53 protein-coding genes and 1 pseudogene (1 of these 54 cut by a window edge) are annotated in these 57671 nt (G+C 61.9%); 27 read left to right on the forward strand and 27 right to left on the reverse strand.

Going from position 1 to position 57671, the window contains the following annotated elements; all coding sequences use genetic code 11:
• Positions 1–414: 414 nt before the first annotated feature.
• Positions 415–597, reverse strand: a pseudogene (locus INT40_RS02230) (HigA family addiction module antitoxin); the annotation flags it as partial.
• A gap of 236 nt (positions 598–833) precedes the next feature.
• Positions 834–1919, reverse strand: a complete 1086-nt coding sequence (gene ychF, locus INT40_RS02235; protein WP_193095386.1) for a redox-regulated ATPase YchF — start codon at positions 1917–1919, stop codon at positions 834–836.
• A 73-nt stretch (positions 1920–1992) separates the two neighbouring features.
• Here ychF and INT40_RS02240 point away from each other — a divergent pair, with 73 nt between their 5' ends.
• Positions 1993–3177 (forward strand): DNA recombination protein RmuC, encoded by a 1185-nt coding sequence (locus INT40_RS02240; protein ID WP_193095387.1) that lies wholly within the window; start codon positions 1993–1995, stop codon positions 3175–3177.
• Positions 3178–3189: 12 nt separating this feature from the next.
• Here INT40_RS02240 and INT40_RS02245 read toward each other — a convergent pair whose 3' ends face one another.
• The gene (locus INT40_RS02245; RefSeq protein WP_193095517.1) at positions 3190–4248 is read right to left on the reverse strand and encodes a 4-hydroxy-3-methylbut-2-enyl diphosphate reductase; all 1059 of its coding nucleotides are present in this window, start codon (positions 4246–4248) and stop codon (positions 3190–3192) included.
• 187 nt (positions 4249–4435) lie between these two features.
• On the opposite strand from INT40_RS02245, the gene xseA reads away from it, so the two are divergent.
• Both xseA and INT40_RS02255 read left to right on the forward strand, forming a co-directional pair.
• The gene (gene xseA, locus INT40_RS02250) at positions 4436–5746 is read left to right on the forward strand and encodes an exodeoxyribonuclease VII large subunit (protein WP_101569826.1); all 1311 of its coding nucleotides are present in this window, start codon (positions 4436–4438) and stop codon (positions 5744–5746) included.
• Between the two features lie 66 nt (positions 5747–5812).
• Entirely contained in the window at positions 5813–6052 is a 240-nt protein-coding gene (locus tag INT40_RS02255) for an exodeoxyribonuclease VII small subunit (RefSeq protein WP_193095388.1), read from the forward strand.
• A 3-nt stretch (positions 6053–6055) separates the two neighbouring features.
• Here the strand turns inward: INT40_RS02255 and INT40_RS02260 are convergent, their stop codons facing one another.
• On the reverse strand, positions 6056–6760 hold the full coding sequence (locus INT40_RS02260) for a DUF4245 domain-containing protein (RefSeq protein ID WP_226830638.1): 705 nt from the start codon (positions 6758–6760) through the stop codon (positions 6056–6058).
• A gap of 74 nt (positions 6761–6834) precedes the next feature.
• Here INT40_RS02260 and glpX point away from each other — a divergent pair, with 74 nt between their 5' ends.
• From glpX to INT40_RS02275, 3 genes are all read left to right on the forward strand, one after another.
• Positions 6835–7959 carry a class II fructose-bisphosphatase gene (gene glpX / locus INT40_RS02265; protein ID WP_180958876.1) on the forward strand — a complete coding sequence of 375 codons (1125 nt, stop codon included), beginning with the start codon at positions 6835–6837 and terminating at the stop codon, positions 7957–7959.
• A 106-nt stretch (positions 7960–8065) separates the two neighbouring features.
• The gene (locus INT40_RS02270; RefSeq protein WP_101569823.1) at positions 8066–8692 is read left to right on the forward strand and encodes a carbonic anhydrase; all 627 of its coding nucleotides are present in this window, start codon (positions 8066–8068) and stop codon (positions 8690–8692) included.
• 71 nt (positions 8693–8763) lie between these two features.
• Complete coding sequence (locus INT40_RS02275) at positions 8764–10167, forward strand: class II fumarate hydratase (protein ID WP_226830641.1); 1404 nt, start codon at positions 8764–8766, stop codon at positions 10165–10167.
• 90 nt (positions 10168–10257) lie between these two features.
• Here INT40_RS02275 and INT40_RS02280 read toward each other — a convergent pair whose 3' ends face one another.
• Both INT40_RS02280 and INT40_RS02285 read right to left on the reverse strand, forming a co-directional pair.
• The gene (locus tag INT40_RS02280) at positions 10258–11565 is read right to left on the reverse strand and encodes a PhoH family protein (RefSeq protein WP_193095389.1); all 1308 of its coding nucleotides are present in this window, start codon (positions 11563–11565) and stop codon (positions 10258–10260) included.
• A gap of 177 nt (positions 11566–11742) precedes the next feature.
• On the reverse strand, positions 11743–12504 hold the full coding sequence (locus INT40_RS02285; protein ID WP_101569820.1) for an isoprenyl transferase: 762 nt from the start codon (positions 12502–12504) through the stop codon (positions 11743–11745).
• Positions 12505–12640: 136 nt separating this feature from the next.
• Here INT40_RS02285 and trhA point away from each other — a divergent pair, with 136 nt between their 5' ends.
• Positions 12641–13426 carry a PAQR family membrane homeostasis protein TrhA gene (gene trhA / locus INT40_RS02290; protein ID WP_193070731.1) on the forward strand — a complete coding sequence of 262 codons (786 nt, stop codon included), beginning with the start codon at positions 12641–12643 and terminating at the stop codon, positions 13424–13426.
• A 32-nt stretch (positions 13427–13458) separates the two neighbouring features.
• On the opposite strand, the gene INT40_RS02295 is transcribed toward trhA, so the two are convergent.
• Positions 13459–13827 carry a hypothetical protein gene (locus INT40_RS02295; RefSeq protein ID WP_101569818.1) on the reverse strand — a complete coding sequence of 123 codons (369 nt, stop codon included), beginning with the start codon at positions 13825–13827 and terminating at the stop codon, positions 13459–13461.
• On the reverse strand, positions 13824–14822 hold the full coding sequence (gene mca / locus INT40_RS02300) for a mycothiol conjugate amidase Mca (RefSeq protein WP_193070732.1): 999 nt from the start codon (positions 14820–14822) through the stop codon (positions 13824–13826). Before mca ends, INT40_RS02295 begins: the two co-directional genes overlap by 4 nt.
• A 124-nt stretch (positions 14823–14946) precedes the next feature.
• Between mca and INT40_RS02305 the strand changes: the two genes are divergently transcribed.
• Both INT40_RS02305 and greA read left to right on the forward strand, forming a co-directional pair.
• The gene (locus INT40_RS02305) at positions 14947–15372 is read left to right on the forward strand and encodes a DUF4307 domain-containing protein (RefSeq protein ID WP_226830644.1); all 426 of its coding nucleotides are present in this window, start codon (positions 14947–14949) and stop codon (positions 15370–15372) included.
• A gap of 192 nt (positions 15373–15564) precedes the next feature.
• Positions 15565–16059, forward strand: coding sequence for a transcription elongation factor GreA (gene greA, locus INT40_RS02310; RefSeq protein WP_101569816.1), 495 nt, complete (start codon positions 15565–15567; stop codon positions 16057–16059).
• Between the two features lie 110 nt (positions 16060–16169).
• Here greA and INT40_RS02315 read toward each other — a convergent pair whose 3' ends face one another.
• A complete protein-coding gene (locus tag INT40_RS02315; RefSeq protein WP_193095390.1) occupies positions 16170–17528 on the reverse strand; it encodes an AI-2E family transporter in 1359 nt (452 codons plus the stop codon).
• 65 nt (positions 17529–17593) lie between these two features.
• On the opposite strand from INT40_RS02315, the gene INT40_RS02320 reads away from it, so the two are divergent.
• The 3 genes from INT40_RS02320 (at position 17594) to INT40_RS02330 (ending at position 21171) form a co-directional block, all read left to right on the forward strand.
• Positions 17594–18574 (forward strand): SGNH/GDSL hydrolase family protein, encoded by a 981-nt coding sequence (locus INT40_RS02320; RefSeq protein ID WP_319020827.1) that lies wholly within the window; start codon positions 17594–17596, stop codon positions 18572–18574.
• Complete coding sequence (locus tag INT40_RS02325) at positions 18571–19239, forward strand: Maf family protein (protein WP_193070734.1); 669 nt, start codon at positions 18571–18573, stop codon at positions 19237–19239. The genes INT40_RS02320 and INT40_RS02325 overlap by 4 nt, the downstream gene beginning before the upstream one ends.
• Positions 19240–19362: 123 nt before the next feature.
• The gene (locus tag INT40_RS02330) at positions 19363–21171 is read left to right on the forward strand and encodes an acetyl/propionyl/methylcrotonyl-CoA carboxylase subunit alpha (protein WP_193070735.1); all 1809 of its coding nucleotides are present in this window, start codon (positions 19363–19365) and stop codon (positions 21169–21171) included.
• On the opposite strand, the gene INT40_RS02335 is transcribed toward INT40_RS02330, so the two are convergent.
• From INT40_RS02335 to INT40_RS02350, 4 genes are all read right to left on the reverse strand, one after another.
• Positions 21152–22468, reverse strand: coding sequence for an RNA polymerase sigma factor (locus INT40_RS02335; RefSeq protein ID WP_193070736.1), 1317 nt, complete (start codon positions 22466–22468; stop codon positions 21152–21154). The two genes, INT40_RS02330 and INT40_RS02335, sit on opposite strands and share 20 nt — an antisense overlap.
• Positions 22468–22809, reverse strand: a complete 342-nt coding sequence (locus INT40_RS02340) for a YciI family protein (RefSeq protein ID WP_101569811.1) — start codon at positions 22807–22809, stop codon at positions 22468–22470. The genes INT40_RS02335 and INT40_RS02340 overlap by 1 nt, the downstream gene beginning before the upstream one ends.
• 119 nt (positions 22810–22928) lie before the next feature.
• The gene (locus INT40_RS02345; RefSeq protein ID WP_101569810.1) at positions 22929–24347 is read right to left on the reverse strand and encodes an NAD(P)H-quinone dehydrogenase; all 1419 of its coding nucleotides are present in this window, start codon (positions 24345–24347) and stop codon (positions 22929–22931) included.
• Between the two features lie 145 nt (positions 24348–24492).
• On the reverse strand, positions 24493–25047 hold the full coding sequence (locus tag INT40_RS02350; RefSeq protein WP_101569809.1) for a gamma carbonic anhydrase family protein: 555 nt from the start codon (positions 25045–25047) through the stop codon (positions 24493–24495).
• Positions 25048–25417: 370 nt separating this feature from the next.
• On the opposite strand from INT40_RS02350, the gene INT40_RS02355 reads away from it, so the two are divergent.
• Positions 25418–25666 carry a WhiB family transcriptional regulator gene (locus INT40_RS02355; protein WP_193095391.1) on the forward strand — a complete coding sequence of 83 codons (249 nt, stop codon included), beginning with the start codon at positions 25418–25420 and terminating at the stop codon, positions 25664–25666.
• Between the two features lie 323 nt (positions 25667–25989).
• On the opposite strand, the gene INT40_RS02360 is transcribed toward INT40_RS02355, so the two are convergent.
• Entirely contained in the window at positions 25990–27504 is a 1515-nt protein-coding gene (locus tag INT40_RS02360; RefSeq protein ID WP_193070737.1) for a sensor histidine kinase, read from the reverse strand.
• A gap of 142 nt (positions 27505–27646) precedes the next feature.
• The gene (locus INT40_RS02365) at positions 27647–32536 is read right to left on the reverse strand and encodes an NAD-glutamate dehydrogenase (RefSeq protein WP_193095392.1); all 4890 of its coding nucleotides are present in this window, start codon (positions 32534–32536) and stop codon (positions 27647–27649) included.
• Between the two features lie 139 nt (positions 32537–32675).
• Between INT40_RS02365 and INT40_RS02370 the strand changes: the two genes are divergently transcribed.
• Positions 32676–33140, forward strand: coding sequence for a DUF2505 domain-containing protein (locus INT40_RS02370; protein WP_193070739.1), 465 nt, complete (start codon positions 32676–32678; stop codon positions 33138–33140).
• Positions 33141–33146: 6 nt separating this feature from the next.
• Here the strand turns inward: INT40_RS02370 and INT40_RS02375 are convergent, their stop codons facing one another.
• From INT40_RS02375 to INT40_RS02385, 3 genes are read right to left on the reverse strand one after another with little or no spacing between them, the layout of a single operon-like run.
• Positions 33147–33599 (reverse strand): DUF6912 family protein, encoded by a 453-nt coding sequence (locus INT40_RS02375; RefSeq protein ID WP_193070740.1) that lies wholly within the window; start codon positions 33597–33599, stop codon positions 33147–33149.
• A gap of 9 nt (positions 33600–33608) precedes the next feature.
• Positions 33609–34829, reverse strand: a complete 1221-nt coding sequence (locus INT40_RS02380) for a DNA-binding response regulator (RefSeq protein WP_193070741.1) — start codon at positions 34827–34829, stop codon at positions 33609–33611.
• Positions 34826–35476: an SAF domain-containing protein gene (locus tag INT40_RS02385; protein WP_193070742.1), complete on the reverse strand. Its 651-nt coding sequence runs from the start codon at positions 35474–35476 to the stop codon at positions 34826–34828. Before INT40_RS02385 ends, INT40_RS02380 begins: the two co-directional genes overlap by 4 nt.
• Before the next feature lie 140 nt (positions 35477–35616).
• Between INT40_RS02385 and INT40_RS02390 the strand changes: the two genes are divergently transcribed.
• Positions 35617–35838: a helix-turn-helix domain-containing protein gene (locus INT40_RS02390; RefSeq protein ID WP_101569802.1), complete on the forward strand. Its 222-nt coding sequence runs from the start codon at positions 35617–35619 to the stop codon at positions 35836–35838.
• 67 nt (positions 35839–35905) lie between these two features.
• Here INT40_RS02390 and INT40_RS02395 read toward each other — a convergent pair whose 3' ends face one another.
• Positions 35906–36421, reverse strand: coding sequence for a hypothetical protein (locus INT40_RS02395; RefSeq protein WP_193070743.1), 516 nt, complete (start codon positions 36419–36421; stop codon positions 35906–35908).
• A 148-nt stretch (positions 36422–36569) separates the two neighbouring features.
• Between INT40_RS02395 and INT40_RS02400 the strand changes: the two genes are divergently transcribed.
• Positions 36570–37466: a LysM peptidoglycan-binding domain-containing protein gene (locus INT40_RS02400; RefSeq protein WP_193070744.1), complete on the forward strand. Its 897-nt coding sequence runs from the start codon at positions 36570–36572 to the stop codon at positions 37464–37466.
• Positions 37463–37930 (forward strand): Rv3235 family protein, encoded by a 468-nt coding sequence (locus INT40_RS02405; protein WP_193070745.1) that lies wholly within the window; start codon positions 37463–37465, stop codon positions 37928–37930. The genes INT40_RS02400 and INT40_RS02405 overlap by 4 nt, the downstream gene beginning before the upstream one ends.
• A 23-nt stretch (positions 37931–37953) precedes the next feature.
• On the opposite strand, the gene secA is transcribed toward INT40_RS02405, so the two are convergent.
• Together secA and INT40_RS02415 are read right to left on the reverse strand one after the other, a co-directional pair.
• A complete protein-coding gene (gene secA / locus INT40_RS02410) occupies positions 37954–40662 on the reverse strand; it encodes a preprotein translocase subunit SecA (RefSeq protein ID WP_193070746.1) in 2709 nt (902 codons plus the stop codon).
• Between the two features lie 54 nt (positions 40663–40716).
• The gene (locus INT40_RS02415; RefSeq protein ID WP_193070747.1) at positions 40717–41958 is read right to left on the reverse strand and encodes a winged helix-turn-helix domain-containing protein; all 1242 of its coding nucleotides are present in this window, start codon (positions 41956–41958) and stop codon (positions 40717–40719) included.
• A 159-nt stretch (positions 41959–42117) separates the two neighbouring features.
• On the opposite strand from INT40_RS02415, the gene INT40_RS02420 reads away from it, so the two are divergent.
• From INT40_RS02420 to INT40_RS02435, 4 genes are read left to right on the forward strand one after another with little or no spacing between them, the layout of a single operon-like run.
• Positions 42118–42684: a hypothetical protein gene (locus INT40_RS02420; RefSeq protein ID WP_193095393.1), complete on the forward strand. Its 567-nt coding sequence runs from the start codon at positions 42118–42120 to the stop codon at positions 42682–42684.
• A 59-nt stretch (positions 42685–42743) separates the two neighbouring features.
• The gene (locus INT40_RS02425; RefSeq protein WP_193095394.1) at positions 42744–43880 is read left to right on the forward strand and encodes a sensor histidine kinase; all 1137 of its coding nucleotides are present in this window, start codon (positions 42744–42746) and stop codon (positions 43878–43880) included.
• Positions 43881–43918: 38 nt separating this feature from the next.
• The gene (locus tag INT40_RS02430; RefSeq protein WP_319021927.1) at positions 43919–44551 is read left to right on the forward strand and encodes a response regulator transcription factor; all 633 of its coding nucleotides are present in this window, start codon (positions 43919–43921) and stop codon (positions 44549–44551) included.
• Between the two features lie 31 nt (positions 44552–44582).
• The gene (locus INT40_RS02435; protein WP_264298392.1) at positions 44583–44912 is read left to right on the forward strand and encodes a DUF418 domain-containing protein; all 330 of its coding nucleotides are present in this window, start codon (positions 44583–44585) and stop codon (positions 44910–44912) included.
• A gap of 108 nt (positions 44913–45020) precedes the next feature.
• Here INT40_RS02435 and hpf read toward each other — a convergent pair whose 3' ends face one another.
• From hpf to mtrA, 5 genes are all read right to left on the reverse strand, one after another.
• Entirely contained in the window at positions 45021–45680 is a 660-nt protein-coding gene (gene hpf / locus INT40_RS02440) for a ribosome hibernation-promoting factor, HPF/YfiA family (protein ID WP_101569795.1), read from the reverse strand.
• Positions 45681–45746: 66 nt separating this feature from the next.
• Positions 45747–46469 (reverse strand): ComF family protein, encoded by a 723-nt coding sequence (locus tag INT40_RS02445; protein ID WP_101569794.1) that lies wholly within the window; start codon positions 46467–46469, stop codon positions 45747–45749.
• Positions 46470–46504: 35 nt separating this feature from the next.
• A complete protein-coding gene (locus INT40_RS02450) occupies positions 46505–48226 on the reverse strand; it encodes an LpqB family beta-propeller domain-containing protein (protein WP_193070751.1) in 1722 nt (573 codons plus the stop codon).
• Positions 48223–50229, reverse strand: coding sequence for an MtrAB system histidine kinase MtrB (gene mtrB, locus INT40_RS02455; RefSeq protein WP_193095396.1), 2007 nt, complete (start codon positions 50227–50229; stop codon positions 48223–48225). Before mtrB ends, INT40_RS02450 begins: the two co-directional genes overlap by 4 nt.
• A complete protein-coding gene (gene mtrA / locus INT40_RS02460) occupies positions 50226–50906 on the reverse strand; it encodes an MtrAB system response regulator MtrA (RefSeq protein WP_143921237.1) in 681 nt (226 codons plus the stop codon). Before mtrA ends, mtrB begins: the two co-directional genes overlap by 4 nt.
• Before the next feature lie 136 nt (positions 50907–51042).
• Between mtrA and INT40_RS02465 the strand changes: the two genes are divergently transcribed.
• Genes INT40_RS02465 through INT40_RS02485 form a run of 5 tightly spaced genes read left to right on the forward strand, consistent with a single transcriptional unit; the run spans position 51043 to position 56418 of the window.
• Complete coding sequence (locus tag INT40_RS02465; RefSeq protein WP_193070753.1) at positions 51043–52095, forward strand: hypothetical protein; 1053 nt, start codon at positions 51043–51045, stop codon at positions 52093–52095.
• Complete coding sequence (locus INT40_RS02470; RefSeq protein ID WP_101569789.1) at positions 52092–52748, forward strand: hypothetical protein; 657 nt, start codon at positions 52092–52094, stop codon at positions 52746–52748. Before INT40_RS02465 ends, INT40_RS02470 begins: the two co-directional genes overlap by 4 nt.
• Positions 52745–54010 (forward strand): DUF4350 domain-containing protein, encoded by a 1266-nt coding sequence (locus INT40_RS02475; protein ID WP_193070754.1) that lies wholly within the window; start codon positions 52745–52747, stop codon positions 54008–54010. The genes INT40_RS02470 and INT40_RS02475 overlap by 4 nt, the downstream gene beginning before the upstream one ends.
• On the forward strand, positions 54007–55131 hold the full coding sequence (locus tag INT40_RS02480) for an AAA family ATPase (RefSeq protein WP_193095397.1): 1125 nt from the start codon (positions 54007–54009) through the stop codon (positions 55129–55131). The genes INT40_RS02475 and INT40_RS02480 overlap by 4 nt, the downstream gene beginning before the upstream one ends.
• Entirely contained in the window at positions 55132–56418 is a 1287-nt protein-coding gene (locus INT40_RS02485) for a DUF58 domain-containing protein (RefSeq protein WP_193095398.1), read from the forward strand.
• 68 nt (positions 56419–56486) lie between these two features.
• Here INT40_RS02485 and INT40_RS02490 read toward each other — a convergent pair whose 3' ends face one another.
• A complete protein-coding gene (locus tag INT40_RS02490) occupies positions 56487–57485 on the reverse strand; it encodes a stage II sporulation protein M (protein ID WP_193095399.1) in 999 nt (332 codons plus the stop codon).
• 93 nt (positions 57486–57578) lie between these two features.
• On the opposite strand from INT40_RS02490, the gene INT40_RS02495 reads away from it, so the two are divergent.
• On the forward strand, positions 57579–57671 hold the 5' end (the start) of the coding sequence (locus tag INT40_RS02495) for an RDD family protein (protein WP_319021916.1). 732 nt of this gene lie beyond the right edge of the window; only the first 93 of its 825 coding nucleotides appear in the window; the start codon lies at positions 57579–57581; the stop codon falls past the right edge of the window.

Genomic DNA, 57671 nt, shown 5'->3' on the forward strand with positions numbered 1-57671 from the left:
GCCGGCGTCCACTGGTAAAAAGTGAGCTCGATCCGTCTTCGACGGTTGAACCGGAATCCGACTTCGTGTTGAAACGAAAACTCCCCACGTTTCAACACGTGCGACCATCGGCTGCACGAACCAACATCACGAGTCGTCTGTCACGGCCCCAATGTCGCAGTTCCGCGCGATGGGAGACGTTGCTTGCCCCCACTCTCCGGCTCGAACGCGCGCTTGTCGCGCATCGAACGCTTTCTGGATCCACGAATCTCTCCGAGATGCCCCACACGAGCGGATCGTTCGTCGGCTCGACGTTGAACCGAAGACACCCCGCTTCAGCGTTTATGACTTCGATATGTCGAGGAAAGTGATGGAGGACAACAGCAACCTCATCGCTGTCTGCACAGAGGAGAAGCCCATCGACTCCTACGGGGCTCACGCGACTTCCAGCGGTGTGATCTGGGCGAGCTGCTCTGCCACACGATCTTCGGTGAGCTCCAGCTCGTAGTGCGTCTGCTGGTTCAGCCAGAACTGCGGATCAATACCGAAATAGCGTCCCAGGCGAAGCGCAGTGCCAGCCGTTATCGCACGCTTGCCGTGAACGATCTCATTGATGCGGCTTCCTCGAGTTACGTAACCGAATAACCTATCAACACGCTACTCTGGCCGGGCTGTGCCCGAGCCGCCGGTATACAGACCATTGGCTAGTGACTTTCACGTGGAGCCGGACTCCATAGGCTCGTTGTTCCAGCACGAGACTGCGCAGTCAGTCTTCGCGTTCGCTCGGGGTAGGAAAGGCCTCCCACCCGCCAGCCACGTCACCAACCTAACGGGTCAATACAGCGGAACTATCTTCAGACATTGAAACGGAACTCCACCACGTCCCCATCGACCATCACATACTCCTTGCCTTCCATCCGGACCTTGCCGGCGGATTTAGCAGCGGCCATGGAGCCGTTGGCGTCGAGGTCGTCGAAGGAAACGACTTCGGCCTTGATGAAGCCCTTCTGGAAGTCGGTGTGAATGACACCAGCTGCTTCAGGCGCTGTCGCGCCCTTCGGGATCGTCCAGGCACGGGATTCTTTGGGGCCGGCAGTCAGGTAGGTCTGCAGACCCAGTGTGTCGAAACCGACGCGCGCCAGTTTGTCGAGTCCGGCCTCTTCCTGGCCTGTGGATTCCAACATCTCGAGGGCTTCCGCCTCGTCGAGCTCAGCGAGCTCAGATTCGAACTTGGCATCGAGGAAGATCGCTTCGACGGGCGCCACCAGCGCACGCATCTCGGCCTTCTTCTCTTCGTCGGCCAACACATCGTCGTCGACGTTGAAGACATAGAGGAACGGCTTAACGGTCATCAGCTGAAGTTCACGCAGCTCTGTGACGTCGAAGTTATCGGCCTGCATGGCCTGGTACAGGGTCTTTCCGCTCTCAAGGATCTCGACGGCGGAGTCGATCACGGTCAGCTGCTGTGCCGGCGCCCGCTTGCCCTTCACCTCTTTCTCGATTCGAGGTCGCGCCTTCTCCAAGGTCTGCAGGTCGGCCAGGATGAGTTCAGTGTTGATGGTGTCGATGTCATCTGCGGGACTGATTTTGCCCTCGACGTGGATGACGTCGTCATCGACGAACCCGCGGATGACCTGGCAGATCGCTTCCGCTTCGCGGATGTTGGCCAGGAACTGGTTGCCCAGCCCTTCACCTTCGGAGGCACCACGGACGATTCCGGCAATATCGACGAAGTCGACCGTTGCGTTGAGAATTCGTTCTGAACTGAAGATCTCTGCCAACCGGGTCAGCCGCGCGTCAGGCAACGGCACCACGCCGACGTTCGGTTCGATCGTCGCGAAGGGGTAGTTCGCCGCGAGAACTTGGTTCTTGGTCAATGCATTAAACATGGTCGACTTGCCGACATTGGGCAGTCCCACGATTCCGATAGTTAGAGCCACGGTAGCTAAGTCTATCCCGCCGCCGAGGTGCGGGTCTAAATCTCGCGTCAGTGCCGTCTGTCACGCTGAAGTCATGAATGCTTTCCCCACCACAGGACTCGTCTTCGTCTTCATCCTGGCGATCATCATCAGTGCCGCCCTCGGCTTCCTTCTTGGTCGCGCACACACGCGTTCTCGCTATATCGAGCGACTCACGAGAGCGGAGACCACGTCCCGGATCCTCACCAATCGGACCGAGGATCTGGAGGCCGATGCGCAGATGGCCGGTGAGATCACCGCTGCCATCGGACCGCTGGCCGCAAGCGTCAACCATCTGCAGGAGAATCTGCAGGCTCAGGATCGAACTCAGCTTGAGCAGATCACTCGCCTCAACACTCAGATCGGCCATCTCAGTCAGCAGAATCTCCGGTTGCAGGAGTCGACGGGTTCACTGGCCACTGCGCTGAATTCGACGACTCAGCGCGGTGACTGGGGTGAGGTCCAGCTCCGACGCATCGTCGAATACGCAGGTCTCCTCCCCCATGTGGACTTCGAGACTCAGGTCAGCAGTGAGCGTGATGGCAAACGCCACCGCCCCGATATGACCGTCAACCTGCCCGGCGGCGGAACAATCATCATCGATGCCAAGACGCCGCTGTCAGCACGCATGGAGGACGTTGAGGTCAACGATGAAGATCATGCTCGAGCGCTGCTGCGTCATATCGATTCCCTGGCGTCCAAGGAGTATTGGAAGTCCTTCGACACCGCACCGGACTTCGTCGTCTGCTTTGTTCCCACGGATGGGCTGTTGTCTGCGGCAGCATCGACCTATCCGAAGATGATCGACCATGCTCTCGGCAAAAACGTTGTGCTCGCATCCCCAGCCACGTTGCTCGTCCTCCTCAAGACGGTCGCACTAAATTGGCGACAAGCGGATATGAGCACTTCGGCGGCCGAGGTGCTCAAGCTCGGCACCGAACTCTACGAACGCATCGGTACCCTGGTCACCCACGTGACGCGAATGGGGACGAGTCTCGATCGCTCGGTTCACGACTACAACCGCTTCGTCTCATCACTGGAATCGCGGTTCCTCGTCACGGCCCGGAAGTTTCCGTCAACGGGTATCGTCGCGACCGAACTCGATACAGTTGCTGAACTCGACTCACGCACCCGGGGAGTCAGCGCTGAAGAACTCACACGGCCACGCGTCTCGGGACATGATCCGTTTGCGACACAAGATCCCACCGAACTGAGACGCAGGCATACCGGTACCGACTAGACCTGGCACCGATCAGATCAGATCGTGGTCCCGGTCGGCTCCGTCGCGCTTATTCGATGTCTTCATCCCCGCGGCTTTGAGATCCTTGCGCAGTTCGCGCGGCAACGAGAACATTATGTCTTCCTCTGCCGTTACGATCTCCTCGACCGAGCCGAAACCGTACTCGGCCAACAGTTTGAGAAGGTCCTGGACCAGCCCTTCCGGCACGCTCGCTCCTGAGGTCACGCCGACAGTCGCGACATCATGGAACCATGTTTCGTCGACCTCACGAGCGAAGTCGACGCGATGCGCGTCCTTGGCCCCATGTTCCAGAGCAACTTCAACCAGGCGTACAGAGTTCGACGAATTGGCTGAGCCGACAACCAGAACCAGATCGGATTGCGGGGCGATCTTCTTCACGGCCACCTGTCGGTTCGACGTGGCATAGCAGATGTCGTCGCTCGGCGGGGCCTGCAGGTGGGGGAACCGTTCACGCAGGATATCGACAGTCGCCATCGTTTCGTCGACACTCAACGTCGTCTGTGACAGCCAGACTAGTTTCTCGGTGTCTGCGATCTCGACGGTCTTGGCTTCTTCAGGATTCTGGATCAGAGTGATGTCATCGGGAGCCTCGCCCATCGTACCCTCGACCTCTTCGTGACCGGCGTGGCCGACAAGCAGAATGTGGTAGCCATCGCGGGCGAAGCGCACGGCCTCGCGGTGGACCTTCGTCACCAGTGGACAGGTCGCGTCGATCGTGGACAGTTCACGTGCGGCTGCCTCGGCGTGCACCGCAGGAGAGACACCGTGTGCTGAGAATACGAGGCGCGCACCTTCCGGAACCTCATCGGTTTCGTTGACGAAGACGGCGCCGCGTTCGGAGAGAGTGTCGACCACATGGCGGTTGTGCACAATCTCCTTTCGCACGTACACGGGAGCACCATAGTGCTCGAGTGCGCGCTCGACGGCGATCACTGCACGGTCAACGCCGGCGCAGTATCCGCGTGGGGCGGCCAGAAGCACCTTCTGGTCAGGACCTTCAGGCGCCCGGATGTCCTCCGGAGCAAGACGCTTGCGCGGAATGGTGGGCATGGGTACAGATATGGCAGTCACAAGCTCAGTTTAGGCCGGGGACCTGAACAACGGCTACAAAAGTGAAGCAATCCACATCACACACCTACCAACCGGATCCCGACCCCAACCGCTGGAGCTCCTGCGCGGCGATGATTCGTCATGTCACCACCGTTCGTTAGGGTGGTGGATTGGAAGGGGAGACAATATGGCGCAACGAATTTCCGGTACTCCCGGGACCCTCGGCGAAACGGTCGACGCTCAGGAGTTGGCGGCGACAGCAGGCGAGACGACGGCAGAGAACCCGTGGCCCCTGAGTCTGCTCTCGAGCAAAATGAAGTCCTATATCGATCGCATGTCGAGCGTGTGGATCGAGGGACAGGTTGTCGAACTCAATCACCGCGGCAAGGCCAGCTATCTGACTCTGCGCGACACCGATGTCGAAATGTCGCTGCCGGTCCAGATCTGGAAGAACGTACTCGACCGCACTGGGGCTCCGCTGTCTGAGGGCAGCCATGTCGTCGCCAACCTCAAAGCAGACTTCTGGACTAAGACCGGTCGCCTGACCATGCGGGCCAATGACATCCGGGCCGTCGGCCTCGGCGAGCTCCTGGCAAGGCTCGAGCGACTGAAGAAGCAACTCGGCGCAGAGGGCCTGTTCGACCCGAATCGGAAGAAGCGTCTGCCGTTCCTACCCAATCGGATCGGCCTCATCACCGGCAGGGATTCCGATGCGCAGAAGGACGTCGTTCGCAACGTCACCCTGCGCTGGCCGGCCGCCGAATTCGAAATCCGCAACTGCGCTGTCCAGGGACCCGACGCCGTTCCCGGTGTGATGAAGAACCTCGCCGAACTCGATGCCGACCCGCAGATCGACATCATCGTCATCGCTCGCGGGGGCGGCAGCATGGAGGACCTGTTGCCATTCTCCAATGAGGCACTCGTTCGCGCCGTGTCTGAGGCGAACACTCCCGTTGTGTCGGCAATCGGCCACGAAGCCGACCGTCCGATCCTCGATGAGGTCGCAGATATGCGAGCATCGACGCCCACCGATGCGGCCAAACGCATCGTTCCCGATGTGGCCGAGGAAGCGATGAATCTTCTGCGCGCTCGGGCTGAACTCGATGCCGCCGTCAACCGGATCATCGACCGGGAGCAGGAGATGCTCACCGCAGTCCGATCACGCCCTGTCCTTGCCGAGCCTCAGACCATGGTGGCCGCGCACGAAGAGCAGCTGCGGCTGGTGCGTCGACGCAGCCTCCAAGCGACCACGACACGCATCGTGCAGGCACAGACGGAGATCAGCCATCTTCGTTCACAGGCACGGTCACTCTCACCACTGCGGACTCTCGAACGCGGGTACGCCGTCGTCCAAAACGACGAGGGTCAGGCCATCCGAGACTCGGCCGAGGTGGACACCGGCGCCGGTGTCCACGTCCGTGTCGCTCGCGGACGCTTCGACGCCGAGGTGACAGCTGTGCAGGAAAACACCGAAGACAACCACGCCTCAAAGCAATAGCAGCACCTGGCCCAACCACACCGCAACACTCACAACTCACCCGATCAAGCCACGGAGGACGTAATCATGACAGAACCAACAACCGGGCAGAACCAGACCGACATCAATTCCCTCAGCTACGAACAGGCTCGTGAAGAATTGGTCGGAATCGTCAAACGACTCGAGGCTGGAAATCTTCCCTTGGAGGACTCGCTGAGTCTGTGGGAGCGTGGCGAGGCTCTGGCCGATCGTTGCCAGGGGTGGCTTGATGGTGCTCGTGAACGTCTCGACAAAGCGCGTGAGGAATCTTCAGACGAGGAAGGCTGAGCCTCACTTGAGCTGTTTGGAAACCTGTTTGGCGAAGAAGTCGATGGAATCGGGAGTCGCGATTGCGGTGATGACGACGAAGTTGTCGCCCTTTCCGGTCACCCAGTATTCCTTGGCGTCTGCGGTCCTATAGATCTGGTAATCCAAGCCGCCGGCGGTCACTGTCTCAGCTGCAACTGCATCGCCGACTTTGCTTTTGGCCCATTTCTCCGTGGCTTTGGCTTGCTCGATGCTCACCCATTGCCGCTCGGTACCGACGAAGGACATGTACCAGGATGTGCGGTCCGAATCGCCCACACGATCAAGGCTCGCCTCGTTCGATGTCCATCCGCTCGGAATTTTCGGCACGATGAGGTCGAACTCGGCGCTGTCCTCCGACTGCTCGGCAATCGTCTGGTAGTCGACCACACGCTGCGGGTCGACCTCTGGTTGCGGTGCGATCAGCAGCACCACGGCAACGACTGCGAGGCAGGCCAGGATCGCAATGATCATGTTGACCCAGTTCGAGTTCTTCCGTAGGAAGCGCATCTCTTCCCTGGACCCCGGGAGCATCACTCCGGACTCGTCAGCCATTGGCACTCCCTCGGACCCGGCATCCGCGTGTGTCACGGGCGCCTGCGATCCCACAGCGTAGGTATTGGATTGGGCATTCACATCGCCATTGTCCTCGGGGTTGGTCCCCAGGGCCAATCCTGGACGGGCATTCATGACAGAGACCACAACGACGGCGCGAAATCGTACCGATGTCGGCACCGAACGTGCGGGGTGGCACAATTGGACTTATGAGTGACTCCAATGAACCTGCTGCCGTGAAATCTCATCATGACCGAGGCCGAGTGGATGCCGAGGCTCCTCCCGTCACCGTGACGGATACCTGGTCCCAGAAAGCACAGGTCGGAGCCGACGCTCCCGACCGCAACCTCGCTCTCGAACTCGTCAGAGTCACCGAAGCCGCTGCCATCGCAGCTGCCCCTTGGGTGGGCCGCGGCGATAAGAACGCCGCCGATGGTGCCGCTGTTGCCGCTATGCGCAACGTCATCTCAACCGTGCGCATGGCCGGACGCGTCGTCATCGGCGAAGGTGAGAAGGACGAAGCACCGATGCTCTTCAACGGCGAACAGGTCGGCGACGGCGAAGGCGCTCACTGCGATGTGGCTGTCGACCCGATCGACGGCACGCGTCTGACCGCCCTGGGCATGCCCAACGCGATTTCGGTCATGGCCGTCACCGAAGATGGCGCCATGTACGATCCTTCAGCTGTCTTCTACATGGAGAAGCTCGTCACAGGTCCCGCTGCCGCCGACGCGGTCGACCTGCGCCTACCGGTAGCAGAGAACATCCGTCGCGTCGCCAAGGGCAAAGGAACGAACGATCCGGCCTCGGTGACCGTGATGATCCTCGATCGTCCGCGCCACCAGAAGATGATCGATGAGATCCGTGCGGCTGGAGCACGCATCCAGCTCATCACCGACGGCGATGTCGCCGGCGCTATTGCCGCCTGCCGCCCGGGAACCGGTGTCGACATGCTGATGGGCATCGGCGGCACCCCTGAAGGCATCATCACCGCCTGCGCGATCAAGGCACTGGGCGGAGTCATCCAGGGTCGCCTGTGGCCACAGGACGATTCGGAGCGTGAGGCCGCGGCCGCAGCCGGGCTCGACGTCGACCAGGTACTCAACACCGATGATCTCGTCACCGGTGACAACAGCTACTTCGTCGCCACCGGCATCACCAACGGTGATCTGCTAGACGGTGTGAAGTTCGACGGCGGACATGTCACCACCCACTCTCTGGTCATGCGCTCCAAATCGGGCACCGTGCGTTCGGTCTTCGCCGAGCATCAGGCTGCGAAGACCCATTCCTATGTCGAAGCTGCCGAAGAGGCTGCTCGACGCGGACTCATCTGAGCCTTCGCTTCTGATCTCCATCGTCCGTCACCATCCATCACTGTCGACACCGGACCCCACCGACTCGACCCTCTGATCTCACCCACCGGAAGTAGGTTCTTGACCGATGCCGAACGAAGCATGGAAACGTCTGCTCGAAGGAAATCATCGCTTCGTCGACGACGTGCCGAAACATCCCAATCAGGACACCGCACGACGTGAGGCACTGTCGAACAATCAGATGCCCTTCGTCACGCTCTTCGGCTGCTCGGACTCGCGAGTTGCCGCTGAGATGATCTTCGATGTCGGTCTCGGCGACATGTTCGTCGTGCGCAACGCCGGACAGGTCGTCGATCCAGTGACGCTCGGCTCTCTTGAGTACGGGGTCGAAATCCTCGGCACTCCCCTGCTCGTCGTGCTCGGCCACGACAGCTGCGGTGCGGTCACAGCTGCGTATGACTCCTACGATTCCGGAGAGACTCCCCCAGGGTTCATCTCCGATGTCGTGGCACGGATCCTGCCGACTGTGGCCAGGGCCCGTAAGAACAACCGCAAGACTGTCAATGAGACGGTCACGCAGAACACCATGGACACGGTGGAGAAGATCATGCAGCTCTCTGCAATCATCTCCCGGGCAGTCGACGAAGGTCGCCTCATCATCGTCGGCCTGACCTATCAGCTGCACGACGGTCGCACCACGGTCGTCGCACAGCACGGAGGCGACGAGGACGCGACTTCGACCTTCGCGTCCTGATCCTGGCTGCACCCGCGGCCTCAGCAGACACAATGACCAACAGCCCAGACATCATGTCGGAAAGGACAACTATGAGCGAAGAATTTCGCATCGAGCACGACACCATGGGAGAAGTGAAGGTTCCCAAAGATGCCCTGTACAGCGCACAGACACAGCGCGCCGTGCAGAACTTCCCGATCTCGGGCAAGACCCTGGAGTCGGCTCATATCGCCGCTTTGGCCCAGGTGAAGAAGGCGGCTGCGAAGGCCAACCTCGAACTCGGAGTCCTTGACGCTGACAGGGCTGGAGCCATCCAGAAGGCCGCCGAGGCGGTCATCGCCGGCGAATACGACGCCCACTTCCCCATCGACGTGTTCCAGACCGGTTCGGGAACATCTTCGAACATGAACACCAACGAGGTCCTGGCTTCCCTGGCGACGAAGGCCCTCGAATCCCAGGGCATCGACGTTCACCCCAATGATCACGTCAATGCTTCCCAGTCCTCGAACGACGTGTTCCCCACCTCGGTGCACGTCGCCGTAACCCAGGCCTTGGTCAACTCGCTGATTCCAGCGATGGAGACGCTCGCTGTCTCGCTGGAGAAGAAGGCGAAGGAATTCGCTTCGATCGTCAAATCGGGCCGCACCCACCTCATGGATGCCACCCCGGTGACGCTGGGACAGGAATTCGGCGGCTATGCTGCCCAGGTTCGATACGGCATCGAGCGCATCGAGGCTTCGCTGCCTCGCGTCGCTGAGGTTCCGCAGGGCGGCACCGCAGTGGGCACCGGAATCAACACACCGGACGGTTTCTCCGCTCGAGTCGTCGAGATCCTCGCTGAGGAGACCGGTCTTCCGATCACGGAGGCACGCAACCACTTCGAGGCTCAGGCCAACCGCGACGGACTCATTGAGGCTTCGGGCCAGCTGCGCACCATCGCCTACGGCTATATGAAGATCTGCAACGATCTGCGGTGGATGGGATCGGGCCCGAACACCGGCCTCGGCGAAATCGCCATTCCTGACCTGCAGCCGGGTTCCTCGATCATGCCCGGCAAGGTCAACCCGGTCATCTGCGAAGCCACCATTCAGGTCGCCGCGCAGGTCATCGGCAACGACACCACCGTGGCACTGTCCTCGACCAACGGAGCCTTCGAACTCAACGTCGGCATCCCTGTGATGGCGTCGAATCTGCTCGAATCCATCCGTCTGCTCGCGAACTCTTCGACTGTGATGGCCGAGAAGATGATCGACGGACTCCAGGCCAACGAGGAGCGTGCCCGCTTCCTCGCCGAGGCAAGCCCGTCCATCGTGACTCCTCTGAACAAGGTCATCGGCTACGAATCGGCGGCGAAGATCGCCAAGCACGCTGTGGCGAACAAGATGACCGTGAAGGAAGCCACCATCGACCTCGGCTTCGTCTCCGACGGCTCCATCACCGAGGCCGACCTCGACAAGGCACTCGATGTCACCACGATGATCGGAAACTACAAGTAAATCACACGGCTTCACCTCAGCTACACGGCCAAGGGACCCGGCGGCGGAACATCACGTTCGGCCACCGGGCCCCTTCGCGTTCACCGCGTGCTAGGAGCGGAAGGGATCGAACTCTTCGAGCACATCGGTGACCAGAGCCGCGATCTCGGAGCGTTCCGATCTCGTCAGCGTCACATGGGCGAAGAGATCGTGGCCCTTGAGCTTCTCGATCACCGCCGCCACACCGTCATGTCGGCCCACCCGCAGATTGTCCCGCTGAGCGACGTCGTGGGTGAGCACCACCTTCGAGTTCATGCCGATGCGTGAGAGCACGGTCAACAGCACGTTGCGCTCCAACGATTGGGCCTCGTCGACGATGACGAACGCATCATGCAAGGATCGGCCCCGAATGTGGGTCAGAGGCAGAACCTCGAGCAGGTCGCGGTTCATCACCTCTTCGATCACGTTCTTGCTCACCAGCGCACCAAGCGTGTCAAAGACCGCCTCGGCCCACGGGTTCATCTTCTCGCCCTCACTGCCGGGTAAGAAACCGAGGCTCTGGCCGCCGACGGCATAGATCGGGCGGAAGACCATGACCTTCGAATGCTTGCCCTCTTCGAGTACCTTCTGCAGTCCCGCCATGAGTGCGAGTGCGGACTTCCCCGTTCCGGCTCGACCTCCCAAGGACACGATTCCCAGTGCATCGTCTAGGAGCATGTCGATGGCCACTCGCTGCTCGGCGGACCGTCCATGGACTCCGAAGATGTCACGGTCACCGCGCACCAACGACACCCGGTTGCCTGGTCGCACCCGGCCGAGTGCGGAACCACGAGGTGAGGTGATGACCACGCCGGTGTTGACGACCTCATCTGTGACCGCCTCGGTGGTTGCCCACCCCTGCTCATAGAACTGCGACATCTCGTCTTCGTCCAGAGACAGCTCGCTCATCCCCGTGAACCCGGAGTCGGTGGCCAGTTCCGCCAGATATTCTTCGGCCTGCAGCCCGAGCGCCGAGGCCTTCACACGCATCGGCACGTCTTTCGTGACCACGATGACGTCCTGGCCTTCAGCTGCCAGGTTCCGGGCGACGGCGAGGATGCGAGTGTCATTCTCCGACCGGTCGAAGCCGATCGGCATCGTCGAGGCGTCGACGTGATTGAGCTCAACACGCAATGTGCCGCCGGCATCACCGACCGGGATCGGCTCATCGAGTCGGTCGAATTCGGACCGGAAGTCATCGAGGATGTGCAGTGCTTTGCGAGCGGTGAAACCAAGTTCCGGATGATTGCGTTTGGCTTCCAACTCGGAGACGACGACCAGCGGAATGACGAGTTGGTGTTCTGCGAATCTCAACAGGGCACCCGGATCGGAAAGCAGCACCGAGGTGTCGAGAACGTAAGTGTGGACGTGTGCGGTCATGAGGACCCCTGTGGCGTGAGTACCGCCGAGATCCGAGTCCTGACATCCCCCGATCTCGGGTTGGTGTCGACCAACTACTGCCAACCTAACCCCGATTCGGGGCTAGGCAGGCAACGGCACGCGTGTTCGGGAAAGTCGTGGTCGTGAACTTCGCATGAACCGGTGACGGCCCGAAGCCTATTTTCCGAAGCGGCGTTGGCGCAGTCCGTAGTCACGGACGGCGCGCAGGAAGTCGGTGCGGCGGAAATCGGGCCAGTACGCTTCGCAGAAATAGAACTCCGAGTAGGCGCTCTGCCACATCAGGAACCCGGACAGGCGCTGCTCGCCGGAGGAGCGGATGATGAGATCGGGGTCTGGCTGCCCCTTGGTGTAGAGGTGTTCGCTGATCTGCTGTGGGGACAGTTCGGAGATGATCGTCTCCAGGTCAGTGCCCTCGTCCGTGCGCAGGCGCAGCAGGGACTTCACCGCGTTGACGATCTCCTGCCGTCCGCCGTAGCCGACAGCGACGTTCACGCGCATCTGGCAGTCCCCCGCCGAAGTGGCCGCTTCCAAACGGGCCCGCAGGCCCGGTGGCAGGATCTCCAGGTCCCCGACCAACTGCACCCTCACGCCGTTCAGGGCTGCGATCTTCTCGACCAGGTCGGAGATGATCTCGATGAGAACTTCGACTTCCTCGGCGGATCTGGCGAGGTTCTCCTTGGACAGGACGTAGAGCGTGACGATATCGACGTCGATCTCATCGCACCAGCCGAGGAACTCGACGATCTTCTCGGCTCCAGCACGGTGACCGTCAGCGGTGGTGGCACCGAATTCCTTCGCCCAACGGCGGTTGCCGTCGGTGATGACACCGACATGCCTCGGTACAGGTACAGATTTGTCCAGCTCGCGCAGGAGCCGCCGCTCGTAGAGACGGTAGAGCAGGCTCACCGGTCGCGCCACACTGTCCTCTTTCACACTCGAATTGCGGTCGGTTCGACCACCTTACACAGTACTATCCCGAACGGCTTCGCGTTCTCAGCGGTTACCTGTGGGTACCGTTGAACGATCCCACAGCTGAGGTCGATATCCTGGAGTCATGAATGATCCAGTCACTGAACCATCCTCGGCCGGCTCCGAAGGTCAGAGGTCAGTCGACTCCACACCCTCGGAGGAGTCGCGCTCAGGCTACCCTGTGCACATAGCCCGCAGACGCTCCGCCCTGCGGCGTGAGTTGGACAAACTGGCTGGTCAGGTCAAACCCAAACTGCGCGGCTGGTTCCACGCAGGAGCGTTTCCCCTGGCGATGTTCGGCGGCTTGGCTCTGGTCATCATCTCCCCAACCATCGAGTCTCGGATCGCGGCTTCCATCTTCGCCATCACCGGGATGCTGCTCTTCGGGACCTCTGCCGTCTACCACCGGGGACGATGGCGGACTCGAGCCCGGCTGATCCTCCGTCGACTCGACCACGCGAACATCTTCCTCATCACCGCCGGCACCTACACGCCTCTGGCGGTGCTGATGCTGCGGACAGACCAGACTATCCTGCTGCTGTCCGTCCTCTGGGGCGCAGCGATCCTGGGAGTTGCCTTCCGGACCATCTTCACAACCGCGCCGAGGTGGCTCTTCGTACCCATCTATGTGGGCTTCGGTGTCGCCGGAGTCGGCTACATTCCACAGATGTGGGTGAGCAACCCTGCGGTGGGCATCCTCGTCGTAGCGGGTGGCGTCTGCTATATCGTCGGTGCCGTGATCTATGGGATCAAGAAGCCCAACCCCTCACCGAAGTGGCTGGGCTTCCACGAGATCTTCCACATTCTCACGATCGCCGGCTACGGCTGCCATCTCGCGGCGCTTCTCGTCGCAGCGGTGGCAGCTTACTGATCAGCGATGGCCGCTTACTGAGCGTCTGCCGGTCAGTCCTGCGACCGGGCAGGATCACTCTGCTCTGAGTCACTCGACTCAGGGTCGCTCGGCTCAAGGTCGTTCTGCTCTGATTTCCGGTCCTCGTCCTCGACCGCCGTCTCATCTTCTGCAGCCGGTGCAGACTCTCCGGAGAGCTTTGACTGGTTGGGCACAGCATGCTTGCGCATCGGGATCGGATACGCGTCATCGGCATGGGCTCGTGCGCGCACTCGCCGCACTCGTTTGAGCGCATCACGAATGAGGAAGATCACGACGATGACGATCACCAACGTCGACACGAAGCCGATCGTGCCGGGGGTGACCAGATCGGGGTCCGGGCCGCTGCTGGGGGTCGCGCCCTGCGTTGCTGCCAGAATCATGCGCTCTCACCTGTCGCTTCGTCATAATCGTCTTCGTACTGATCTGGCGATGCAGGCAGCATGCCCTCTGCCGGTACCTTGCGGCCATCATCCATGGTCACCGAGGCGAAGAGATCGGTCTCTTGAAAATCAACGCCGGGGGTCAGACGCGTCCGACCGGTATTGTCGATGGCCAGTTCGAACTCTTCGGTCGGCCAATACGTCCGCGCGGCTTTGCGTGAGGCGGAGAAGAACCCGCCCTCAGGGTCGATCTGTGTGGCGTGGGACAGCAGAGCCCGGTCACGGGACGGGAAGAACTCTGCACAGTCGATCGTCGTGCTCAACCAGTTGACCCGCTGGGCATCGCGTTTCTTGAAGTCCTCGATGTGGTCGGCGAAAGGAGACTCGAGACCCGCCTCGGTCATCTTCTCGTGGATGGTGACCCACTTCTTCGCGGACAGATCCTGGTTGTAGTAGACCTTCTCAACCTGCCAGGGCTCGCCGAGTTCCGGGTTCTTCTCAGGGTCTGCTGCGGCCGCTACTGCCGCCATCGTCACGGCGTGGTTCTTGATGTGATCCGGGTGAGGGTATCCGCCCAGTTCGTCGTAGGTCGTCACAACCTGTGGGCGGAAGCTGCGGATGATGTGCACCAGCGGCAGCATGGCCACTTCGTCGGGAACACGATAGAAGCATCCGGGAGGTGTCTGATTGTCGAAATCACCATCGGGCAGACCCGAGTCGACGTGTCCGACCCATACATGTTCGGCACCCAGAGCCGCTGCGGCCGTGGCCATCTCTTCGCGACGAAGGCCGGCAATGTCGCGGCTGGCCTTCGGGCTCTGCAGCAAGGCGGGATTGAGGATGTCTCCGGCTTCACCACCGGTCATGCTGGCGATGAGGACCCTGGCTCCGAGCGAGGCGTACTTCGCGCTCGTCGCCGCGCCCTTCGAGGATTCGTCGTCAGGATGAGCATGAACCGTCAGCAGACGCAGTCCATGGTAAGGAAGCGAAGTCATGTTTGGTGTGTCCCTTTCGATTCAGCCTGGTGACGTTCCGTTTCCTGCGCAATGGCTGAAATGATCGCAGGAGACGGATCGACTACTCTAGGTTAGTGCGCAATGTTCGTAGATGAGGAATTCAATGACTGAGGTAACAGTGGAAAAACCACTGCATGATGATCGATACGGCCGTGTCCGCGAGCCCAAACGGCATCTCGGAAAAGCTGCCAAGATCATCGCCGTCGTCATCGTCTCTGCCCTGATCATCGCGATTGCGTTTGTGGCCTTTCGTCCACAGACCAACCCCACGACTCCCAAGACATTGAACTATTCAGTTGTCGACTCTTCTTCAACACAGGTCACAGTGGCAATATTTCCTGATCAGGATCGGGATGTGCACTGTATCGTGCAGGCCACGAACGAGTACGAGGCCATTGTCGGCTTCACCGAGATCATTCTCCCCGCAGATCCCGCCGCCGATCCGAATTCGCCCCGGCAGATGGACATCGATCTGGCCACGACGCAGCTCGCTTCCTCTGGCCACGCCGACTCCTGCTGGTTCGAATAACGAAGCCCGGACTCCGCACCTCCGGCCCGGCCGCACCGTCCACAACAGGTGTAGGTGCGCGTGACGGAGATCATCGTTTTCGCGTGCAGATGCGTTAGACTGTAGTTTCATTCAACATCCGGGCGTACCCAACGCCCGGTTTTTCGTTGCCTGACGCGCCTGACAGCGCACCGAACCGAAGAAGGAGAACCCATGACCGAGGATGTCACCCAGGAAGAAACATGGTTGACTCAGGAAGCCTTCGACCGCCTGTCGCAGGAACTTGAACACCTCTCCGGACCGGGACGTGCAGAGATTGCTGAGAAGATCGAAGCCGCCCGCGACGAGGGTGACTTGAAGGAGAACGGCGGCTACCACGCGGCGCGCGAGGAGCAGGGCAAACAAGAGGCACGCATTCGCCAGCTCGAGGTGCTCCTGCAGTCTGCGAAGGTCGGATCCAGCAGCAGCGATGGGAAGACCGTGTCCCCCGGTTCCGTCGTCACCGCGAAGGTGGCCGGAAACGACATGCGGTTCCTGCTGGGCAGCCGTGAGATCGCCGGCGATTCGGATATCGACGTGTTTTCGGAGAAGTCCCCACTGGGCGCCGCTGTACTCGGTATCACCGTCGGCGGAAAGACCAGTTACGAAGCGCCTAACGGCAAGGAGATCAAGGTCGAGGTCAAGAGCATCGAACCTTTCTCCGGCTGATCGAAACTCCCCATTCGGGGACAGCCATAAAGCAACATAGAGCAGTGGGCGGGTGATGATCACCCGCCCACTTCTCTATTCATCGTGCGGCTCAAGCCGCACAGTCCGGATCACTCGGTCTCGTCATTGCCTTTCGGCGATTCACCCTCAGATGTCTCCACCGCAGCCTCGCGGACGGCGGTGTCGAGTTTGTTCTTCGCCCGCTCCAGCACGACCGTCGCCTCGTCGTCTTCACCGTCGGAGGGATTGTTCGGATTCTTGGCTCGGACGATGTAGGTCACGACTGTGTTGAGGACGGCGACCATGGGAACAGCGAACAGTGCTCCGACGATGCCGAACAGGAAACCACCGCCGGTCACCGCGAGTATGACTGCCAAGGGGTGAACGGACACGGCCTTGCCCATGAGGAACGGCTGCAGGACCTGACTCTCGATCTGCTGCACTGCGATGACCACGGCCAGCATGATGACGGCACTGACCGGCCCGCTTGAGACCAGCGCGACAAGCACCGCCACAACACCGGAGGCAATCGCACCGACGACTGGGACGAACGAAGCCAGGAACACCAGCACTGTCATCGGAATGACCAGCGGAATTCCGAGGAACGCCGCACCGATGCCGATGCCGATGGCGTCGACGCCGGCCACGAGGACCTGCACACGCACGTACTGGACGAGGGTGGTCCAGCCACGCTCCGAAGCTCCGGTGGCAATGGGCTGAGCCGGCAGAGGCAGCAGGCGCATCGCCCAGCGGAAGATCTTCTCTCCGTCGTAGAGGAAGAAGAAGGTGGCGAACAGGCACACGGCGGCACCCGTGAGGAAGGTGCCGACCGACGACGTCGCCTGCAGGGCGCCGCCGAGCAGCTGGGAACTGTTGTTCTGGAAGAAGTTCGTGGCCGCATCGAGTGAATCGTTGATATAACGGGTGATCGTCGACGCGTCCAGACCGAATGGTCTGGTGGACAGCCAGTCGCTGATTCCGGCGAACCCGGTGATGACCTGGTCGACGAGGTCCGGCATTCCGGAGTAGATCTGCTGGCCGACCAAGGTGAAGAGCCCCGAGACGACGATGATGAAACCGAGGAACGCGATGAGAGCGGCGGCGACTCGAGGCAGCCCCTTCTTCACCATCCAGGTGGTGAACGGCGCCAAGAGGGCCGTGAGCAGGAGGGCGATGAGGACCGGCAGAACGACGCTCGAGATCTTCGCCAACAGCCAGAACGCAACGCCGATGGCAACGAGCACGACAAGCGACCGCCACGACCATGCGGCTGCGAGCTTGAGGCCCGGTGCCACATAGGGAACAGCTTCGGCTTCGATACGGCTGTGCGCGATCTCCTCGGCGCTGACGTCCTGCACACGAGAGGCGGGTTCAGAAGGTGTGGATCGGCCATCGTTTCGGCCTTTGCGGAACGCGTCCCAGGCCCCACGGAACCGGTTCGAGGATTGCTTCTTCTCATTGTCAGACATAACTCAACAATAGTTGTTGACAGGCTCTGGGAAGTGCAATGATGACGGTTAAAGGAGGGAAATTCGTGGGAAAACGCATGTTGTACACCTTGGCCACCATGACGGGGACCGCTGTAGGTGTCGGCGCGTCGGCCGTTGGTCTCCTCCGCCACCAGGCTGGCGCACTCCGCAAGGCGTTCGACGACGACGCACAGCGCACGTATTCCACCGTCGCCGAGGCTGTCGCTCCACCACGCAATTACGATGATGAGGATTCCGCTGCGCTGGCGATCATCGGCGATTCCTGGCTCTGCGGAATTGACGTCGACGACCCCCTGACGGCTCCCCCGAATCTCATCGCTCGTGGCCTTGGCCGCATCCTCGGCACCACCGTTCGGGTCCAGTCCACTGCGCTCCCCTCAGCCCTGTCCGAAGATCTGCCCCGCCAAGTCGATGAGATCCTGCGCTCCGCTTGGCTCTCGCGTCAGCTCTCCGATTCCTGGACCGAGCAGCGTCGATTCGCGATCATCTCCATCGGCACAGGCGACATCATCCACCCGATTCACGGCACCATCGGCATCCCCGTCCTCACCCAAGCGATCAATCGACTCCAGCGCGAGGGCAGGTACACGGTGTTCGTCTTGGTCTGCCCCAACCTCGGCGGCCTTCCGGGGCTGCGTGACCCGCTCAAGACTTCGCTGCGCCGAACCTCGCGCGTGCTCGCCGGTTCGCAGTGGCTGGCCGCACTGGCCGCTCGCGCCACTCCGCTGCGGGCCACAGGTTCTCTGAGTGGGACCACACGCAAATCGCTGCTCAATGAGTCCGGGCGTTTTCCCAGCACCCTGGGCTATGCCCAGTTGTCCTCGACCGTCCTAGCCGCGATTGCCGATCGGATCGAGGCTCCCATCGAAGTCGACCGCAGCCTCGATATCCCGGAAAAGGGCGAGGCCGCGCGCAGGCCCGCTCCTCAACCACAGGCAGAGGCACAGACAGAAACAAAGACACAGCCCCAGCCGGAACCTGAGCAAGGCGTCGATCCTGTGCTCGGGACCGAGGCCTTCTCATGATCCCCGTCGTCCTCGCCTCACAGTCCCCGGCCCGTCGGCAGGTTCTCACCGCATCGGGAATCGACCCGATCATCATCGTCTCCGAGGTCGACGAGCCCGCAATCGAGGCCACCTTCGAAGGCAGCATTGCCGATCTCACCACTGCACTGTCCCAGGCGAAAGCCCGTGCCGTCATCGACCGTGTGCTCGCCTCTCCCCCTGCACAGCTGGATTCAGCGGACACCGCGGTGATCATCGCCGGGGACTCGCTGCTCGAATATGAAGGACAGGCGATCGGGAAACCCGGAACGGCTGAGCGCACACGCCAGGTGTGGGCAGACATTGCAGGAGAGTGGACCGCTCTGCACTCGGGGCACACGCTGGCCGTACTCAAACGCGCGGACCCGGCGACAGCGAACTTCGAACTCGTCGACATCCGGTCGCAGCGATCGACGACCTCGGTGCTCATCGGCGAACCCACACCCGATGAGCTCGAGGCCTACATCGCGACCGAGGAGCCCTTCCACGTGGCCGGTGCACTGACCATCGACGGGTACGGCGGTGCATTCGTCCAACGGCTTGCAGGTGACCATCTCACAGTCCTCGGTCTCAGTCTTCCCGTGGTCCGTGAATTGGTCCGCGACGCGGGCCTGTTCTGGCCCGATCTGTGGTCCCTACGCGAGTAGAATCGCTGACAGCGGTCGAACACGCCCGAAGCCATTGAAGTTTTCGGCCTATGTTTTTATCTCTGACCTACAAACGCTTGGTGCCGATCTCTAAATTGTTCTGTGATCATACAAAGGAGCGCCATGACCACAGTTCTCCCCGAACAGTCGCCTGCACCGTTGCACACTCGCGTCCCCACAGCTGCTGTGCGTCGCGTCCTCATCGCCAACCGCGGTGAGATTGCACTGCGCATCATCCGGGCGGCACGCGACCTCGGTGTCAAAGCCATCGCCGTCTACACCCGCGCGGACTCGGACGCCGATTTCGTGCACCTGGCCGACGATGCCTGGCTCCTCGACGGATCCGGCCCCGGGGAGACTTACCTCGACATCGACAAGATCCTCGCCCTGGCCAAGCGCTCAGGCGCCGATGCGATCCACCCTGGCTACGGCTATCTGGCGGAGAATGCACTGTTCGCCCAGGCCGTGATCGATGCCGGCCTGACCTGGATCGGTCCTCCCCCGTCGGCGATCGAGCTCCTGGGCGACAAGTCCGGAGCTCGCGAAGTCGCCGAGGCGGTTTCCGCTCCGGTAGCTCCCGGCTCCGACGGTGCCGTCGCGGATCTCGCAGAGGCCGCCGAGGTGGCCCAGCGGATCGGCTATCCCGTCGTCATCAAGGCCGTGCACGGCGGCGGCGGGCGCGGCTTTCGCGCCTGTGCTGCAGCCGAGGATCTCGAGACCGCCTACACCGCGGCCACCCGTGAAGCGCTCAGCGCCTTCGGACGCGGCGAATGTCTCATCGAGAAGCAGATCGTGCGCCCGCGCCATATCGAGACGCAGTGCCTTGCCGACGCCCATGGCAACGTGCATGTGCTGTCGACCCGCGACTGCACTCTGCAGCGCCGGAACCAGAAGATCGTCGAGGAAGCGCCAGCGCCGTTCCTCAGCTCCGACCAGGAACGCCTCGTCACCGAAGCCTCCATCCGAGTCCTCGCCCATGTCGGCTATGTAGGCGCTGCCACATGCGAGTTCCTATTGGGTGCAGACGGCACCATTATCTTCATGGAAGCCAATGCGCGCATCCAGGTAGAGCACACCGTGACAGAAGAGGTCACAGGAGTCGACCTCGTCGGGTGGCAGCTGCGCATCGCCTCGGGAGAACACCTGCCGGAGGTATTCCCACAGGTCCGTGGTCACTCAATCCAGTTCCGGATCAACGCCGAAGACCCCACAACGTATTTCCCTGCCACAGGAACAGTGAAGAACCACCGGGCTCCAGCCGGGCCGGGCGTGCGCCTGGACTCCGGCATCGGCGAAGGCAGCGTCGTCGGCACGGACTTCGACCCGATGCTGGCCAAACTCATCATCACCGGAACCGACAGGAACCAGGCGCTGGCGCGGGCCCGACGCGCCTTGGACGAATACCGCATCGAGGGCGTATCGACTCTGCTGCCCCTCCACCGTGTTCTCGTCTCAGAGAAGGCCTTCGCTCAGGACTTCGAGGTCTGGACGAATTGGCTCGAAACCACGTTCGTGAATCCACTCGCCGACCCGCAAACAGGAGATCAGATGAGCACAGCAACCGATAGTTTCAGTGTTGTGGTCGAGGTCGATGGCCGTCGGATGACCGTTTCGGTCCCCAAGGACGTCATCTCGGACCTCGGGCATGTCCCCAGCCCCACTGTGCCGCGCCGCAAGCGCAGCCTCAGCCGCAAGGGAGCTCAGCTGGCCGACGATTCGAACTCGCTCAACGCCCCCATGCAGGGAACGATCGTGTCGGTGGCTGTCGCTGCCGGTGACACGGTCGAGGCCGGCGACACTCTGGCCGTGATCGAGGCGATGAAGATGGAGCAGCCACTCAAGGCCGGTCATTCCGGAACCGTCTCCGAGGTGCTTGTCGACTCCGGTGTCGCAGTGAGGTCGGGCGAGCCGATCATCCGCTTCGCCGCCTGAGATCTTTTCCGGACAGCAGATCCCTGATCTGAGTCTCGATGTAGTCTGATTCGGCGTCATTTCCCAGACAGCCCAGTGCCTTCCTGAAGGCTCTCTCTGCCTGTTCGGGCATCCCCAATTCATTGAGTGTGAGGGCATGCGCAATATGGAAGGGGCGATAGTCTTCCAACCCTGGATGCGCGGCCAGTTCCTCGAGTGCGTTGAGTCCGGCCTCTGGCCCCTTTGCTTTCCCCATGGCCACGGCTCGGTTCAGCGACACAACAGGCCCAGGCTCCAGTCTTGAGAGAATGCCGTAGAGAACGAGTATCTGTTCCCAGTCGGTCTCCGAATAGGTGGCGGCTTCGGCGTGAAGCGCCGCGATCGTTGCCTGCACTGTGTAGGGGCCGGCTTCAGTCTCTCCTGCGGCCGTCAGCGCCAAGCTCAGCCCTTCGGCAATGAGCTGCGAATCCCACGATCTGCGATCTTGCTCTGCCAGGGGAACCGGCACACCGGCTGAGTCAGTTCGTGCCTGCGCTCGGGACGCCGTGAGCAACAGCAGTGAGAGCAGGCCTCTGGCCTCGGTCTCGTGCGGCACCAGCGTCACCAGCAGTCGTGCCAGTGCTATCGCTTCCTCCTGCAGATCGGTTCGACTGTGTGCGCTGCCGGTCGTTGGTGTGTACCCCTGAGTGAAGATGAGGTAGACGACGCGCAGCACACCGGGAAGGCGCTCGCGCAATTGTTCCGTGCTGGGTCTGCCGAAGGGAATGCCCGTCGTGGTGATACGCTTCTTGGCTCTGACGATCCGCTGCTGCATCGTCCTTGTATCCACGAGGAACGCTGCCGCAACCTCGACTGTGCTCAGACCCGCGAGGAAGCGCATGATCAGAGCAATCTTCTCCCGTTCCTTCAACGTCGAGTGTGAGCAGGTGAAGAACAGGCCAAGTCGTTCGTCGGGAATGTTCACAGAACTCAATTCGTCGCCGAGGCGGACTGCATGGTCCAGGTGATCACCACCGGTATCCTGGTGTTCGATTGGAACACTCGCAAGTCGGCGTGCCTTCACCGCGTCAGAGCGTATGATGTCGAGTGCTCGATTCTTCGCGACCGTGAGCAGCCATGCCCGCGGATTCTGCGGCACGCCCCGGCTGGCCCACGTTTCCAATGCGCGCACCATGGCCTCTTGGAGGACGTCCTCGGCTAGGTCGAGATCACGAAACTGTGTTGCCAGAGCTGCAAGCAGTCGCCCACGATCCTCGGCATCGATGGTGCGAAGGATCTGGGCGACTGCCAGCTGCTCGGCTGTGCCTGCGGAGACCATCAGTAATCGGCAAGAGGCCGTATCTCGATGTGACCGAGCGTGGAGCCCGGACTCTTCTTAGCCCATGCGATCGCCTCGTCGATGTCGGCGACTTCGATAACGTAGCTTCCGCCGACGAATTCCCCGCCTTCGGCGAAAGGCCCCGACGTGACGATTGTTTCAGTGGCCCGGGTACTGACCCGCACACCGGTCTCGGGACCTTCGAGGGCAAATCCGCCGACGACGATGCCTGCGGCGTTGATCTCCTCGTCGAAGGCCATGAACTCACTGGGATCAGGTCCCTCATCAGCACCGCATTCGGCGTCGCCAGCATTTCCCATGAGCAGAAGTACGTACTTCATGTCTCTCTCCTTGCGTCAAATGTGCGCCAGCCTTGAGCTGAGCACGTCAGGCGAAGGTGCCTAACACCATACTGACGGGTGAAGGACCTCGATATCGACACTTCAGAGAAAGAATTCTCCTACAGATGGCGGTGCAGCTGCCGTGAAGCCTCGGTCAGGGATCCGCTCACCGACGGGTACACGGCAAACGATGCGGAGAGCTGATCGACTGTCAGGCGGTTCTCCACGGCCATGGTGATGGGCAGGATGAGCTCACTGGCACGGGGACCAACGACGACACCGCCCAGAATCGAACCCGAACCTCGGCGGGCGAAGAGCTTGACGAATCCGTCCTTGATGCCCAGCATCTTGGCGCGAGGGTTCGTGTCCAGTGGCAGCATCGCCGTATCGATGTCAGTCGAGTTCTCGCGATAGTCGGACTGGGTGAAGCCGACGGTCGCAATCTCAGGGGCTGTGAACACGTTTGATGCCACGTGACGAATCTTCAGTGGCTGCACGGCATCGCCGAGCGCATGGAACATCGCAATCCGACCCTGCATTGCCGCCACGGAGGCCAGGGGCAGCACTCCGGTGCAGTCACCGGCAGCGTATACGCCTGCGCGGGAGGTGCGCGAAACTCCGTCGACCTTGATATGACCGGAGTCGCTGACCTTGATCTTCGCGGTCTTCAGCCCCAAATCATCGGTGTTGGGGATGGAACCGACCGCCATCAGACAGTGTGAGCCTTCGACTCGACGTCCATCGGACAGAACCACCTCGACTCCGTCTTCGGTCCGCGTGACCGAGTCGGCACGTGAGCGGGAGAGGACGTTCATGCCCTTATTGCGGAACACGAACTCCAACACGTCGGCTGCGTCCTCGTCCTGACCGGGCAGAACCTTCTCACGGGAGGAGACGAGAGTGACCTTCGTTCCCAGTGCACGGTAGGCAGATGCGAACTCCGCACCGGTGACACCGGAACCGACGACGATGAGGTGCTCGGGCAGCTCATCGAGCCCGTAGAGCTGAGTCCAGGTGAGGATTCGCTCTCCATCCGGCTTGGCGGAGTCGAGCTCACGAGGGTGGGAGCCCACAGACAGCAGGATAGTCGACGCTTCGAGCGTGTACTCCGTGCCGCCTTCTTCGACGACATCGACATGGTCACGGTCGGCCAGTGTCGCGGTTCCTTGGATCACCTTCACACCGGCGCGGGTGAGACCTTCGTAGATGTCGTTGGCCTGAGCGTCGGCCAGGGACAGGATGCGCTTGTTGACTGCCTTGAGGTCGGCGATGACCGTATCGCCATCGTCGCCCTCACTGTCGTAGATGCGGATGCCCAGGCTGTCCGAGCGGCCGATCTCTTCCATCATCTCGGCCGTGGCGATGAGCGACTTGGACGGTACAACGTCTGTGAGGACGGCGGCCCCACCACAACGGTTGCGCTCGATGAGCATCACGTCCGCACCCAGCTGGGCGGCAACCAGTGCGGCTTCGTATCCGCCTGGGCCACCACCAATGATGACGACTCGATCTGCAGTGGATTCAAATTCAGTGTTCACAGAGCAATCCTCTCAAATAGCGGACGAGAGGGCGAATGGACGCTTCGGTTCCGACAACCACCGATGCGCTGGTTCGCAGGGGCCATCGAATGCATCTGAGACCGAAGCATCTCAGACTTCAAGGCGATGCAGAACCCGGAGTGGCTCAGAGTCCGTCGACGACTTCAGCTGTATCACGGTGGAGTGCGGACAGGCGCAGATAAGACTGCGCGTTCTGGCGCACCTTCTCAACACCGTCATCTGTCATCTCTCTGCGCACCTTCGCCGGGACTCCTGCCACGAGCGACCGTGGCGGAATATCGGTGCCTTCGAGGACGATCGCCCCTGCGGCAACGAGCGATTCGGAACCCACATGGGCATCGTTGAGGACGGTGGCGTGCATGCCGATGAGGACGTCATCGTCGACCACAGCCCCATGGACAAGAGCCTGATGTCCGATGGAGACTCGTGCACCGATCACCACGGGCTTGCCTTCATCCGTGTGCATGACCGTGTTGTCCTGCACGTTCGAGTCCTCGCCGATGGTGATCGGGGCGGCCTCTGCGCGGAGCACGCAGCCGTAGAAGACGCTGGCACCCTTCTTCACCCTCACATCGCCGACCAGCGTGGCACCGGCGGCGATGAACGCACCCGGATCGACCTGCGGGGTGTGCCCACCGACCGAGATGATGCGGGCATGGGTCAGATTGTCTGTTGTCATGAGTCCTCCATTGGTTCACGGTTGCTTCACAGTGCGATTCGATTCTCGGTGTCGACTGACACCGCGGCAACTTCGGACCGCCGCCGAGGTGACCAGTCGTTTCATCGCCAGTCTAGCCGTGAAATTGCACGACTTCAGAGAAGCGGTGGCATCATGATGCCGCCGTTCCCTAGTGCTGCAAGGGGACGCATAGTGGACGAATTTGCGTCAAGGCCCCCATAGCAGGACAATGAGAAAAATATTTGTCAGAAATTTCACACTGCATTACCCTTGTGTGCCCAAAACGGTTATGTGAACCTTGGGTAAGAGAGTTGCGCGCCTGGAATTGGGTGTCGTACACCGCGTTCACTTAATTCGTCGAAAGGTCACCATGGATTGGCGACATCGTGCAGCATGCCTCAACGAGGATCCGGAACTGTTCTTCCCGATCGGAAACACCGGCCCCGCCCTGCTTCAGATCGAAGAGGCCAAGACTGTATGCCGCCGCTGTGAAGTAGTCGAGTCCTGCCTGCAGTGGGCTCTGGAATCCGGACAGGATGCTGGAGTCTGGGGCGGACTCAGCGAGGATGAGCGCCGTGCGCTCAAACGTCGCGCCGCACGTGCCCGTCGCGCCGGCTGAGTCTTTCAGCGGCTAGCGACTGTCGGTCGCAATTTGAGTCCCTTTTTCGGAATACGAGATCTTCGCATTCCGAAAAAGGGACTCAATCGTGTACGCACATATCCGAGCGCTTCAGGCCACGGCGCATTCCCCGCGAGCTTCGAACACGAGACGTTCTTATAGCGCAATTTGCAATTCATGCCGCAGGGTCCTATTCACCCCCGCGGTGACAAATCAGCTTGTCGCCGACTCACCCCGCACCATCAGTGCCGAATCGGCGGTCTGCAACAAGCTGATTTACGAGCACCCGTAGGCGATACGCGATTCAGAGCGTCGGCGCACCATCAGTCGTAGGAGTCGGGGCGCAGCGGCACGTCGAGAAGGGCCATAGTTCCGCCGCCCTCGCGTTCCTTCCATTCGATCGAACCCGCCAAGTCTGCCGACACCAGGGTCTTCACGATCTGCGTGCCCAACCCGTTGCCCGGACTGTGGTTCTCTCCCAGTCCTACGCCGTCATCGGCGATCGTCACATGCAGGTGATCGCCATCGCGTTCCGGAGTCACCCACACATGACCGGTGAGGGTCTCACCCGGGGCGAGATTCTCCTGCTCCGAAACGGGGAACCCGTGTTCGATCGCATTGGTGATGAGTTCGGTGATCGCCAAGGCCATCGAGGTGGCATCAGCCGAAGAGATCGTGCCGAAGCTGCCGCAGCGTTTGAGGCTGATCTGCACCAGCGGGCTCGTCAGTTCGGGAGTCAGACGCAGCCCCTTGTCGACGACCTCATCGAAATCGACCTCCGACTCGACGCCCTGGCTGAGCACATCATGGACGACGGCGATGATGGAGACTCGGCGCATCGCCTCCGTCAGAGCGCTCTTCGCCTCGGGGCTGTCGATCCGACGTGTCTGCAGGCGGAGCAGTGCTGAAACGGTCTGCAGGTTGTTCTTGACCCGGTGGTGCATCTCTTTGATCATCGCATCGCGGGAGAGCAGTTCACGCTTGCGTCGTCTGATCTCTGAAACATCCCTGGCCAGGACGATCGCGCCGGTCCGCGTACCGTCATCGGTCAGCGGAATCGCCCGCAGCGACACACTCGTGCGGCCGACTTCGAGCTCGGTCCGCCACGGGGCACGGCCGGTGAGTACGAGCGGCAGAGTCTCATCGACCTGACGCAGCTCCGTGCTCAGACTTGAGACCACCTCGGCGAGGTAGTCCCCTTCGATCTCGCCCCGGTGCCCAAGACGGTGCATGAGCGAGACTGCGTTCGGTGACGCGTACTCGACATGGGAATCGCGGTCAAGGATGAAGATTCCGTCGCCAACGCGTGGTTCACCATGCCGGGCACCGCTGGGAGCCTCGCGGTCGGGGAAAGCACCCTGCGCGATCATTGTCAGCAACGACATCGCAGACTGGCGGTAGAACTTCTCAAGACGTGAAGAACCGCGCCGACGGATCTCTTCGGAGTACCGGACCATGATGGCGATGGTCTCTCCCCCACGGACAAGGGGCACAGCCTCGGCAGAGACGTCCGTGTCCTCGGTGCCGGCATTGACGCCCAGCGATTTCGCCTGCGCCACCTTCGTCACCAGCTCACGGGAGTCCACGGTCGCGTCCAGGAGTTCGCGCTCGAGTCCGGTGGCCCGAGCTCCGATGAGGTCACGGTTGAACAGAGTCGCGCCGGTGGTCGGGCGCGAGTGCGCGACCACTGTATAGGCACCGCTGGCCGACGGCACCCACAGCACGAGGTCGGCGAAGGACAGGTCGGAGATGAGCTGCCAGTCCCCCACCAGCAGGTGGATGTGTTCGACGTCATTCTCGTCGGTGATGCCTTCGGCGGCCAGGAGTTCGTTGAGCACTGTGTTCTTCTTCCGGATGGGCAACGGCGCAGGCCGATGATGGTGGCCCAGACCTCGGCAGACTCGCCAGGCACTCAGCCTGGCGAGTCTGCCTACGTCAGCTTTGCACTGACGCTATCACTGATCTCTTGGGATCATCGGCTCAGGCGCCGTGCTCCGATTCCCATGCCGAGGACCGGACCACGCCGCGCATCATGCGCAGCAGCACAGAAAGCGGAGCCTGGGTCACGGTATCGAGCCCGAGGATCGTTTCGGTCGTGTCGAGCACGCGGGCAGCCACGGTCTCGTTGCGTTCGAGCCACTCGGCCAGGCGCTGCTTGGCACGCTCATCCGGAGTTCCCGAGATCGGCGAGTCCGTTGCGGCGAGGACTGTTCCGGCCACCGAGAGGATGGCCGAGTAGAAGTCATCGCGCAAGGAGCCGCGGGCCAGTGCCGACCAGCGATCGCTGCGGTCGAGGCCTCCGATGAGAGTGAGCACCTGTGAACCGGAGAACGTGTCGTTGACGGCGTAGTACACCTCAGCGACGTCCTCGGCGGATTCGTTCGACCGGTTGGCCAATTGAGCGACATCGAGGAGGACGAACTCGTCGAGCAGGGCGGCCGCACGCCACGCGAGTTCGCTCGGCACGCCTTCGTCGATGTACCCCTGAGCCGTGGCCCGCATGCTTTCGGCATCGAAGCCGTCGACGAGGTCGGGGACCCTGTCCCGCAGTGCCGCGCCGACCTTGCCATACATCTCGATGCCAGAGTCGACGTCGAGCGTGTCGGGTGCCTGCTGGACCAACCAGCGAGAGGACCGGTCGAGCAGACGCACATAGGCGTGCTGCAGCTGGACCTGCACTGCGGTAGGCACCTTGTTATCGAGTGCGCACACCGCTTCGAAGAAATCATCGAGTCCGAAGATCTCGGAGACGACGACGAAGACACGGGCGATCTGCGGCACCGAGGCGGGTGTCTCTTCCAACATCCGGTAGACGTAGGTGAGTCCACCTCGGTCGATCATCCGGTTGACGAGCTTGGCCGTTGCGATCTCCCGATGCAGGGGGTGCTCCGGGATGAGCTCTCCGTATTTCTCGACGAGAGAGTCGGGGAAGTAGGAGGTCAGCTCCCGCTTCATCCATTCCTCATCGGGAACCACGCTGCCCAGAATCTCATCGGCGGCGTGCATCTTGGCGTACGCCAGCAGGACTGCCAGTTCCGGGGAGACATAGGCGCTGAACTCACGCTTGGTCAGTTCCTGCGCATCCGGCAGGAACTCAACTTGGCGATCGAGGTCGGCGTTCTTCTCCAGGTAGTTGAGCATCCGGCCGTAGGTGCCCGACATGGATTCGGTCTGTGCCCGTGCCTCGCCGAGGACGACGTTCTGGGCATAGTTGTTGGCCAGCACTCGATCGGCGACATCGTCGGTGAAGGACAGCAGCACTCGTTCGCGATCCTCAGCGGCGAAGGCACCCTTGTGGAGCAGAGTGCGCAGGAGCAGCTTGATGTTGACCTCATGGTCGGAGCTGTCCACGCCTGCCGAGTTGTCGACTGCGTCGGTGTTGATGGCCACGCCGCCCAGTGCCGCTTCGACGCGACCCAGCTGAGTCACACCGAGGTTTCCGCCTTCTCCGACGACCCGGCTGCGCACATCACGTCCATCGATGCGGATGCTGTCATTGGCTTTGTCACCGACATCGGCGTGACTCTCGTCAGAGGACTTGATGTAGGTGCCGATGCCGCCGTTGTAGACGAGGTCGACCGGGGCCTTGAGGATCTGTGACATCAGCTCGGCGGGGCTGCGTTTGCCGGGTTCGAGGCCGAGGACCGCTGCAGCTTCGGGGCTGAGATCCACGGACTTCGCCGATCGAGGGAAGACTCCGCCGCCGGTGGAGATGAGCTCCCGATCGTAGTCCTGCCAGCTTGATCGCGGCAGGTCGAAGAGGCGTTGACGTTCGACGAAGCTGCGTGCGGCATCCGGGTTCGGATCGAGGAAGATATCCCGGTGGTCGAAGGCCGCCACGAGCCGGATGTGCTCGCTGCGCAGCATGCCGTTGCCGAAGACGTCGCCGCTCATGTCACCGATGCCCACAACGGTGAAGTCATCGGCTGCGGTGTTGACGCCGAGTTCGCGGAAGTGTCGCTCCACGGACTTCCATGCACCGCGGGAGGTGATGGCCATCTTCTTGTGGTCATAGCCGACAGAACCACCCGAGGCGAAGGCATCACCGAGCCAGAAGTCGTGCCTTTCGGCGATGGCGTTGGCCACATCCGAGAAGCGTGCGGTGCCCTTGTCTGCAGCGACGACGAGATAATAGTCATCGCCGTCGTGGCGGACAACACGGTCCGGGTGGACGACCTCCTGGGTGCCGTCGGCACCGTAGACCAGGTTGTCAGCGATCTCGAGGAGGCTTTCGATGAAGACTTCGTAGGCGGCTTGACCAGCGGCCATCCACGCATCTCTGTCGCTCATCGGAGGCAGCTGCTTGGGGAAGAATCCGCCCTTGGCCCCGGTCGGGACGATGAGCGCGTTCTTGACCATCTGAGCCTTGACCAGACCCAGAACCTCGGTGCGGAAGTCGTCACGACGATCGGACCACCGCAGGCCACCACGGGCCACGGTACCGAAACGCAGATGCACGCCTTCGACCTGAGGCGAGTACACCCACATCTCCAGTGCCGGTTTGGGCTTGGGAACGAAGCTGAGCTCATTGGCACGGATCTTGAGCACAAGTGCCGTCGGCAGCTCGCCGGACTCGTCGAGGAAGTAGTTGGTCCTCAGGGTGGCGCGCAGCAGCTCGAGGGACGAACGTAGGACACGGTCCGCATCGAGGCTGGCGACATCACTGAGAGCTGCCTCGACCGACTCGTTGAGTTTGCTCATCCTGTCTTCGCGTCCGGCGGAGTCAGCAGAGGGATCGAACTTCGCGAAGAAGTAGTCCACCAGCAGTCGTGAGATCTCCGGATTGTCGCTGTAGACCTCGCCGACGTAAGCGTCGGAGTAGGTGAAACCGGCTTGGCGCAGGTACTTGCCCAAGGCGCGGATGATCGTCACGTGCTTCCAGTGCATCCCGCAGACGACGAGACGGTCGAAGACTCCAGCTTCCTTCTTGCCCTCCCATCCGGCGATGAAGGCATCGGAGATCCGTTCGCAGTCGGCATCGTCGAGACCGTCGGGGAAGGTGAGTCCGAAGTCGTAGATGTAGCGGTGCGACCCGTCGAGGAGGTCCAGCTCATGAGGACGTTCGTCGAGGACTGTTGCTCCGAAGGCGGTGAGGAACGGCAGCACTTCAGACAGGCCCACACGTTCTTGGCGGTAGAGTGCCAGGCGCACGGGAGCGTCCGAGGAGTCCTCCGGGCGGTAGAGGCGCACGGCTGGACCGTGTCCGGCCTCCAGTGCTTCGAACCGTGCCACGTCTGCGATGGCGTCACTTGGCGAGTGATGCTCTTCGTAGCTGGGTGGGAATGCCTTCGACCAGCGGTTGGCGCGAGCGACCGAGCTGTCGTTGTCGCCGCGTTCCGTGGGAGCGAGGAAGGCGTGGACGTCTTCGGACCACGAGCGCACGGCTCCGACGATACGCTTCTGCACTGTCTCGGGATCGATCTGCGGCAGCTCGACGTCACGAGCGACGCGAGCTACGAAGTGAATGCGGGCCAAAGCGGATTCGGTCAGCAGCACATCGAAGTCCACGCTCTCAGCCTGGTAGAACTTCCGCAGGACCTCCTGGACCCGCATGCGAGCCGCCGTGTCATAGAGGTCGCGGGGCAGGTAGAGGATGACGGAGACGAAACGCTGGTAGGGGTCACGGCGGACAAAGACACGTGATTGGCGGCGCTCCTGCATGTCGACGATCTGCATGACGACCTCGAAGATCGTCGCAGTCTCATCGTGCAGGAGGTCATCACGTGGGTAGGTCTCGAGGACGCCCAGGAGTTCATTCGCCGAATGGGAACCGGCGGGGAATCCGCTGGCGGAGAGGATCTTGCGCACCTTACGGTCGATGACCGGGATGTTGAGCACGCTGTCGTTGTAGAACTCGGGCTTGAATACGCCGACGAAGCGACGCTCGCCGACGATCTCACCGGCCGAATCGAAGGTCTTGACACCGATGTAGTCCATAAAAGATCTGCGGATGACGCGTGAACGTGAGTTCGCCTTCGTCAGCACGAGCACATGAGTCTCCGACGCTTTGTCTGCCACGGCCCGGCTCAGCGGGGACTTCACCAGCGGGCGCAGAGCGGAGATGCCCAATGAGGTGTGTTCGATGGGTTCGAGGCTGCTCTGGCTCTCATCGTGAGTGTAGTCGTACTCGCGGTATCCGAGGAAGGTGAAGTGGCCGTCAAGCCAGTTGAGCAACTCTGCGGCTGCCTCAGCTTCCGAGGCGAGTTCCGGACGCGGAGGCTGTGCCTGCAGTTCCTTCGCGATGTCCTTGGCTCGGATCGCCATGGCGCTGGCGTCGGTGGCCGCGGCAGAAACATAGTCTAGGACGCTGCGCAGCTGGTCCTCGAGCTCGGCGAGGTCCTCTTCGGGAAGTCGGTCGATCTCGAGCCGGATCCAGGACTGTTGCTGTGGAAGATCGGACCCGCTCGCCTCGGCGGGCTGGGAGATGAGGGGGATGCCGGCGGTATCGGCGGAGACCGCTGGGGCCTCAGCCCGAGACATCACGGACAGGTCGGAACCCTGTCCTTCGACGGCGATGATCGGGTGGTGGACAAGGCGGATGGCGCGGCGACTGTTCGCCAGATCGCTGACGATCGAGGAGACGAGGTGGGGCATGTCGGCCAAGACCATCGCGATGACCGTATGGTTATCACGGAACTCGGGAGAGTCGACGTCGGGATTGTAGATGGAGATCGCCGGTGATCTTCCGTCGTACTCAAGTCCCAATGCGTAGTGCGAGGCGGCCGCCGCGGCCAGTGCCTCTGTTCCTGCTTCGGAATTGCCGGGCTCGAAACGCGGATAGTACGCCTCGAGGAAATTCTCCGGGGCACCTTGTCCCCGCTGCTTCCTCCACTCTTCTGCAATGTCCGAATATGAGACCTGAGACACCATGTCACCTCTATGATCAGCGCGCAAAATTTACTGCGATTCGACACCGAACCGCCACCACCCACACTATGCTCAAATGCTGAGAAAGGCACGCCGACATCCATGCCGTGCCGCGACGTCGATGTACTGGCAAACTGGAGCTATGCGAACTCTGACACTCAACCATGAATACTCGGACTCCCTGTCGGATTTCCTCCTCCGGCTGGCCGATGTTTCGACCTGGCAGTCGCTGGGATCCGAAGCCCATGCGAAGCGGATCGATCCCGATACCGAGATGACGGTGACGACTCCGATGCCGAAGGGTGAAATGCCCTCGGCTCTGGCCACTCATCTGCCGGCGGATGCCGAGCTCGTCGAGGTCTACATGATTCCCGGCGATGTCATCGGTGACAGCGCGGAGATCCGCATGACCGCGCATGCGGCGGGAGTGCCTGTAGAGATCGATGCACTCATCACGCTCACGCAGAAGGGTTCGGGAACCTCACTGTCGGTACGTGCCGAGGTCAGTTCCTCGATACCCCTCTTCGGGTCGATGATCGAACAGGCAGTTGTGCCCATTCTGGAGAAGCGGCTGGACGACCGCCTGGTCAAGCTCGACCGCTCCTGACGCTGCTCAGCCGCGTTCGCGCAGCAGCTCCGGCAGCTCGGTGACGTCGTACCAGAGGAGATCGGAGTCGCCGAGGTGGTCCTCCGCTGCTTCGCGGCCCGTGTCGGCTGCAATGTCGGCGGCTTCCTCCCAGATCTCCACCTCGTCGAGGTGGATGCTGGCGACCGATGTCATGTCGACCTCGGAGAGGGTCAGCAGGTCGAAGCCTTCGACCAGTCCTTCACCAGCACTTGAGTCGGGTGCGTCGTAAGACACGACTGCGCGAGGTGAGGCAACGTCGGCTTCGAACGACTGGGTGGCAGCCAGTGCGGCCGCGATGCACAGCGCGTCGAACTCCCGTGCCTCGAGCTCCTCCCCGCCCGCCGCTCGACTGTGGGCGTCGGGGGTGACCGCGTGTACGGAGTCGAGTCCTGCGCGAAGTGCGGTCAGTGTGGTCGGGATATAGCAGCGAATGGACATGGTCCAATCCTAAAGGGATTTCGCCGTCCGCCCCGCACCCGACTTCCGTGAGCGCTTCCGGGCCGGAAGCAGTTCGGTCACCGCGGCTGCGATCTGCTGGCTGAGCACCGATTTCGGATTCTCCTCGTGGAGAGTGTGCCCGGACAGCATGGCGGCGTCGACCGTCACCCGGTCATCATTGAAGATGAAATCGGGGTCCCGACGGACGAATCTGGCGAGCACCTCGCGAATCCGCACCTCGGCGGGATGGCCGACAGCTCCTGAGCGCACCTTCGTGATCCCGATGCGCATCTTGGACCCCATCGACTCCGCCCTTTCGGTTCCCAGCAGCTTAACGAGCCTCTGCAGCCCGATCGGGTCGCCTGCGGCCAGGACCAGCACAGTGTCTGCGGCCTCGAGTGCGGACCGAGTTGCGCAGTGTCGATCGTAGAACGGATCGGCGAAGTCATCGTCCGGATCCACCCGATCGGAGACGTCGACGACAACGAGGTCGAACATCTTGGCCAAGCGGGCAAGCACGGCGGAGAGCACCGAGGCTCGGACCTCCGGCCATCTGTCTGCCCTGGTCAGTCCGGTGACAGCATGGAAATCATCGCGTATCGCAGCATGCGGGACGGCGGAGACGTCCAGGGGCGGAGTCTTCTCTGTCTCGAGTCGGCAGAGGCTGGCCAGATGCGCCGATTCCTCAGTCAGCCCCAGGGTCGTGGCCACCATCGCAGATACGGTATCGGCGTCGACGACGATGCTGCGGTGCCCTTGCCTGGCACCATGATCGCCCAGGTTGACCGCTGTCAGAGTGCGCCCCGGAGACGAACCGGTACCCCAGACTGTGACGATGCGCCCCTGTCCGCTCAGCGATCCGGGCGGAGTGATGGGTCGGGGAGGAACGACAGTGGAATCACGGGTGTCGGCAAGTGCTTGGGCCACAGCCGCCGCATCTGCGGTGGAGGCGACACTGCTGCCGATACCGAGTGCCGCCAAGGCTGCTGCGTCGTTGCCGAAGCCCAACACCGCAGTTCCTGCTGCGAGGATCGCAGCGACGACCTGGGCGTCCAGTCCTGGGAAGTACTGACCGACGATGACCACGTCGGCGCTGCCGGTGCGGCACAGTGCCAGAAGCTCGACGTCGTCGGCAGGTCGGGCGACGATGGTGACATCGTCGACCTCGCTGAGAAGTTCGAACAGGATCAGGTCGAACTCGAAGTCCACGGCCAGCAGGACCTGCGTCATGACTGACCGCCCTCGGCCCTGACCTCCGCCGGGGCTCCGACGACCGAGAGAACGCTGTTTCCGTCGAGGGCGCCGAGGACATCGGCGAGTTCCGTGCTGGCGACGAAGACTTCGATTCTGGCACCATCGCCGACACCGAAGCTGCCCACCTCACGACTGATGTCGGAGACCGGAGCCGAGGTGACGATCTGCTCCGGATCAATACCTTCGTCATCGAGCCCCTTGGATTCCGGTTGAGCCCAGACATCGACCAGACTGCCGGTGTCGACGACCGTCGGGACAGAACCGGCGACATCGATCGCTACGACCCGTCCTTCAAGCTCTGCAACTGGTGCCAGCGCCGAGGCCGGCAGAAGCTCACCGGCCGCGATCACGGCTCGCACACTCGATTGGTCAGGGAAGCCGGCATCGGCAGCCAGGTACTTGTCTCCGATATTCGCCAGGTTCACCTCAGCAACGGTCAGATCCTCGGCGCTGACCACCTGACCTGGGACAAGAGGAACCGCGCTGACCCACACTCGGGTCGTTGCGTTTGCAGCACTGATGAGCAGATAGGTCGCGACTATGGCCACGACGACGAGGACTGCTCCGACCAGCAGCCTGGCATCGGTCCACTTCGGCCGACGGATTCGTTTCGAGAGCTCCATTGCATCTCCACCTTTGGAAAATTTCCCATGACAGGAACTGTTTCTGAGTGATAGTATTGAACACCAAACGAGGTCAAAGCAATGGTTTTGACAAAAATAGTCAACAAGCAATCAGTCATTTGGAATGAGAAGGGGCCCTCATGGTCGTCGAAAATCGCTTCCTGCCGCTCACCGACGTGGCCGATCTGCTCAATGTTTCGATCGCTCAAGCCCGTGCTTTGGTTCGCACCGGAGATCTGCGCGCCATCAAGGTCGGCGGTCGCGGACAGTGGCGCGTGGAGAAGACCGAGATCGAGGCGTACATCCAGAGAATGTACGAACGCACCGAGCACGAGATCAAGACAGGTTCGTTCGAGGACTGACTCGGGGACAGTCTCCTCCACTCCCCCGGTCATCGAACCACTCAGATGCTGCAACCAAGTGCTGCATCTAAGCGAATGGATTGACTCGGGACTGCACCAGCGCAATCGAACGGTGTGGGATGATGCGCCCCGAAATCTCAACATAGTCGGAGGCGACCATATCGCAGCGCCCCCGAACAGTCCCGCCGTCGCCCGCCAACTCCAGGGAGATCTCCTCATGGCTGGCGGCTAATCGCCTCAGTGCCGACGCCATCCCCAACCGCTCCAAGGGACCGGATTCATATCTATGTCTTCTTGACCGAATGCGAATCTCCCGTATCGAGTCGATCGCCACTACGCTCGTTTCGATACCGGCGATCACGAAGATCCCATCGCCTAAAAAGACAGCCGTCCCTGCGACCTCACGAGCGGAGAGAGCCACCTGCACAGGCTGGCCGATCGCGCCGCGCAGGCGCTCGAGTAAAGTGCGCTGTGCCGCGTGAGCGGCGACCTCATCGCTGAACTCGCCCCTCCTGGCATGGGCCTCCCTTGACGTGTGCATCGCTTCAACATCCGAGAGGAGAGCGTCGATCCGATCGTCCATGATGTGAAGCCTGCCGCAGCGAAGACCCACAAGCAAGAGCTTTCACACCTATCGACAGAACTACAAGCCCGTAGTTTTATTTATCTATTGACATCAAATGGCATCTAAACGCATTATTGAGATACGTTTCCAATGAAGGATAACTCTCATGTATCTGCTGACAGCTTGCACGGCCTCGTGGCTCTGTCTGATCGGTGCGTTCTTCACCACGTGGATTTACCTCCCGACACCGCGCAGCACCACCGATCTCGTTGTCATCATCGTCGTCGGCACGGCCACGGTGTTGTCCTCCCGGCTCGGAGTCGTCTCGCTGCTGACGCTTCTGATCAGACTGCTTCCCACCGGCCGCGTGAGAACAATCGTCACCAAGTCCGTGCTGCGCATCGTGCCCACGATGCTGCGCTCAAGCGTGCTTGCCGCAGCGTCGGCAAGCCTGGCCGTCCACTCCGCACAGGCCTCCCCTCTTCCGGTGAATACACTCGTGCTGGTCGATCCGAACACATCCGCTCATCCGGCGAGTGCCCCGCTCGATCCTGGCTGGCCGACCACTGTTCCAGACGATCTTCCGCCGGATCCCGGGTGGCCCACCGCTCCGCCGACAGCTGAACCGGTGTCCCCTGATGCTCAGCCCGAGTCCCCACCTGGTGACTCCGAATCCCCGCCTGCTGGCTCCGAGTCCCCTGATGCGTTGCCTGACCCTGCCCCGTCCCGAAGCCAACCGCCCGAAGACGCCGGTTCGCCTGGCAGCGCCGCAGACGCAGACCGGCCTGGCGAATATCCCGCAAACGCGGGCGAGCCCGGCGCCCCATCGACAGACACAGTCGAACCCAGCGACCAGTACGGCGACGAACCCGAAGAAGAAGACGACTCGGCCGTTCATATTGTGGGTGTCGGCGAGAGCCTGTGGTCGATCGCCGTGAACCAGCCCTCCTCCGGCGGCACTGTCCAGGACATCGTCGACAACATCTACTCATCCAACCGAGAAGTCATCGGTGCGGACCCGAACCTCATCATGCCCGGACAACGATTGGAGATTCAGCCATGACCACCCCACTGGTGCTTTCACGTCCCCGAGTGGCAGCGACGCCACTGAGCAGAAGAGTGCAGAAGCCGGTGGCCACCGGTCCTGGAGCCAGGCCGAATACGGTCGCAGACGACAGCGATGACGGTCGCATAGCCGCTACCGCGACATCCTTGGCGGTGGCGTGCTTGGAGATCTTCGCCGGCATACGGCGCAGCGATTCAATCTCCCGCTGGGTCGACCGAGCACTGCTGGAGAAGATCGATCACCGCGCCCAGCTGCGCGCGGAGGTCGCACCGACAAAAGCGACCGGAGACCTCGGTGCGGCCCGCACCCTACAGGCAGGCAACGCGAGAGTCTGCAGAGTCACCGGCGCAATCGCTGAGGTCACCGTCATCGTCCGTACGCAGAACCGATTCCGGGCGGTGGCAATCCGCTTGGAACTGCTCACCACCCGGTGGACGATGACTGCACTGCAGACTATGTGAGAGACACAGTCAGAGACTGCGAGTCAGTTTTTGGCCTTCTTCTTCGCGCGACGCTCTGCACGATTGGCAGGCTGATCGGCTCCGGCTCCGGGTCCAGACTCGTCGTCTTCAGATTCGGACATTGAGGTCGAACCTGCCTCCGCCGGAGCAGACAGCTGCATCTTGGGCGTGGTGTGACGCAGTTCAGCCGCGTCCACCTCAACTTCGGAATCATCATCGGATGAGTCCTCAGCCCGGTTCACGGTCACCTGCAGGGTATTGGTGAGGCGGACGACGTCCTCCTTGATCCCATCCTGCATAGTCTTGAACATGTCGAAGCCTTCGCGCTGGTACTCCACCAGCGGATCCTTCTGCGCCATGGCCCGCAGACCGATGCCGTTCTTCAGGTAGTCCATCTCGTAGAGGTGTTCGCGCCACCGCTTATCGATGACCGAGAGCACGACTCGTCGTTCGAGTTCACGGGTTGCTTCTTCACCCAGAGCCTCTTCACGCTGCTGGTAGAACACCTCGATGTCCGACTGAATCTCCTGGTTGAGGCGGTTCTTCGTCAGGTTACCGAGCCCGCCGACCTCTTCGGCCAGATCTTCTTCAGTGATGGAGGGCTCATAGATCTTGCCCAGTGCGTCGAAGAGTTCGCCGACCTTCCAGTCCTCGACCGGCCCGGCCGTAGCCTCGGCAACATAGGTGTCGATGATGTCTTCACGGAACTTCGCGACCTGTTCTTCCAGGTCTGCGCCATGAAGAACGCTGCGACGCTCGTCGTAGATCACTGTGCGCTGACGGTTGAGCACGTCATCGTATTTGAGGACGTTCTTGCGCTGTTCGGCGTTGCGCTGTTCGATCTGCGATTGCGCAGAGAGAATTGCCCTGGACACCATCTTGGATTCCAGTGGAACGTCGTCAGGGACATTGGCGGTGGCCATGATCCGCTCGGCGGCACCGGAGCCGAAGAGTCGCATCAGGTCATCGGTCAGAGACAGGTAGAAGCGGCTCTCACCGGGGTCGCCCTGGCGTCCCGAACGTCCACGCAGCTGGTTGTCGATGCGCCGTGATTCGTGACGCTCGGTGCCGAGGACGTACAGGCCGCCGGACTCGACGACCTCCTTGGCTTCTGTCTTGACTCGCGTCTCTGCAGCTTTGAGGACGTCCTGCCATTCGGCTTCGTACTGCTCTTCGTCGTCCTGCGGGTCCAGGCCCCGCTCCTCCATCTCGCTCACCGCAAGGAATTCGGCGTTGCCGCCGAGCATGATGTCGGTACCGCGACCGGCCATGTTCGTGGCCACTGTCACGGCACTCTTCCGCCCGGCCATGGCGATGATGGATGCTTCACCTGCGTGGTTCTTCGCGTTGAGCACCTCGTGGCGGATGCCGCGCTTCTTCAGGTGCTTGGAGAGGTACTCACTCTTCTCCACGCTGGTGGTTCCGACGAGGACCGGCTGTCCGGTCTCGTGGCGCTCAGCGATGTCATCGACGACAGCATCGAACTTCGCCACCTCGTTCTTGTACACGAGATCCGACTGGTCGACGCGCTGCATCGGCTTATTCGTCGGGATCGCAACCACACCGAGCTTGTAGGTCGACATGAATTCCGCGGCCTCGGTCTCTGCGGTACCGGTCATGCCGGAAAGCTTCTCGTAGAGACGGAAGAAGTTCTGCAGGGTGATCGTCGCCAGGGTCTGGTTCTCGGCCTGGACCTTGACGCCTTCCTTGGCTTCGATGGCCTGGTGGAGTCCCTCGTTGTAGCGGCGGCCCTTGAGCACACGGCCAGTGTGTTCGTCGACGATGAGGACTTCACCGTCGAGGATCACATAGTCCTTGTCCCGTTTGAAGAGTTCCTTCGCGCGGATCGCATTGTTGAGGAAGCTGATCAGCGGAGTGTTCTCGGCATCGTAGAGATTTCCGATGCCTAGGTAATCCTCCACGCGTTCGATGCCGGGTTCGAGCACACCCACAGTGCGCTTCTTCTCGTCGACTTCGTAGTCACGGTCGGTCTTGAGTCGTTTCACGACCTTGGCGAATTCTTCGTACCAGCGGTCGCCATCGCCTTCGGCCGGGCCGGAGATGATGAGCGGGGTACGGGCCTCGTCAATGAGGATCGAGTCAACCTCGTCGACAATCGCGAAGGCGTGTCCGCGCTGCACGAGCTCTTCCGCCGACCAGGCCATGTTGTCGCGCAGATAGTCGAAGCCGAATTCGTTGTTCGTACCGTAGGTGATGTCCGCGGCATACTGCTTGCGACGGTTCTCCGAGGACATGTTCGCCTGGATGCAGCCGGTCTCCATTCCCAGGAACCGGAACACGCGTCCCATGAGCTCGGACTGGTAGGTGGCCAGGTAGTCATTGACCGTGATGATGTGCACGGACCCGCCGGTGAGCGCGTTGAGGTAAGCCGGAGCCGTGGCGACCAGCGTCTTACCTTCACCGGTCTTCATCTCAGCGATGTTGCCCAGGTGCAGTGCGGCCCCGCCCATGAGCTGGACGTCGAAGTGGCGCATGCCCAGGGTGCGGCCCGATGCCTCACGGACGGCGGCGAAGGCCTCCGGGAGCAGCGAATCGAGGGTCTCCCCATCCTGATAACGCTTTTTGAAGCGATCAGTTTCCTCCCGCAGCTCAGCGTCTGACATTTCGCTGAACTCCTCGGACAGCGCATTGATCGCATCCGCGTACTGGCGGAGCTTCTTCAGCGTACGTCCATCACCGGTGCGCAGAAGCTTCTCGAGGAAATTAGCCACTTTTCTCCTAATCGGCATGAATGCCTGACAACAACTCGAACGACTCTATATTCCCTAGCTTAATGGCAGGTGAGTACCACTCATATCCACCGCACCCAATCCGAGCCACTTCGCCATCTCACATAACTCCGACGCAAGTTCCTCCTCGTGGGATTCGCCGGGTTCCCACGTCACCTTCAGCGCTCGAAGCGTGTTCGCCTCCCGGTCCCGGTGCAGGTCGACGCGGCCGACCAGTCGTTCGCCGAGGAGGAACGGCATCACGTAGTACCCGTGCACTCGGTCTTTGGCCGGAGTGTAGATCTCGATCCGGTAGTGGAAGTCGAAGAGCCATTCGATCCGCGGCCGGTAGAAGACCAGGGGGTCGAACGGGGCGAGGAGGGCTCTGGCCGAGACAGAACGAGGGGTTCTCGCCTCATGCCATTTCAGTGTCCGCGTCCCCTCAACATCGACCTCGATGAGCTCATCGGAGGCCAGCAGGGAGGTGATGGCCTCATCTGTGGGCGCGCGCCTCTGCCGGAAGTAGTCTGCCAGACAGTCGGGCCGGGCGATGCCGAGAGCTTGCGCCGCAATTCGGGTCAGTTCGAGCACATTGTTGCTTGTGCCGGATACGCCTCGGGGTCGTTCTGCTTCGGGATCGAGGCCGAGCTCAGGGGCGCAGGCGGGGCCGTAGGAGAGCTCAGACGCCGGCAGGGACCGGCTGACGTCGCGCGGCAGGGCATAGACCCGTTCGAAGTGGTCGTTGCGGCCCGCGGCGCTGATGATGCCACCGGCGAACAGTGCTTCCAGCGCCACCTTGACCTGGCTGGGGTTCCACCCCCAATGATCGCGGTTGCGTTCGGGGATTTCATGGTCGACGAGTTCGGCGACTCCCCGTGCAGTCTTCGGCCCGGTTTCCAACACGTCGAGGACCGAGTGCTGCAGTGCCCGGAACTCAGGTCCGCTCTCGGGGTGCCGTTGCCCGTAGTCGTTGCGCCACCATTCGGTTCTGGTGCGTTCGAAGTGACTCCAGGTCTCGGGAGGGATGAACGCCGCGGCGTGGGCCCAGTATTCGACGCCCATGCGAGGTGCTGAGTAGAAGAGCCGGTCGAGGGTCTCACGCGGATACGGTCCGAGTCGCGAGTAGTAGGGCAGGTAGTGGGAACGCACGACGCGAGAGACCGAGTCGATCTGGGTCAGTCCGAGTCTGGCGAACGTCGACTTCAGGTGTCTCGCCGTCACCTGCTTCGGACGTGCCCTGTCGAGTCCGGTCGCCGCGATCGCCGTTCTCCGAGCTGCTGAGAGCGTCATCTTCTGCATGGATCCACAGTAGAGCACGGCACTGACACGGCACATCTGCGGCAGGTCTGTCCATCCGGCCGACCCTGATCGGCCGTTTGGCCGACGCCATCTTCTGACCAAGACGGAAAGATCGAATACATCAACACGAATCCGACACCGAAGGAACCAGGAAACACCATGAAGAAGGCAATCATCGCGCTCGTCTCCACACTCTGCATCATCGCTGCCGCCATCGGCGCCCTCTTCGTCTGGGAACACCAGTCGAAGCTGGCGCTGGAGTCCCAGGTCGAAGATTTCCTCGACGCCTGCGATACCGACGCGACTTCGCTCGATGTCCATGGCCGGCCCTACATCCTCTATGCCATGCGCGACTCCGCCGACCTCACCTACGTCGATCTCGCACTGCAGGCCGGAACGAACAAGGATCAGCTGCTCGTCCACCGCCTCAGCGACTCTCACGCGGACCGTCTCACCCGCTTCGTCACCTTCGACCACCCGGACGGTGAAGTCGAGCCGATCGAACGGGCAGACGGTTCATTCACCGACTCCGCAGAAGTCAACGGTTCGAGGGTCACCTTCTCAGCCGACGTCGCCGATGACCGACTGCAGGTGTTCGCCGATGGTTCGTCCACCGGACAGATCGAGATGAAGCAAGACGTCACGGTCAAGGGCACAGCAGTCACGAACGCGGGAGTCGTCGTCGAACTTGAGTACGACTCCCCCGACTGCCCGGCCGCAGCCTGATCCGAGTCCACCCCGTGAACGCTCCCGGCGAGCACCGGGCCTGACTAGACTGAGTGACGATGAAGACCGTGATCACGTGGCTGTGGCTCCTCCCCCTGCCTCTGACGTTCCTGCTCGAGCTGGCGACAGGGTCGAGTCTGCTGCTCGTCATCGCCGAACTGTTCGCTCTGGCCACGGCACTGCCGATTCTGGTGCGAATCCAATCCCGTGCCTCGGGCGGACGCAGTCCGAGCATCAGGCTGCTGCCGTTGGCCGCTCTCGCCCTGCTCCTCGCACTCGTCCCGGTCGGTCTCGCTTCGACTCTGAGTCTGACCGTGATGTGGCTGAGTCTGGTGACGGTGGTGATGCTCTCCCGATGGTTCGTCACCCGCACTCAGATGCTGATGCTCGTCCTGCTGTGTGTGGGCAACATCGTCGAGCCCTGCCTGATGGGCTGGGACGATGGGCTGGCCTTTGCATTCGGTGCCTCCACCGTGATCGTAGTGAGCCTGTCTCTGGGTCTGCTGCTGCGAATGATCGACCGTTCCCTGGTCGAACGTCATGCCACCGCCGTTGAGGCGGAGCGACGTCGCATGGCCACCGAGCTTCATGACCTGGTCGCCCACGAGGTGACCGGAATCGTCGTCCTCTCCCAGGCGGCAGGCCGCAGTGAAGATGTCCGAGTCCTCTCCACCGCTCTGGCCAAGATCGAAGAGTCGGGAACCCGTGGTCTTGAGCAGATCCGCTCGCTCGTCTCGAGCACCTCGAACGCGACCGGTCCCCGGTCGCCCATCGCATCCGGAGCTCAGGCACTCATAGACCGAGTCAACGGCTTCGGTGCCCAGGACACCATCAGACTCGACATCACCGACACCGTCGCCGAGGCGGTTCCCTCCACCCTCTGGCCCGTCCTTGATCGAGTGCTGGCCGAGGCGCTGACGAACATCCGCCGACATGCGGGAACCGGGGTCCCGGTCACGGTCCGGGTGTCCACCACAGCCTCGGCGAGGCCCGGAGACCCGTCTCGATATGACGTGGTCCTCACTGTGGTCAACGGCCCCGGTTCCGGTGGGATCGGTTCGGGCAGCGGAACCGGGCTGCAGGGGCTGCGGGCCCGGGTCGACCACCTCGGCGGGGATCTGTTCGCAGGACCGGCCCAGGATAGCGGCTGGGTGCTCGAGGCTCGGATACCCTTGGCTCCGACGGGCAAGGCATGACTGGCGACGACGATCGATGGAGGACGAACGTGATTTCAGTGGCATTGGTCGATGATCAGGAAATGGTGCGGATGGGGTTCTCCCTCATCCTCGACGCCGATGAGTCGATCACTGTGGTCGGACAAGCCGCCGACGGGGTCGATGCCATCGAACTGGCCAAACGCGAACGCCCCGACGTCATCCTCCTCGACATCCGAATGCCCAAACTCGACGGTCTCGCCGCGCTGCCCCGCCTGACGCCGATCTCCAAGGTCATCATGGTCACCACCTTCGACGATGATGACTATGTCGATGCGGCTCTCGCCGGCGGTGCCAGCGGATTCCTCCTCAAGGATGCCGGGCCTGACCTGCTGCTGGCCGCAGTCAGGGCCGCCGCGAACGGTGACGCGCTGATCTCTCCGTCGCTGACTTTGGACCTGCTCAGCCGCCGTTCCCGCAACAACACAACGGGCGAGGACCGGGTGGCCGGGCTCAGCGAACGGGAGAACGATGTCGCTCGCCTGGTTGCGCGGGGGCGGACCAACCAGGAGATCTGTTCCGAACTCTATATTTCCCTGGGTACTGTGAAGAGCCACTTGGGCAATATCCAGACCCGCCTCGAGGCACGCAATCGGGTCGAGATCGCGGCTCGAATGTGGGAATCGGGGGCAATGAATCGGCCGAACGGCTAAGACTTGCTCACGCAGTCCGGCCATTGTGCCGATGCGGGCCGAGGTGCGGTTCGACCAGGATGGATGTCATGAGTTCAAACACCACGGCCGCACACCGCCCCCGCCGTCCGCACCATGGGGTCGGATGGCGCTGAGCAACTACATCGGAGCCACACTGCTCATCCTCGCCGTCAAAGCCGTCGAGCCCGGCCTGAGCAGGTTTGATGACCATGACGGATATCTGGCCGGGATCCTCATCTGTGCAGCCATCATGGTCATCCAGATCATCGTCTCGGCCCTGTGGCTGCGCTTCGTCGGGCAGGGACCATTGGAGAAGCTCTGGCGCCTGGTCACCGGGGGTCGCGAGGGTGCACGAGCCTGAGGCCAGAGTGGGTGTAACCGCAGATCGCCGAGGTGGGGGTTCCCACCTCGGCGATCGTGTGCGTCTATTCGCGTGTGTTCAGATCAATGATGATCAGATTGGAATCGGTCAGTCGCCGACGGCCTGAAGTTCAGGATCCAAAGCGATGACACCGTAGCTCCAGCCCTTGCGGCGGTAGACCACGGAGGGTTTGCTCGACTCCTCGTCGATGAACAGGTAGAAGTCGTGCCCTACGAGCTCCATCCGGTTGAGCGCTTCCTCGATTCCGATGGGTGCGCCGTTGAATGTCTTCTCACGCAGAACCACGGGAGAATCGCCTTCAGCCTTGATGCGGCCGTTCGTCTGGTCGTTGTTCGCAGACTCGTTCGCATCGATCGCTTGGCCTTCTTCGGGAACCAGCGAATCTGCGACGGGCATCTTCGCCAGGGCCTCGGCCGTGGATTCCTTCCTGTGGTGACCCGCTCGAGGAACCTTATTGCGGTCCCTGGCACGCCTTAATCGCTCAACGAGCTTCGCCCAGGCCAAATCCAATGCAGCATACTTATCGCTTGCCATGGCTTCCGCACGAATGGCGGGCCCCTTCGCCACTACAGTGAGTTCGACTCGTTCGCTGGTCTCGGGCTGACGAGAATTCTTCTCGTGGGCAACGTGCACTTCGACTCGTTGAGCTCGCGGTGCGAGCTGCTCGACCTTGGCGATCTTGTCCTCAATGTGGGCCCGAAAACTATCGGAGATGGTCAGTTGACGTCCGTTGACAACAATGTCCATGATGCGTCCTTAGCGACTCGTTCGTCGGATTCATCCGATCCCATTCCCTTGGATGGGTAACCACCGTTATACAGTAAAGGGAGAGACAAATCGAGTGCCCCCGCGGCCGAGACCGAGAACGGCTCCTGCAGCGGGTCTGATCTGCACCGATGCTAGTACCCTTGCGCTTTCTGCCAAAGTTGCTCCGGTAGTTGAGAAATCATCGATGAGAAGATCCACACCGGGAGCGGACGCACTTTCGTCTCCGCGTTCAGAAGGTTCCGAGGGCAGAACCCTCGGGTTGAGGTACTGCGATTTCGCCACGTTGGCCTCCCTGGCATGAGCTCCCAGCCCGACCTGGTCATGGTGACGTCTGGCCAGGAGAACGTCGACCACCTCCAGAGACAGCTCGGGTACGAGTTCCGCCGCGCGGCGAGCCAGTGCCGCAGTGTGGGAGCCGCCTCGGCGTCGCCGTGCTCGTTCAGAGCTCGGCGCGGGAAACAGCCTCACCTGACCACCCGGATGATGAGCCAACTCCAAGGCTGCGGTGATGGAACGCGCAAGGGCCAAGGCCAGAGGGTCAAGAATGTCTCGGCGGCCGTTGTCTTTGAAGTTGACCACCATATGAGAAATCTCAGAGCTGTATTCTGAGACTCCGACGACGGGAATCTGGCCATAGCGCGGCTCCATGGCTCGGGGGATGCCGCCGAGCAGACTCAGACACGCCGTGCACAGTGAGACGTCCTCCCGACCGCAACCGGCGCACCGGCGGGGCAGGAAGAGCTCGCCGAATTCGGTCAGCAGTCCCATGGGAGAAATCTACTATGCCATGGTGAGAAGAATCCTCAGCCCGGGTAGGAGGGGTCCTTGGCCGAGATATCGATGAGCTTCTGCCAGGCATTGGAGTTGTAGGAGTAGATCTCTCCAGAGGAGCTCGTCACGAGGATCGAACGACCGTCTTCGCCGGAGGCGATCCGACTGCCATCAGGGACCTCTCCCAGCTGGGCGGGAGGCCCAGTCACGCCGATGCGGAACGGCTGGACCCGTTCGCCTGCCGTGGCAGCCAGCGCCACCACCGAGGTCGATCCGGCCCAGGAGATGTCCCTGACCTCATCGAAGTTCGACCCGACTTCGATCGGCGCATCAGACACGGTGCCGGAGGGGTTCCCCGCTTTGTCACGTGGGATTCCGACGACGTCGATGCGTGATGGTTCGCCCTTGTGTCTGCTCAGCAGCGCGATCCGTGTGCCGTCGCGGGAAACTTCCAGGTCGATGAGGTCGCGACCGGCCAGGAAGTCCGTGTTGATGGTGTGTTCCTTGCTGTCATCGCCGATGGCCGTGAGCTTGCCCTTGTTGGCGCGCTCCCCCGTCCAGACCGTATTGAACCGATCGATGCTGGGGCGCACCAGTTTTTTTCCCTTGAAGATCGGAGTCGCATCAACAGAGTCGGCTTTGAGACGCATCAGCTCCTTCCCGGAATTCTGCAGGTAGACGTAGAGCGAATCGTCGAAGGAGACGGCGGGGTCGCTGGCCCTGGCCTTGGACAGGTCAGGACTGTTCTCGACTTTGGCCACGGTCGTGCCGGAGATGCGCGAGAGTCGGTCTTTGGCCAGCACCACCGGTGGACCGTCGACCTGGACCGAGGAATCGGTCTCGGGCTGCAGACTCTCTGGGACGAGTTGTCCCCCGATAGTCAGTTCGATGCTTGAGATTGAGGGAATTACCTTCAGAGTCGATGCGATCTGTTCTCGAATCAGCCCCTTCTCCTTGTCCGTGGGCGCATCCCCCTGGTTACTCAGGGCAATGTGTGCGACACCGTTTTCGATGCTCACCACGTTCGTGTCGCTGAGTTTCGCGCCGTCGGGAATCGAGGTCACGACAGCTCCTGACAGATATGGGGCTGGACCGCTGAGGAGTTCGTTGATGAGAGCTGTCGGCGTCGACGACGACCGGAGGAACCAGCGGGAGTCAGGAACCAGGTAGGAGTAGTCAGAGGTGAAAAATTGGAGCGAGTAGTTGAGGAAGATCGTCTGGAACTCCGACTGCGAGATGAGCAGACCGTCGGGCGCCGAGGCGATGCGCCATTCCCCGTTCTCCTGCCTCAGCGAGAATTCCATGTTCGACTGGGTTCCCGGTTTGGTTGAGTTGAAGATGCCCGAGGAGTTGACCAGTCCGACGACGGGCGCCGACATCGTCAGCGTCTTCTGGTCGGAGGTGACTTCGGCGTTGAGCGAATCCAGATCGGTGTCGTTGGGCAGCAGCGACACCGATTCCTGCGGATTCCACTCCTGTGCCTCGGCTTCGGTGAGGAAGGACTTGGCGACGGAGAAGTTGTTTCCGGTGCCCGCGCCAGCGGCGAGGAACCCGCGGACGATCTCACCGATGCTGTCACCGGGTTCGGGGCCATCAGGGATCCGAGCGTTGCTGGCACCCGGGTCACCGGAACCGGCCTCGATGTGACCCACGGGCGAATTGCTCGGGATCGAAGAGCAGGCTCCCAGGGCCAGACTGGCGAAGACGGCGAGGATCGCCATGCTCAGACCCTTCTTTCGTCGGGGTGTCGTCATGACTTCGATCCTCCTTCGGGGGGCCACACGGTGTCCATGTCAATGTGAATGCTGGTGTCGGTGTCGTCTGTGTCGTCGGCAGCAGTGTCGTCGCGGTTACCGGTGGCGTCTTCGCTCATGTCCACAGTCTGCTCTGCCTCGCCGAGGTCCTCAGCGACCGAGTTGCTGTCAGCGGCCGAGTCACTCTCGGCGTCGCTGGAACTCTCCGCGCTCCTGCCTATGTCAGTGCCGTCGTCGATGATGGCAGCATCGCCGCGGATGACCTCAGGGCCGTCAACGTATCCTCCACGGGCGGGAGGAGTCTGATTGGCTTCGACCACGATGGGGATCGACCCCGTCTGGATTCGCACGGAACCGTCCGAGGACAGAGGGCCTGCCACAAGGGCAGCACCTTGGATCTGCGCATCCCGAGGCGGCAGCGGCAGAGGTGAGGAGGTGATTTCCTGGTCGGGTCGGCGTGGAATGGTCAGGCGGAAGCATGAGCCTTCGCCCGGTTTGCCCCAGACCTGCAGCCAACCGTTGTGCAGGTGAGCGTCCTCGAGCGAAATCGCCAGGCCCAGGCCAGACCCACCCAGTGTGCGTTTGCGAGCGGGATCGGCACGCCAGAACCGGTCGAAGACGTGCTCGACCTGTTCTTCGTTCATGCCCACACCGTGGTCGCGCACGCTCACGGCCACTGCCTCGGCGTTGGAGGCGACATAGATGTCGATCGGGTTGGTCTCACCGTGTTCGATCGCGTTGACGACGAGGTTGCGCACGATCCGTGTGATGCGCACCCTGTCGACCTCGGCCATCACCGGCGAGGACGGAGCGTGGACGACGATGTTCGTCGACATCTGATCTGCCACCATCGACACCGTCTCGATGATCGAGGTGACGATGGCGCCGATGTCGACGGGCTTGGCTACCAGGGCAGCGGCGCCGGCATCATAGCGGGAGATCTCCAGCAGGTCCGAGAGGAGGTTGTCGAACCTCTCCGCCTGCGAGTTCAGCAGTTCGGCGCTGCGAGCTGTCACGGGATCGAGGTCATCACGCGAGTCGTAGATGAGGTCCGCGGCGGCGCGGATGGTGGTCAGAGGTGTGCGCAGCTCATGAGAGACATCGGAGACGAACTGCCTTTGCAGGACGGAGAGTCGCTCCATCTGTTGGATCTGATGCTGAAGGGTGTCGGCCATGTCATTGAAAGACTCCCCCAGCACGGCAATCTCGTCGTTGCCGTGGACGGGCATGCGCTCGTCAAGGTCACCGTCGGCGATCAGTCGTGCCACCTCGGCGCCGGTGCGCACCGGGGTCACTACGAGCCGGGTGACGATCCACGCCACAGCACCGACGAGGACGACGAGGACGAGGGCGGCGACGAGCATCGACCTCTGGACGAAGTCGAGGGTGTCCTGCTGTTCGGACAGGTCGCCCAGATAGTAGAGCTGGAACTGTCCTGCGCCAGGGATCTGAAGCTCCTGGGAGATCAGCAGCCCGGGCCCGGACCCATCGGGAAGTGCCACTGACTGATAGAGCATGTCGTCGGTCGGAGCCTTGCCGATGGCAGCCTTGAGCTCATCACTGATGGGCACCGCGGCCGCCGCACCATCGGAGTCCGTCGTACCGGCACTGATCGTTGAGAACGAGGAGTTCGGATCGCTGGGTTCCAAGGTCAACGAGTACACAGAGCCGGTGGAGCGGTTGTAGATCGATGACAGCTGTGAGCTCAGGTTCTCTTGGGTCACGGCCTGACCGTCGACGGGAGAGAGGCTGCGCAGCTCGGAGACGATGGTCCCCGCCTGGGACGACAGAGACTGGAGCCTGGTGTCGAAGAGGCCACGTGAGATCTGCTGTGACATGTACGTCCCCACCCCGAAGATGGCCACGGAGGTGAGGACGATGGTGAGGACGACGATCCGCAGCTGCAGAGAATGGCTGAACGAGCGGAGGAGGAACCGCCAGAACGTCCGGATCGCCGAGGCTGCGGTGCGGATTGCTCCGCCCACAGCCGAAGAGCGACTCACGCCGCTCTGCCTGCCTTATATCCGACGCCGCGCACGGTGACGATGATGTCTGGTTTCTCCGGGTCACGTTCGATCTTCGACCGCAGTCGCTGCACGTGTACGTTCACCAGGCGCGTATCCGCCGCATGCCGGTAGCCCCACACTTCTTCGAGCAAGGTTTCGCGGGAGAAGACCTGCCATGGTTTGCGGGCGAGAGCCACCAGCAGATCGAACTCGAGTGGTGTCAGTGAGATCGGCGAACCGCCCTTCGTCACGGTGTGACCGGCGACGTCAACGACAACGTCACCGACGGTGAGCAGCTCCGGGGCCTGTGGTTCGGAGATGCGCAGGCGGGCTCGCACCCGGGCAATGAGCTCCTTGGGTTTGAAGGGCTTGGGAACGTAGTCGTCGGCGCCGGATTCCAAACCGAGGACAACATCGACGGTGTCCGATTTCGCCGTGAGCATGATGATCGGCACCGAGGAGATCTCGCGGATCTCTCGGCAGACCTCAAGCCCGTCTTTGCCGGGCAGCATGAGGTCGAGGAGGACGAGGTCCGGGTTCACCTTCTCAAATTCGCCGAAGGCCTGATCACCGGTAGCGCAGAAGAAGGGCTCGAAGCCTTCACTTTTGAGCACAATCCCGATCATTTCGGCCAAAGCCGTGTCATCATCAACTACGAGGATACGAGCGTTCATCTTTCCATTGTCGCTTATGAGCGCCCAATCTTTCGACCTCGACACCCCCACCTGTCATTGCAGACGTTGTGAACTCTGTTTCAGGGTGCGATTCGAGTCGGCGCTGGGCACCAAATCATGGCAGGATTGCGTGGTAATGGGACGATCTAATGCGTGGACCTCAGAGGTCGACTGGCAGACAGGTCAGTGGCAACGACGAGATCAGGGCCCGACGCATCACGAATGGCACCCGCCTTCCCCGCGTGGAGTTCTGGCCAAACGACCGCTGACCTTCTTTGAGGTGCTCGATTCCGGTTTCCGTCTGCTGCGATTCATTCCCGGGCTCACCATCGGTGCGGCTCTCATCGTGTTCACGCTCTGGAGTCTCGTCCTCACCGCGGTCGGTGCTTTCGTCGCGCTCAAGTTCCTGCCCTTCCTCAACGATCTCGTCAGCAATGACGATGCGATGTCCGGGTTCTTCCTGCTCGCGCAGATGGGATCGTTCGCGATCAGCCTGCTCAGCCTCGGCGTCGCTCATTTCCTTGCCGGACTGGCCGCCAGCGGTGCCGAAAATTCGTTCGGGGCACGCAAGACGACTTTGACTCAGTCGTGGGCGTCGCTGCGTGGTCGCCGCTGGTCACTGATTCTCGCGGCCCTTCTCCTGGGCGCCGTCAATCTGGGTCTGCTGGTTCTTCTCGGGCTGCCCTCGCTTCTCTTCGCACTCTCCGACAACACGGTTATCGCAATCGTCACTGCCTTCCTCGCGCTGGGACTCTGGTTGTGCGCCCTGATCTGGCTGAATCTGCGTTTCGCCTTCACCGGCTCTGCGATCGCCGTCGAAAAGCTGGGCGTGCGAGCCGGACTGCGACGCTCCTGGCGCCTGACCGGCACCGGATTCTGGCGCACCCTCGGACAGCTGGGACTCGGCTACTTCCTGTCCAACCAGTTGGTCCAACTCATCATCTCTCCTCTCGTCATGGTCGTCACCGTCATCGCCACCATCGCCATCGGCGCCGCTGGTGCGGCCTCCATGTCGATGACGATCATCGTCGCCATCGCCGGAGCTCTTCTTCTGCTCCTGACGACAGTGTCCTCGGCGATTCTCTTCGCATACTTCTCCTGCCTCGTCTGCGTCTGCTACTTTGACCAACGCATGCGTACTGAAGGGTTCGACCTGGTTCTCATTCGCCGTGAGGAGGACGCCGCATGAGCATGTTGGCAAGTTCGACCATCGATCGAGAGACCGGGCGCGAATGGGTCGAGCACGAACTGTCGAAGAAGGAATACTCGGACACCGATCTCACCCCGTTGGAACAGATCGGTCAGTGGTTGAGCAACTTCTGGGACTCGATCGTCTCAGGCGCACTCAACAACAACTCTCCGTGGATGCTTCTCATCGTCATCGTGGCTCTGGCCGCCATCGTCGGCCTCATCATCTGGCGGGTCCGCCGAGTCGGGCTGAAGAAGACCTCCCTTCCGTTGTCTGCCTTCGACCCTGTCGTCGCCTCACCTGAGCCCGGCCCTTGGAGAGAGAGTGCGCGGGCCGCCGCCGAGCGCGGGGATATGAGGACTGCGGTCATCGATTCTGCACGTGCCATCTTCGCTGTGCTCTCCCAGAAGCACATCGTCACTCTCGATTCAGCATCGACTGCCAGCGAACTCAGCCGCACTGCCGGAGACGAAGTGCCCGAACACCGGCGCCAGTTGGCCCGAGTCGCCGAGGTGTTCAACGACCTCTTCTTCGGTGAGGACCCTGATGGGACTTCGCTCGCTTCGTTATCTGAGACCTATCACGAGTTCCTCGCACTTGATGAGGCGTTGAGCGCGTTGAGTCCGCGCCATCGATCGGCGGTGGCATCATGAGTGCCCTTATCGACGTCGCTACCAGAGGCACCCGTTCGAGTGCGGCGGTCCCGCTGACGGCTAGGCTGAGGTCGGCCGGTGTGTGGATCGTGGCGGCCATCGCCATCCTCATCACCGTGATCGCCACGATGCTGATGACCTCGGACCGCGAGTCCGAGGCACCTCTGCACTACGATTCCACGGCTCGTGAAGGCACGAAGGCCATGGTCGAAACTCTGCGCGACCATGGGGTCGAGGTGACCACGACCGAGGACTACGAAACGGCTCACAAAGCTTCCGGGAAACCGGACACGACACTCCTGATTCCGACGAAGGCCGATCTGCTCTCCCAGGGCGATATCGACGGCTTCCAGTCTCAGCTCGCCGCCAATGACAATCGACTGGCACTCATCGATCCCGGCCATATGGTCCAGGAATTCACCGACAGGATCACGGTCGATGACAGCATCAGCCCCTTGGCCACCCCGGATAAGATCTCACGGCCGCATTGTGAGGTGCCGGCGGCCCAGGCTGCCGGCGGCGTTGAGACCGGCGAGACGGAGTATGCCGAGGCCCGAAAAGGCACCGAGGGTCTGAGCACCTGCTACCCGTTCACCGGCCCTGGCGTCTCCCAGGTTGGCGGTGGCGAAGTCACCCCTGGATCGGCGCACGGGCAGCTCATCGTCGATGAGGGCGGCGGAGGGAAGGCCGACTTCCCCGTCACCGTCCTCGGCAATCCCGACTGGGCGACCAACGCCGGCATCGATGAAGAGGGCAATGCCTCACTGGTTCTCTCCCAGCTATCACAGTCCGGCCACCTGGTCGTCTACTACCCCACCGAGTCCGGTGAGTCCGAGTCGACCCCGTCGACCTTGGACTATGTGCCCAGCTGGTTCATCGCCGGAGCCCTGTGGCTGGTTCCGTGTGTGCTCATCCTCCTGCTCATCCTCGGCCGCAGGTTCGGTCCCCTGGCCGTCGAACGCCTGCCGGTCATCGTTCCCGCTGTGGAGACGGTGCACGGTCGTGCGGCTCTGGCCGCGCGCAGCCACGACCGGACTGGTGCCCTGCACACCCTGCGCACTGGCGCTCTCCTGCGCGTTGCGAAACGGCTGGCGCTGGGTCCCGAGGCCGGGCCCCGCGACATCATCGTCGGCATCGCGAACGCGACCGGCCGAGATCCGGCCCAGGTCGATTCGGTCTTCTCCTCCGCAGTGCCCAGCACCGACTCAGAATTAGCGAACATCGTCCATCAGCTCACCCTCATCGAAAGTGAGATCTCATGACACAGACTCCAGGCGAGAACTCTGCCCAGCAGCCGCAGGGCCAGGCCCAGCCGACCCAACCGGCACAGGCCCAGCCCCAGTCGGCACAGGCACAGGCACAGGCCGAGCCCTCCCAGCCAGCGCAGTCGCAGGCGGTACAGCCAGGCCAGCCCCAGCAGGCGGCTCAGGAGCGCGACCCTCTCCGGGAGGCGTTCGTCGACGTGCGCACGCAGATCGCCAAGGCCGTGGTCGGACAGGACGAAGCGGTCACCGGGATGCTCATCGCACTGCTGTGCCAGGGTCACGTGCTGCTTGAGGGTGTGCCCGGTGTCGCCAAGACCCTCCTGGTGCGCAGTTTCGCCACCTCGGTCAGCCTCGACAACACCCGAATCCAGTTCACGCCCGACCTCATGCCCAGCGATGTCACCGGTTCCCTGGTCTATGACGCGTCCGTGTCGAATTTCGAATTCCGGCCCGGCCCGGTGTTCACCAACATCCTCATCGCCGATGAGATCAACCGCACCCCGCCCAAGACACAGTCGGCGCTGCTCGAAGCCATGGAGGAACACCAGGTCTCGGTCGGCGGCGGGTCCCGTGCCCTGCCGGAACCGTTCATGGTCGCGGCGACCCAGAACCCCCTCGAATACGAGGGCACCTATCCTCTGCCCGAGGCTCAGCTCGACCGGTTCCTGTTCAAGCTCGTCCTCGGACTGCCCGAACGCGACCTGGAATTCGAGATCCTTGACCGTCATGCACGCGGTTTCGACGCCTCTCACCTTGCTGAGGCGGGACTGACACCAGTCGTCGACGCCGCCATGATCGCTCAGGCCAGGGAGCGCATCGCCGGCATCTACATCGCCCCACAGGTCATCACCTACATCGTCGACCTGGCTCGCGCAACCAGACAGGCTCCGTCGCTGGCCCTGGGCGTCTCTCCCCGCGGTGCCACCCGAATGCTCGGTGCCGCACGCGCCTATGCCTGGCTCTCGGGCCGCGGCTACGTGACACCCGATGATGTCAAGGCATTGGCGCACATGACCCTGAGCCACCGTGTGATCCTCCGACCCGAGGCTCAGATGGATGGACTCAACGTCGATCAGGTCCTCAACTCGATCATCGCGACCACCGAAGTACCACGCTGAATGACCACACGACTGCTCCTGCTGACCCTGCTCGGGCTCGTCCCCGTCATGCTCATGCCGGGGTTCACGAGTGCACTGATCGTCGCTGGCGTCATCGTCATCGTCGCGCTGCTCGATTTCTTCCTCGTTCCCCCGCCGAGGTTGGTGTCCCTCCAGCGCACGCCTGGACCGATGGTCCGGCTGGGTGATCCGACCAACTGCACGCTCACCATGGTCAATGACTCCCCCAAACGCCTGCGTATCGCGGTCCGTGATGCGTGGTCACCGAGTGCGAGAGCCGAAAACACACGCTCGCACTTCGACCTGTCCCCAGGTGAGAGCATTCAGGTGGTCACTCACCTTCTGCCCGTGCGCCGCGGTGCTCTGCACGCGGACAAGGTCACCATCCGCAGCCGCAGCATCTTAGGCCTCATCGCTCGGCAGAAAAGCTTCGATGTGCCGGCGATCGTGCGCGTCCTGCCGCCATTCATCTCCCGGCGCGAGCTTCCTTCGAAGACGCAGAAGCTGCGTGAACTCGATGGCCGGTCTGCTGTGATGATCCGCGGCATGGGCACAGAGTTCGATTCGCTGCGCGACTATGTCGACGGTGATGATGTGCGCTCCATCGATTGGCGTGCCAGTGCCCGTGCTCAGGACCTGGTCGTCAAGACCTGGCGGCCAGAGCGTGACCGGAGAATCGTCATCGTCGTCGATTCCTCCAGACTGGCCGCACGTCGCTGCGGTGACGGCACCATCTTCGATGCTGCGCTGGAGTCTGCTCTGCTGTTGACGGCTCTGGCCTCTGGGGCAGGCGACCGAGTCGATGTCATTATCGCCGATGCACGCATCCGGGCAATCGCCTCGAGCCATCGCTCGAAGGATCCCGTCCATGACCTTTCGGTGGCGCTGACGACGGTGCACCCGGAACTCTACGATGCCGACTGGGAGCAGATCTCGTCGACTGTCCTGTCCACCTCACGCCAACATGCGCTCGTCGTCCTCGTCACCGCTTTGGATGAGGGCAGCGTCTCCGACGAGATCCTGCCTGTCCTGCCGACTCTCTTGGCACGTCACCGCGTCGTGGTGGCCTCGGTGGAAGATCCTGGCCTGGGTGAACTGGCGGCGAAGCGTGAGGGCACCGATGAGATCTTCACAGCTGCGGCCGCGGAATCGGAGCTGCTGACATCGAAGTCCCTGCAGACGCGTCTTCGCGGAGCCGGTGTCCAGTCGGTCGAAGCGGGACCTGAGGATCTGCCCGGAGCTCTCGCTGACCTCTACATCAATCTCAAGGCGACTGGGAAGCTGTAGGACCCTCACACAGTGGTGCAGGCTAGACCAGTCAGTGGTGGAAGGTCCATCTGTCTGCGGTGGAGGCTCTACCGATCTGTCGCGAGGATCGAGTAGCCCGCCTGGTGCTCGTCGAGATCGGCGCTGAGTCCGGCCCTCGCGGCACGCTTGCCGAAGTACCAGGCATAGGCGATGACTGCGGCGGTGTAGGCAACGCCGATGGCGATTTTGAGGGCAGGTGGGATCGGATTGGGGGTGACGAACCCTTCGATGAGTCCCGAGATGAACAGCATAATGACCAGACCACCTGCCACGGTCAGCAGTGATCTGGCTTCTGAGGCGAGTTTGTTTCGGCGCAGCTGAGGTCCCGGCACCACCCAGGCGAAGAACAGTCTCAGTCCCGCCGCACCTGCGAGGATGATGCAGCTGATCTCGGGGATTCCGTGCGGAAGAATGTAGAGGAAGAAGTCCGAGCCGCGGTCGAACTCGAACATCATCGCACCGGAGAATCCGACGTTGACCGCGTTGGAGAAGAGTCCTGAGACGACAAAAATGCCGGTGATGCCCAGGAGCACGAACTGCACGGCGATCCACGCATTGTTCGTCCACACCCCGACTGCGAAGAACCCGTTCGGATTCTCCTTGTAGTACTCAACGAAATCATGCTCCGCGAACTGCTTGCGGAAGGCGTGGTCGCCGAAGGTCTCGAGAACCTCCGGGTGCATTCCCGCCCAGATCCCGGCCAGACTCGCCACTGCCAGGAAGCATGCGGCGACGATGAGGAAATCCCACCGGAGTCGATAGATCGACAGCGGCAGGCTGATGACGAAGAAACGAGAGAGACCGCTGAGGCCACCGGAGGGAACCGCCGAGAGATGGTTGCGCGAACGATGCACGATCGCCGACAGTCGTGCGGCTTCCAAGGAGTCGGGAGCCACCGTCATGATCCGAGAGAGGTCCTTCGACGCATCCCGATAGAGGTCGAGGAATCTGTGGGCCTGGGCCGGATTCAGCCAGTTCTTCTTCGCCAGCATGGACAGTTCTCGCCACTTGTCGCCGTGCAGTTCGGCCAGCAGATTCGGGTCCATGACTCAACCCTATCTGAGTGTCAGGCAGACCAGAATCTGTGTCCGAGGCGATCCGCAATGAAGTGGGGATGCGAATTATGACAGGATGGAATCGTGAGTACTTTGGTGACGGGCGAAGCCGTCGAATTGAGCATCCAGCCTGCGGCTTTGGCCGCGCGTGCGTTGAGCTGCCTCATCGACTACATC

Source organism: Brevibacterium sp. FME17, from assembly GCF_014897515.1.
Lineage (GTDB): Bacteria > Actinomycetota > Actinomycetes > Actinomycetales > Brevibacteriaceae > Brevibacterium.

Coding starts and splice junctions, on each gene's coding strand:
- INT40_RS02335 (WP_193070736.1), bottom strand. CDS start 22,468: ATGGTCTCCGCAGGCACAGCCGAGCAGCTGGCAGTCGCCCAGATCCTT.
- INT40_RS02385 (WP_193070742.1), bottom strand. CDS start 35,476: ATGGAGCTCTCGAAACGAATCCGTCGGCCGAAGTGGACCGATGCCAGG.
- INT40_RS02330 (WP_193070735.1), top strand. CDS start 19,363: ATGACCACAGTTCTCCCCGAACAGTCGCCTGCACCGTTGCACACTCGC.
- INT40_RS02405 (WP_193070745.1), top strand. CDS start 37,463: ATGACCACCCCACTGGTGCTTTCACGTCCCCGAGTGGCAGCGACGCCA.
- INT40_RS02490 (WP_193095399.1), bottom strand. CDS start 57,485: ATGGACCCGAATCTGCTGGCCGAACTGCACGGCGACAAGTGGCGAGAA.
- INT40_RS02415 (WP_193070747.1), bottom strand. CDS start 41,958: ATGCAGAAGATGACGCTCTCAGCAGCTCGGAGAACGGCGATCGCGGCG.
- INT40_RS02275 (WP_226830641.1), top strand. CDS start 8,764: ATGAGCGAAGAATTTCGCATCGAGCACGACACCATGGGAGAAGTGAAG.
- trhA (WP_193070731.1), top strand. CDS start 12,641: ATGAATGATCCAGTCACTGAACCATCCTCGGCCGGCTCCGAAGGTCAG.
- greA (WP_101569816.1), top strand. CDS start 15,565: ATGACCGAGGATGTCACCCAGGAAGAAACATGGTTGACTCAGGAAGCC.
- INT40_RS02465 (WP_193070753.1), top strand. CDS start 51,043: ATGGGACGATCTAATGCGTGGACCTCAGAGGTCGACTGGCAGACAGGT.
- INT40_RS02425 (WP_193095394.1), top strand. CDS start 42,744: ATGAAGACCGTGATCACGTGGCTGTGGCTCCTCCCCCTGCCTCTGACG.
- INT40_RS02340 (WP_101569811.1), bottom strand. CDS start 22,809: ATGAAGTACGTACTTCTGCTCATGGGAAATGCTGGCGACGCCGAATGC.
- INT40_RS02480 (WP_193095397.1), top strand. CDS start 54,007: ATGACACAGACTCCAGGCGAGAACTCTGCCCAGCAGCCGCAGGGCCAG.
- INT40_RS02305 (WP_226830644.1), top strand. CDS start 14,947: ATGACTGAGGTAACAGTGGAAAAACCACTGCATGATGATCGATACGGC.
- INT40_RS02435 (WP_264298392.1), top strand. CDS start 44,583: ATGCGGGCCGAGGTGCGGTTCGACCAGGATGGATGTCATGAGTTCAAA.
- INT40_RS02255 (WP_193095388.1), top strand. CDS start 5,813: ATGACAGAACCAACAACCGGGCAGAACCAGACCGACATCAATTCCCTC.
- INT40_RS02400 (WP_193070744.1), top strand. CDS start 36,570: ATGTATCTGCTGACAGCTTGCACGGCCTCGTGGCTCTGTCTGATCGGT.
- INT40_RS02270 (WP_101569823.1), top strand. CDS start 8,066: ATGCCGAACGAAGCATGGAAACGTCTGCTCGAAGGAAATCATCGCTTC.
- INT40_RS02485 (WP_193095398.1), top strand. CDS start 55,132: ATGACCACACGACTGCTCCTGCTGACCCTGCTCGGGCTCGTCCCCGTC.
- INT40_RS02380 (WP_193070741.1), bottom strand. CDS start 34,829: ATGACGCAGGTCCTGCTGGCCGTGGACTTCGAGTTCGACCTGATCCTG.
- INT40_RS02280 (WP_193095389.1), bottom strand. CDS start 11,565: ATGACCGCACACGTCCACACTTACGTTCTCGACACCTCGGTGCTGCTT.
- INT40_RS02370 (WP_193070739.1), top strand. CDS start 32,676: ATGCGAACTCTGACACTCAACCATGAATACTCGGACTCCCTGTCGGAT.
- INT40_RS02390 (WP_101569802.1), top strand. CDS start 35,617: ATGGTCGTCGAAAATCGCTTCCTGCCGCTCACCGACGTGGCCGATCTG.
- INT40_RS02245 (WP_193095517.1), bottom strand. CDS start 4,248: ATGCCCACCATTCCGCGCAAGCGTCTTGCTCCGGAGGACATCCGGGCG.
- mtrA (WP_143921237.1), bottom strand. CDS start 50,906: ATGAACGCTCGTATCCTCGTAGTTGATGATGACACGGCTTTGGCCGAA.
- INT40_RS02295 (WP_101569818.1), bottom strand. CDS start 13,827: ATGATTCTGGCAGCAACGCAGGGCGCGACCCCCAGCAGCGGCCCGGAC.
- INT40_RS02450 (WP_193070751.1), bottom strand. CDS start 48,226: ATGACGACACCCCGACGAAAGAAGGGTCTGAGCATGGCGATCCTCGCC.
- hpf (WP_101569795.1), bottom strand. CDS start 45,680: ATGGACATTGTTGTCAACGGACGTCAACTGACCATCTCCGATAGTTTT.
- INT40_RS02325 (WP_193070734.1), top strand. CDS start 18,571: ATGATCCCCGTCGTCCTCGCCTCACAGTCCCCGGCCCGTCGGCAGGTT.
- INT40_RS02445 (WP_101569794.1), bottom strand. CDS start 46,469: ATGGGACTGCTGACCGAATTCGGCGAGCTCTTCCTGCCCCGCCGGTGC.
- INT40_RS02375 (WP_193070740.1), bottom strand. CDS start 33,599: ATGTCCATTCGCTGCTATATCCCGACCACACTGACCGCACTTCGCGCA.
- xseA (WP_101569826.1), top strand. CDS start 4,436: ATGGCGCAACGAATTTCCGGTACTCCCGGGACCCTCGGCGAAACGGTC.
- INT40_RS02355 (WP_193095391.1), top strand. CDS start 25,418: ATGGATTGGCGACATCGTGCAGCATGCCTCAACGAGGATCCGGAACTG.
- INT40_RS02420 (WP_193095393.1), top strand. CDS start 42,118: ATGAAGAAGGCAATCATCGCGCTCGTCTCCACACTCTGCATCATCGCT.
- INT40_RS02315 (WP_193095390.1), bottom strand. CDS start 17,528: ATGTCTGACAATGAGAAGAAGCAATCCTCGAACCGGTTCCGTGGGGCC.
- INT40_RS02395 (WP_193070743.1), bottom strand. CDS start 36,421: ATGGACGATCGGATCGACGCTCTCCTCTCGGATGTTGAAGCGATGCAC.
- INT40_RS02470 (WP_101569789.1), top strand. CDS start 52,092: ATGAGCATGTTGGCAAGTTCGACCATCGATCGAGAGACCGGGCGCGAA.
- INT40_RS02240 (WP_193095387.1), top strand. CDS start 1,993: ATGAATGCTTTCCCCACCACAGGACTCGTCTTCGTCTTCATCCTGGCG.
- INT40_RS02350 (WP_101569809.1), bottom strand. CDS start 25,047: ATGACAACAGACAATCTGACCCATGCCCGCATCATCTCGGTCGGTGGG.
- glpX (WP_180958876.1), top strand. CDS start 6,835: ATGAGTGACTCCAATGAACCTGCTGCCGTGAAATCTCATCATGACCGA.
- mca (WP_193070732.1), bottom strand. CDS start 14,822: ATGACTTCGCTTCCTTACCATGGACTGCGTCTGCTGACGGTTCATGCT.
- INT40_RS02260 (WP_226830638.1), bottom strand. CDS start 6,760: ATGAATGCCCGTCCAGGATTGGCCCTGGGGACCAACCCCGAGGACAAT.
- INT40_RS02365 (WP_193095392.1), bottom strand. CDS start 32,536: ATGGTGTCTCAGGTCTCATATTCGGACATTGCAGAAGAGTGGAGGAAG.
- INT40_RS02475 (WP_193070754.1), top strand. CDS start 52,745: ATGAGTGCCCTTATCGACGTCGCTACCAGAGGCACCCGTTCGAGTGCG.